At 66.9% G+C, this 57,671-nt stretch carries 47 protein-coding genes and 1 pseudogene (2 of these 48 running past the window's edge); 26 read left to right on the top strand and 22 right to left on the bottom strand.

The genetic code is table 11. From position 1 onward, the window contains the following. The 3 genes in view from HLH36_RS08840 to HLH36_RS08830 are tightly spaced (at most 48 nt apart) and all read left to right on the top strand, a layout consistent with a single transcriptional unit that may run on beyond the window. Positions 1-403: the end of a transketolase-like TK C-terminal-containing protein gene (locus tag HLH36_RS08840; protein WP_182986008.1), read on the top strand. The gene continues 1,607 nt to the left of window position 1, outside the view; the window shows 403 of its 2,010 coding nt (coding positions 1,608-2,010); its start codon lies off the left edge, out of view; the stop codon is at positions 401-403. 48 nt (positions 404-451) lie between these two features. Then, positions 452-1,474 (top strand): type I glyceraldehyde-3-phosphate dehydrogenase, encoded by a 1,023-nt coding sequence (gene gap, locus HLH36_RS08835; RefSeq protein ID WP_182986007.1) that lies wholly within the window; start codon positions 452-454, stop codon positions 1,472-1,474. Next, a complete protein-coding gene (locus HLH36_RS08830) occupies positions 1,474-2,697 on the top strand; it encodes a phosphoglycerate kinase (protein ID WP_182986006.1) in 1,224 nt (407 codons plus the stop codon). The genes gap and HLH36_RS08830 overlap by 1 nt, the downstream gene beginning before the upstream one ends. Before the next feature lie 21 nt (positions 2,698-2,718). On the opposite strand, the gene ftsY is transcribed toward HLH36_RS08830, so the two are convergent. Genes ftsY through HLH36_RS08810 form a run of 4 tightly spaced genes read right to left on the bottom strand, consistent with a single transcriptional unit; the run spans position 2,719 to position 6,200 of the window. Next, a complete protein-coding gene (ftsY, locus tag HLH36_RS08825; protein WP_182986005.1) occupies positions 2,719-3,696 on the bottom strand; it encodes a signal recognition particle-docking protein FtsY in 978 nt (325 codons plus the stop codon). 1 nt (position 3,697) lies between these two features. Further along, a complete protein-coding gene (mtaB, locus tag HLH36_RS08820; protein ID WP_182986004.1) occupies positions 3,698-4,945 on the bottom strand; it encodes a tRNA (N(6)-L-threonylcarbamoyladenosine(37)-C(2))-methylthiotransferase MtaB in 1,248 nt (415 codons plus the stop codon). After that, complete coding sequence (dapF, locus tag HLH36_RS08815; protein ID WP_182986003.1) at positions 4,942-5,766, bottom strand: diaminopimelate epimerase; 825 nt, start codon at positions 5,764-5,766, stop codon at positions 4,942-4,944. The genes mtaB and dapF overlap by 4 nt, the downstream gene beginning before the upstream one ends. Before the next feature lie 32 nt (positions 5,767-5,798). Beyond that, positions 5,799-6,200, bottom strand: a complete 402-nt coding sequence (locus HLH36_RS08810) for a VOC family protein (RefSeq protein WP_182986002.1) — start codon at positions 6,198-6,200, stop codon at positions 5,799-5,801. A gap of 279 nt (positions 6,201-6,479) precedes the next feature. Here HLH36_RS08810 and HLH36_RS08805 point away from each other — a divergent pair, with 279 nt between their 5' ends. Further along, a complete protein-coding gene (locus tag HLH36_RS08805) occupies positions 6,480-8,339 on the top strand; it encodes a hypothetical protein (RefSeq protein ID WP_182986001.1) in 1,860 nt (619 codons plus the stop codon). A gap of 104 nt (positions 8,340-8,443) precedes the next feature. Continuing rightward, a complete protein-coding gene (locus HLH36_RS08800) occupies positions 8,444-8,788 on the top strand; it encodes a hypothetical protein (RefSeq protein WP_182986000.1) in 345 nt (114 codons plus the stop codon). An 8-nt stretch (positions 8,789-8,796) separates the two neighbouring features. Here the strand turns inward: HLH36_RS08800 and HLH36_RS08795 are convergent, their stop codons facing one another. Beyond that, entirely contained in the window at positions 8,797-9,591 is a 795-nt protein-coding gene (locus tag HLH36_RS08795; RefSeq protein WP_182985999.1) for an SDR family NAD(P)-dependent oxidoreductase, read from the bottom strand. Between the two features lie 291 nt (positions 9,592-9,882). Here HLH36_RS08795 and HLH36_RS08790 point away from each other — a divergent pair, with 291 nt between their 5' ends. The 12 genes from HLH36_RS08790 (at position 9,883) to HLH36_RS08735 (ending at position 22,323) form a co-directional block, all read left to right on the top strand. Then, positions 9,883-10,110, top strand: a complete 228-nt coding sequence (locus HLH36_RS08790) for a hypothetical protein (protein ID WP_182979671.1) — start codon at positions 9,883-9,885, stop codon at positions 10,108-10,110. A gap of 218 nt (positions 10,111-10,328) precedes the next feature. Further along, positions 10,329-10,925 carry an acetate uptake transporter gene (locus tag HLH36_RS08785; protein ID WP_182985998.1) on the top strand — a complete coding sequence of 199 codons (597 nt, stop codon included), beginning with the start codon at positions 10,329-10,331 and terminating at the stop codon, positions 10,923-10,925. Between the two features lie 122 nt (positions 10,926-11,047). Continuing rightward, entirely contained in the window at positions 11,048-12,058 is a 1,011-nt protein-coding gene (locus HLH36_RS08780; protein WP_182985997.1) for a dipeptidase, read from the top strand. 205 nt (positions 12,059-12,263) lie between these two features. Continuing rightward, positions 12,264-13,133 (top strand): glyoxalase III HchA, encoded by an 870-nt coding sequence (gene hchA / locus HLH36_RS08775; RefSeq protein ID WP_182985996.1) that lies wholly within the window; start codon positions 12,264-12,266, stop codon positions 13,131-13,133. Between the two features lie 320 nt (positions 13,134-13,453). After that, a complete protein-coding gene (locus tag HLH36_RS08770) occupies positions 13,454-14,173 on the top strand; it encodes a PA1136 family autoinducer-binding transcriptional regulator (protein ID WP_182985995.1) in 720 nt (239 codons plus the stop codon). Positions 14,174-14,294: 121 nt separating this feature from the next. Beyond that, positions 14,295-15,593: an adenosylhomocysteinase gene (gene ahcY / locus HLH36_RS08765; protein ID WP_182985994.1), complete on the top strand. Its 1,299-nt coding sequence runs from the start codon at positions 14,295-14,297 to the stop codon at positions 15,591-15,593. 63 nt (positions 15,594-15,656) lie between these two features. Then, positions 15,657-16,055 carry a DUF3597 domain-containing protein gene (locus HLH36_RS08760; protein ID WP_182985993.1) on the top strand — a complete coding sequence of 133 codons (399 nt, stop codon included), beginning with the start codon at positions 15,657-15,659 and terminating at the stop codon, positions 16,053-16,055. A gap of 53 nt (positions 16,056-16,108) precedes the next feature. After that, entirely contained in the window at positions 16,109-16,630 is a 522-nt protein-coding gene (locus HLH36_RS08755) for a nucleoside deaminase (RefSeq protein ID WP_182985992.1), read from the top strand. A 94-nt stretch (positions 16,631-16,724) separates the two neighbouring features. After that, on the top strand, positions 16,725-17,810 hold the full coding sequence (locus tag HLH36_RS08750) for a CorA family divalent cation transporter (RefSeq protein ID WP_182985991.1): 1,086 nt from the start codon (positions 16,725-16,727) through the stop codon (positions 17,808-17,810). A gap of 63 nt (positions 17,811-17,873) precedes the next feature. Next, positions 17,874-20,063, top strand: a complete 2,190-nt coding sequence (locus HLH36_RS08745; protein WP_182985990.1) for an amylo-alpha-1,6-glucosidase — start codon at positions 17,874-17,876, stop codon at positions 20,061-20,063. Positions 20,064-20,341: 278 nt separating this feature from the next. Then, positions 20,342-21,700, top strand: coding sequence for a lytic transglycosylase domain-containing protein (locus tag HLH36_RS08740; RefSeq protein ID WP_182985989.1), 1,359 nt, complete (start codon positions 20,342-20,344; stop codon positions 21,698-21,700). A 71-nt stretch (positions 21,701-21,771) separates the two neighbouring features. Further along, the gene (locus HLH36_RS08735; RefSeq protein ID WP_246376633.1) at positions 21,772-22,323 is read left to right on the top strand and encodes a peroxiredoxin; all 552 of its coding nucleotides are present in this window, start codon (positions 21,772-21,774) and stop codon (positions 22,321-22,323) included. Between the two features lie 13 nt (positions 22,324-22,336). Here the strand turns inward: HLH36_RS08735 and HLH36_RS08730 are convergent, their stop codons facing one another. From HLH36_RS08730 to HLH36_RS08695, 8 genes are all read right to left on the bottom strand, one after another. Further along, positions 22,337-22,855, bottom strand: coding sequence for a hypothetical protein (locus HLH36_RS08730; RefSeq protein ID WP_246376592.1), 519 nt, complete (start codon positions 22,853-22,855; stop codon positions 22,337-22,339). A 59-nt stretch (positions 22,856-22,914) separates the two neighbouring features. After that, positions 22,915-23,841, bottom strand: a complete 927-nt coding sequence (locus HLH36_RS08725) for a L,D-transpeptidase (RefSeq protein WP_246376590.1) — start codon at positions 23,839-23,841, stop codon at positions 22,915-22,917. Between the two features lie 166 nt (positions 23,842-24,007). Beyond that, the gene (locus HLH36_RS08720; RefSeq protein WP_246376588.1) at positions 24,008-26,425 is read right to left on the bottom strand and encodes an ABC transporter permease; all 2,418 of its coding nucleotides are present in this window, start codon (positions 26,423-26,425) and stop codon (positions 24,008-24,010) included. A gap of 23 nt (positions 26,426-26,448) precedes the next feature. Then, entirely contained in the window at positions 26,449-27,846 is a 1,398-nt protein-coding gene (locus HLH36_RS08715) for a TolC family outer membrane protein (RefSeq protein WP_182985987.1), read from the bottom strand. A gap of 5 nt (positions 27,847-27,851) precedes the next feature. After that, positions 27,852-30,317: an ABC transporter permease gene (locus HLH36_RS08710; RefSeq protein ID WP_182985986.1), complete on the bottom strand. Its 2,466-nt coding sequence runs from the start codon at positions 30,315-30,317 to the stop codon at positions 27,852-27,854. Between the two features lie 94 nt (positions 30,318-30,411). Then, on the bottom strand, positions 30,412-32,883 hold the full coding sequence (locus HLH36_RS08705; RefSeq protein WP_182985985.1) for an ABC transporter permease: 2,472 nt from the start codon (positions 32,881-32,883) through the stop codon (positions 30,412-30,414). Between the two features lie 12 nt (positions 32,884-32,895). Then, positions 32,896-33,579, bottom strand: coding sequence for an ABC transporter ATP-binding protein (locus tag HLH36_RS08700; protein WP_182985984.1), 684 nt, complete (start codon positions 33,577-33,579; stop codon positions 32,896-32,898). A gap of 53 nt (positions 33,580-33,632) precedes the next feature. Then, positions 33,633-34,955, bottom strand: a complete 1,323-nt coding sequence (locus HLH36_RS08695) for an efflux RND transporter periplasmic adaptor subunit (protein ID WP_246376586.1) — start codon at positions 34,953-34,955, stop codon at positions 33,633-33,635. Positions 34,956-35,148: 193 nt separating this feature from the next. On the opposite strand from HLH36_RS08695, the gene HLH36_RS08690 reads away from it, so the two are divergent. The 8 genes from HLH36_RS08690 to HLH36_RS08655 all read left to right on the top strand — a co-directional run bounded on the left by HLH36_RS08690 (position 35,149) and on the right by HLH36_RS08655 (position 49,844). Further along, positions 35,149-36,351 (top strand): sigma-54-dependent transcriptional regulator, encoded by a 1,203-nt coding sequence (locus HLH36_RS08690; protein ID WP_182985983.1) that lies wholly within the window; start codon positions 35,149-35,151, stop codon positions 36,349-36,351. Then, the gene (locus HLH36_RS08685; protein WP_246376585.1) at positions 36,352-37,554 is read left to right on the top strand and encodes a sensor histidine kinase; all 1,203 of its coding nucleotides are present in this window, start codon (positions 36,352-36,354) and stop codon (positions 37,552-37,554) included. Between the two features lie 248 nt (positions 37,555-37,802). After that, the gene (locus tag HLH36_RS08680; RefSeq protein WP_182985982.1) at positions 37,803-39,023 is read left to right on the top strand and encodes an MFS transporter; all 1,221 of its coding nucleotides are present in this window, start codon (positions 37,803-37,805) and stop codon (positions 39,021-39,023) included. A 75-nt stretch (positions 39,024-39,098) separates the two neighbouring features. Beyond that, entirely contained in the window at positions 39,099-41,993 is a 2,895-nt protein-coding gene (nirB, locus tag HLH36_RS08675) for a nitrite reductase large subunit NirB (RefSeq protein ID WP_182985981.1), read from the top strand. 6 nt (positions 41,994-41,999) lie between these two features. Then, positions 42,000-45,926, top strand: a complete 3,927-nt coding sequence (locus HLH36_RS08670) for a bifunctional nitrate reductase/sulfite reductase flavoprotein subunit alpha (protein ID WP_182985980.1) — start codon at positions 42,000-42,002, stop codon at positions 45,924-45,926. After that, positions 45,916-46,548 (top strand): ANTAR domain-containing response regulator, encoded by a 633-nt coding sequence (locus HLH36_RS08665; protein WP_182985979.1) that lies wholly within the window; start codon positions 45,916-45,918, stop codon positions 46,546-46,548. Before HLH36_RS08670 ends, HLH36_RS08665 begins: the two co-directional genes overlap by 11 nt. Continuing rightward, a complete protein-coding gene (locus HLH36_RS08660) occupies positions 46,545-47,480 on the top strand; it encodes an ABC transporter substrate-binding protein (RefSeq protein ID WP_182985978.1) in 936 nt (311 codons plus the stop codon). Before HLH36_RS08665 ends, HLH36_RS08660 begins: the two co-directional genes overlap by 4 nt. Positions 47,481-47,546: 66 nt before the next feature. After that, positions 47,547-49,844, top strand: a complete 2,298-nt coding sequence (locus HLH36_RS08655) for a GH92 family glycosyl hydrolase (RefSeq protein WP_182985977.1) — start codon at positions 47,547-47,549, stop codon at positions 49,842-49,844. Here HLH36_RS08655 and HLH36_RS08650 read toward each other — a convergent pair. From HLH36_RS08650 to HLH36_RS08640, 3 genes are read right to left on the bottom strand one after another with little or no spacing between them, the layout of a single operon-like run. Then, positions 49,816-50,559, bottom strand: coding sequence for an ABC transporter ATP-binding protein (locus HLH36_RS08650; protein WP_182985976.1), 744 nt, complete (start codon positions 50,557-50,559; stop codon positions 49,816-49,818). The two genes, HLH36_RS08655 and HLH36_RS08650, sit on opposite strands and share 29 nt — an antisense overlap. Beyond that, entirely contained in the window at positions 50,556-51,572 is a 1,017-nt protein-coding gene (locus tag HLH36_RS08645) for a FecCD family ABC transporter permease (protein WP_182985975.1), read from the bottom strand. Before HLH36_RS08645 ends, HLH36_RS08650 begins: the two co-directional genes overlap by 4 nt. Further along, positions 51,569-52,597: an ABC transporter substrate-binding protein gene (locus tag HLH36_RS08640; protein WP_182985974.1), complete on the bottom strand. Its 1,029-nt coding sequence runs from the start codon at positions 52,595-52,597 to the stop codon at positions 51,569-51,571. The genes HLH36_RS08645 and HLH36_RS08640 overlap by 4 nt, the downstream gene beginning before the upstream one ends. 225 nt (positions 52,598-52,822) lie before the next feature. Between HLH36_RS08640 and HLH36_RS08635 the strand changes: the two are divergent. Further along, a pseudogene (locus HLH36_RS08635) lies at positions 52,823-53,207 on the top strand (cupin domain-containing protein). A gap of 117 nt (positions 53,208-53,324) precedes the next feature. Here the strand turns inward: HLH36_RS08635 and gloA are convergent. From gloA to HLH36_RS08605, 6 genes are all read right to left on the bottom strand, one after another. Beyond that, the gene (gloA, locus tag HLH36_RS08630) at positions 53,325-53,714 is read right to left on the bottom strand and encodes a lactoylglutathione lyase (RefSeq protein ID WP_182985973.1); all 390 of its coding nucleotides are present in this window, start codon (positions 53,712-53,714) and stop codon (positions 53,325-53,327) included. A gap of 2 nt (positions 53,715-53,716) precedes the next feature. Continuing rightward, positions 53,717-54,601 carry an LpxI family protein gene (locus HLH36_RS08625; protein ID WP_182985972.1) on the bottom strand — a complete coding sequence of 295 codons (885 nt, stop codon included), beginning with the start codon at positions 54,599-54,601 and terminating at the stop codon, positions 53,717-53,719. 15 nt (positions 54,602-54,616) lie between these two features. Next, positions 54,617-55,471: an acyl-ACP--UDP-N-acetylglucosamine O-acyltransferase gene (gene lpxA, locus HLH36_RS08620; RefSeq protein WP_182985971.1), complete on the bottom strand. Its 855-nt coding sequence runs from the start codon at positions 55,469-55,471 to the stop codon at positions 54,617-54,619. A 189-nt stretch (positions 55,472-55,660) separates the two neighbouring features. Then, complete coding sequence (gene fabZ, locus HLH36_RS08615; RefSeq protein ID WP_182985970.1) at positions 55,661-56,146, bottom strand: 3-hydroxyacyl-ACP dehydratase FabZ; 486 nt, start codon at positions 56,144-56,146, stop codon at positions 55,661-55,663. 92 nt (positions 56,147-56,238) lie between these two features. Beyond that, positions 56,239-57,312: a UDP-3-O-(3-hydroxymyristoyl)glucosamine N-acyltransferase gene (gene lpxD / locus HLH36_RS08610; RefSeq protein ID WP_182985969.1), complete on the bottom strand. Its 1,074-nt coding sequence runs from the start codon at positions 57,310-57,312 to the stop codon at positions 56,239-56,241. A gap of 16 nt (positions 57,313-57,328) precedes the next feature. Next, positions 57,329-57,671, bottom strand: partial view of an OmpH family outer membrane protein gene (locus tag HLH36_RS08605; protein WP_182985968.1) — the 3' end only. The gene runs 557 nt beyond the window's last position; the window shows 343 of its 900 coding nt (coding positions 558-900); its start codon lies beyond the right edge, outside the window; it ends in the stop codon at positions 57,329-57,331.

The following is a 57,671-nucleotide window of genomic DNA, read 5'->3' as shown; positions in this document are numbered from 1 at the left end:
CACAGGCAGCGAAATGGTCATCGCCCGGCAGGCCCAGCACCTGCTGGTGCGCGACGGCATCAGCGCCGCCCTGGTGTCGCTGCCCTGCTGGGAGCTGTTCGCCCGGCAGGACGCCGCCTATCGCGCGCAGGTGCTGGGGGATGCGCCGCGCATCGGCATCGAAGCCGCCTCGGGTTTCGGCTGGGACCGATGGCTCGGCCCGGATGGCGCCTTCATCGGCATGGAGGATTTCTGCGAAGCCGCACCATCGGGCGAACTGTATCGCCGCCTGGGCATTACAGCCGAACGCATACACGAAACGGCGATCCGCCTTGTCAACGAGACGGGACGTGACTTTCAATCGCCTTCCGGGCAGAAAGCGGATGGCCATCGTGCACGGTCCGTTGCCGGAGGCACCACGTAGCCTGGGCCGATCTTTCGGCCGGAGGCTGATATTCGGGAGAGAAATAGAATGGCTGTCAAAGTCGCAATCAATGGCTTCGGGCGCATCGGTCGCCTCGTCCTGCGCGGCATCATCGAAAGCGGACGCACCGACGTCGTGCCGGTGGCGATCAACGATCTGGGCAGCGTGGCCGACAACGCCCACCTGCTGACCTATGACAGCATTCACGGCCGCTTCCCCGGCGAAGTCCGCGTCGAAGGCAACACTATCATCATCACGGCCAACGGCCGCACCTACGCGCCCATCGCCGTCTCGGCCGAAGCCAACCCGACCAAGGTGCCCTTCGAAGGCGTGGACGTGGCGATGGAATGCACCGGCCGCTTCACCAACAAGGAAAAGGCCGCCCACCTGATCGAGGCCGGCGCGCGCAAGGTCATCATCTCCGCCCCCGCCAGCCATGTGGATGCCACCATCGTCTACGGCGTGAACCAGGACACGCTGACCAGCGACATGACCGTGATCTCCAACGCCTCCTGCACCACCAACTGCCTGGCGCCGGTCGCCAAGGTGCTGGACGAGGCGTTCGGCATCGAACGCGGCTACATGGTCACCATCCATTCATACACCGGCGACCAGCGCACGGTGGACACGCTGCACAGCGACCCGCGCCGCGCCCGCGCGGCGGCGATGAACATCATCCCGACCTCGACCGGCGCCGCCCGCGCGGTCGGCCTGGTGCTGCCGCACCTCAAGGGCAAGCTGGACGGTACCGCCATCCGCGTGCCCACGCCCAACGTCTCGCTGGTGTCGCTCGATTTCGTGCCGACGCGCATCCCCGCCTCGGTCGAGGCGGTGAACGAGGCGATGCTGAAGGCGGCGTCCGAAGGCCCGCTGAAGGGCATCCTGGCCTACAATACCGCGCCGCTGGTCAGCTCCGACTTCAACCACTCCAGCGCCTCCTCGACCTTCGACGCGACCGAAACCGCGCTGATCGACGGCGGCAAGCTGGTGCGGATCTGCAGCTGGTACGACAATGAGTGGGGCTTCTCGAACCGCATGTCCGACACGGCCGCGGTCTTCGGCGCGCTCTGATGGCCGCCCTGTCCTTCAAGACGCTGGACGCCTTGCAGCCCAAAGGGCGCAAGGTGCTCCTGCGCGCGGATCTGAACGTCCCCGTGCGGGACGGACAGATCACCGACCTGACCCGCCTCGAACGCCTGGCGCCCACCATCCGCGAACTCGCGGACAAGGGCGCGCGGGTGATCGTGGTCAGCCATTTCGACCGTCCCAAGGGCCAGCGCGTGCCGGCCATGTCGCTGGAACCGATCGCGGCCGCCCTGGGCAAAACCCTGGGCCGGCCGGTGCGCTTCGCCGAGGACTGCATCGGCCCGGTGGCCGAACAGGCCGTCGCCAGCCTGCAGGACGGCGACGTGCTGGTGCTGGAGAACACGCGCTTCCACGCGGGCGAGGAAAAGAACGACCCCGACCTGTCGAAGGCCCTGGCCGCGCTGGCCGACGATTACGTCAATGACGCCTTCTCGGCCGCCCATCGCGCCCACGCCTCGACCGAAGGCGTGGCCCGCTTCCTGCCCTCCTTCGCCGGCCGGCTGATGGAAGCGGAGCTGAACGCCCTGAACGTCGCGCTGGAAAACCCGGTCCGTCCGGTCGGCGCGATCGTCGGCGGCGCCAAGATCTCGACCAAGCTGGACCTGATCGGCAACCTGCTGGACCGGGTGGACGTGCTGATCATCGGCGGCGCGATGGCCAACACCTTCCTGGCCGCCAAGGGCGTCGCCGTCGGCAAGTCGCTGCAGGAAGCCGACATGCACGACACGGCCCGCGCCATCATGGCAAAGGCCGCCAGCCAGGGCTGCGAGATCATCCTGCCCGTCGACGCGGTGACGGCCACGGAATTCCGTGCCGACCCGCCGACGAAGACGGTGCCGGTGGACGCAATCCCCGCCGACGCGATGATCCTGGATGCGGGGCCGGAGACGGTGCGCCTGCTGACGGAAAAGATCGTCGGGCTGAAGACGCTGGTGTGGAACGGCCCGCTGGGCGCGTTCGAACTGCACCCGTTCGACACCGCCACCAACCTGGTCGCGGCCGAAGTGGCGCGGCGCACCCAGGCTGGCCAACTGACCAGCGTGGCCGGTGGCGGCGACACGGTCTCGGCCCTGCGCCATGCCGGCGTGGCGGACGAGATGTCCTACACCTCGACCGCCGGCGGCGCGTTCCTGGAATGGCTTGAGGGCAAGACCCTTCCCGGCATCCAGGCGCTCAGCGAACTGTCCGAGCGGATTCTCCCGCTCTGATCATGGGGCGGCGGCCCGGCCTCAGGCCGGGTCGCCCTCGCCATCCTTCTTCTCTCCGCCTTCCGGCGAGGACAGCTTGATCGACGGCCCGACCAGCCCGTTGGCAAAGGCTTCGGCCGAGAACGGCCGCAGATCCTCGGCCTGCTCGCCCACACCCACCGCATGCACCGGCAGGCCGAACGTATCGGCCAGCGCCACCACGATGCCGCCGCGCGCCGAGCCGTCCAGCTTGGTCACGATCAGCCCGGTGACATTCACCAGTTCCTTGAACACCCGCACCTGCTCGATCGCGTTCTGGCCGGTCGTCGCGTCCAGCACCAGCAGCACCGAATGCGGCGCGGTTTCGTCGAACTTGCGCATCACGCGGATGATCTTGGCCAGTTCCTCCATCAGCGCGCCCTTGTTGTGCAGGCGGCCGGCGGTATCGATCAGCAGCAGGTCCGCCCCTTCGGCCCGCGCGCGCTTCAGCGCATCGAACGCCAGCCCGGCGGCATCGGCATTGGGCGGGCCGGAAATCACCGGCGCACCGACCCGCTGGCCCCAGACCTGAAGCTGCTCGACGGCGGCGGCGCGGAACGTATCCCCCGCCACCATCATCACCTTCAGCCCCTGTTCGCCATAGAAGCGCGCCATCTTGCCGATGGTCGTGGTCTTGCCGTTGCCGTTCACGCCGACCACCAGCACCACATGCGGCTTCAGGGTCGGGTCGGGCACGAACGGCACCGCCACCGGCTCCAGCACCTGGGCGATCTCCGTCGCCAGGGCATTGCGGATCTCCTCGTCCGTCACCTCGGTGCCGAAACGCGAACTGCGGAAGGATTCGATCACCCGTGCCGCGACATTGGGGCCGAGATCGGCCGCAATCAGCAGATCTTCCAGTTCCTCCAGCGCGGCGTCGTCCAGCTTGCGGCGGGTAAAGACCGCGGCGATCCCGCCACCCAGTTTCTGGGTCGATCGGGAAAGGCCCGCCTTCAGGCGGGAAAAGAAGCCAAGTGCCATGTCAGAGGATTTCCGCCACCAGACCGTTTTCGTCAACCGCCGTGGGCCGCACGGCCACGATGCGCCCCGCTTCGGCCTCGCCCGCCGCCAGACGTACGGGTGCGAATTCCTCGGAATGCCCGCTGGTCGCGGTCTCCAGCAGCACGTTCAGCGTCCGCCCCAACAGCCCGGTGTGATAGGCCCGCGCCGCCTCCTGCCCCGCCGCGCGCAGCCGTGCCGCGCGCTCGCGCCGGGTCGCCACCGGCACGGCGGGCATCCTTGCCGCCGGCGTCCCCGGCCGCTCGCTATAGGGAAACACATGCAGGTACGGCAGGCCCTGCTCCCGCACGAACTCCAGCGTTTCGTCGAACAATGCATCGCTTTCGGTCGGAAAGCCCGCGATCACATCCGCGCCGATGCCCAGATCCGGCCGGCAGGCCCGCGCCCGCGCGATCACCCCAGCCACATCGGCCACCAGATGCCGCCGCTTCATCCGCTTCAACACCATGTCCGATCCCGCCTGCAGCGACAGGTGCAGATAGGGCATGAAGCGCCGCTCGCCTTCCAGCAGGCGCCACAGATCCTCGTCGATCTCCACCGGATCGACCGAAGACAGGCGCAGCCGCTCCAGCTCCGGCACCAGCACCAGCAACCGGCGGCAAAGCTGCCCAAGTTTCGGCTGCCCCGGCAGGTCGCCCCCCCACGAGGTGATATCCACCCCCGTCAGCACCACCTCGCGATAGCCGGAAGCCACCAGCGCGCGCACCTGCTCCACCACCGCGCCCACCGGCACCGAGCGCGACGGCCCCCGCCCGAACGGAATGATGCAGAAGGTGCAGCGATGGTCGCACCCCTGCTGCACCTCGACGAAGGCGCGGGTCCGGCCGGCAAACTCCGTCACCAGATGCGGCACCGTTTCGGTCGCCGCCATGATGTCCGATACCGCGCGCCCTTCCCCCAGCGCCGCCGGGGTCCAGCTCGCGGCGTCCAGCTTCTCGCGATTGCCCAGCACGCGGGCCACGCCGGGCAGCGCCTCCCAACGGCCGGGGTCGATCTGCGCCGCGCAGCCGGTCACGACGATGCGCGCGTCCGGCCGGTCCCGATGCGCCCGGCGGATCGCCTGCCGCGCCTGGCGCTCGGCCTCGGCGGTCACGGCACAGGTATTGACGATGATCACATCGTCCAGCCCCGCCGCATGGCCGCGCATCACCTCGCTCTCATAGGTGTTCAGCCGGCAGCCGAAGGTCAGGATCTCGGGCGGCCTGCTCATGACGGATAGGCCTCGGGGTCGAAGGTCCCGACAAAACTGGAGGTCGCCGGCCCCGTCATCAGCACGTGCCCGTCCGCTTCCCGCCAGGTGATCGACAAGGCACCGCCATCCATCTCGACCCGGCAGGTGCGTTCCACCAGCCCGCGCCGCACGGCATTCACCACCGCCGCACAGGCACCCGACCCGCAGGCCAGGGTCAGCCCGCTGCCCCGTTCCCACACGCGCAGCCGCATGGCCTCGCGTGAGATGATCTGCGCAAAGCCGATATTGGCCCGTTCGGGAAACAGCGGATCATGCTCCAGCAGCGGCCCGGCCACGAGCGGGTCGAGGTCCAGACTATCGTCCAGGAAGAAGGTGGCATGCGGATTGCCCATCGAGGCCGCCGCCGGGTCGCCCGCCAGCGGCAGATGCAGCGTATCGACCGGCTCCGCCAGCGGCACGTCGCGCCACTCCAGCGCCGGCGCGCCCATATCGACCGTCACCAGCCCGGTCTCACCCACCCGGGCCGGCAGCAGCCCGGCCCGGGTCTGCAACACGCTCTCCCGGCGCCCGTCTCCGCGCCACAGCAGGTCGGCCACGCAGCGCGACGCGTTGCCGCAGGCGCCGGATTCGCTGCCATCGGCATTGAAAAAGCGCACGAAAACATCCGCCCCATCGCGGCAGGCCGGGCGCAGCACCACGAACTGGTCGCACCCGATCCCGCGATGGCGGTCGGCCAGGGCGGCAATGCGCGCAGGCGTCAGCCCATGGCGCTCCACGCGCTCGTCCACCACGACGAAATCGTTGCCCAGACCGTGCATCTTGCTGAAGGGGATCATCATGCGCGCCTTATAGGCCACGCGCCCCGCTTATATCAAAGGAAACGACCGGGCGCGCCGCGCTGCAACACCTCGATCCTGTATCCGTCCGGATCGACGACGAAGAAGAAGCGGCCGACCACCCGATCCCCCAGCGCCAGTTGCTTCACCGGCAGCGGCGACAGCCCCTCGCTGACGAAACGGGCATGCTCGGCATCGACATCCTCGACCGACACCGCCAGATGCCCATACCCGTCCCCCAGCTCATAGGGCCGGTCGCGATCGTGATTGACCGTCAGTTCCAGCTCGAAGTCCTGTTCTGCGTTGGACAGGTAAATCAGGGTGAAACCGTCGAACACCAGCCGGTCGGCCACGGTCAGGCCGAAGGCCCGCTCGTAGAAGGCCAGCGACGCCGCCTCGTCCCGCACCCGGATCATGGAATGGATCAGCTTCGCCATCGTTTCGGGCTCCTTCCCCGCCTGTCTTTCCATGCGCGACATATCGGCCCCGGCGGCATACGGTCCAGCCCGCATTTCCAGACAGGCTTTGAGCCTCCGATGCAGGCCACCGGCCGCGCTGGAACGGGCATCTGGCATCAATTAATTCTAAAATTGAATAGAATTTATTCAGTATATTTCATAATGAAGCAAAACTAAAAGAAATTATTATTTACCTTTTCCAAGAAATGCTTTGACATAATTCCAGAAACTTCATCAGCCTTCATGCGACTGTCCCGAATGCCATTGCCCTCCCTGCGCATAAAGCGGCCTTTCCCGCTGTTCCTGCTCTGCTGCTCCACACTCGTACCGGCCGCCGCCCATGCCCAGGGCCAGGGGCCGGAGGAAGCCGAAGCGATCGAGGCGATGGAAAACCAGATCTCCCGCATCCAGGAGCAGCAGCTCGAACTGCAGAGGGACCTGATGGCGATGCGCCGCGAACTGGCGCAGCATCGGGCCCATCTGCACCTGGCCCACACGGCCACCGCGACCGAATCAGTCACGCGCGACCATCCCTCGTCCGGGCACGGCGCGGCGGAGTCACGTCAACTGGCCCGCACGACCGGAAAGCCCGCCCCCGGCCCGGCAAGCCATCCCCCTCTCTATCCCGGCGAAGTCCCCGCGCCCACGATCGGCGAAGACACGCCAACCTACGCCGCCGTGGTCCGCCACCGCGACGAAGACATGGTCAACCGCATCGCCGACAATAATGTCGGCCCCCACCCGCGCGAGACCGCCGGCGCGCAGGCCGCCGGTGCGCTGGGCGACCACGGCGTGTTCCATGTCGGGCCGGTCACGGTCATCCTCGGCGGCTTCTTCGACACTTCGGCCGTTCTGGAAAATCGCCATATCGCATCGGGCACGTTCAATTACTGGACGGCCATGCCATTCCCCCGCAGCGCCAACTATCACGAGAACAGCTTCGAAGGCAGTCCGCGCTACAGCCGCTTCTCGCTCATGGCCCGCGCCAATATCGATTCCCACACCACCGTCTCCGGCTTCGTCGAAACCGATTTCGGCGCCGGCGCGGAAACGACCAACCCGTACGAAAGCAATGCCTACGTGCCACGCCTGCGCCAGGCCTATCTGAGCTATGACGACACGCAGGATGGCAATCACCTGCTGGTCGGTCAGGCCTGGAGCCTGCTGACTCCCGGCCGCGTCGGCATCGTCGCCCGGCAGGAAAGCCTGCCCGAGACCATCGAATCCTCCATGCTGGCCGGCCAGACCTGGACCCGGCAATGGCAGGCCCGCTTCGTCCACGACATGCTGCACCACCGGCTGTGGCTCGGCCTGTCGATCGAAAATCCCGCGACGATCTACGACACCACGGGCTTCGACAATGATAACGGCACGGTCGCGCTGCCCAATGGCGGCACGGCCACCATCGGTGCCAACGGCACCGGCCTGACCGAATTCACCACCAATTATTCCGACGAAATCGCGCCCGACGTCATCAGCAAGGTCGCGTGGGACCCGGCCTGGGGCCATTACGAGGCCGAAGGAATCGTCCGCTTCCCCCATGATCGCGTCTTCGCGAACGGCACGGGCCACAACAACACAGCCATCGCCGGCGGCGGCGGCGCGTCGGCGGTGCTGCCGGTCATCCCCCACAGGGTCGAAATCCACCTGTCCGGGCTCGCGGGAGTCGGGGTCGGCCGCTACGGGTCGGTCCTGCTGCCGGACGTCACGCTGAATGCCCAGGGCAAGCCGAAACCCCTGCCCGATGCGCAGGCAACGGCAGGCATCGTCGCCCATCCGGACCCGCGGATCGACGTCTATGGCTATTACGGCATGCAGCGTTCCGGCCGGAGCTATTTCTCCTCCGGCGGCTCGGCCTACGGTTACGGCAACCCCATGTCCTCCAACGCGGGATGCGAGGTGGAGATGTCGCCGTTGGCCTGCACGGCCAGCATCCGCTCGGTGCAGGAATTCACCCTCGGCGCCTGGTGGCGCTTCCTCCAGGGCCGGTATGGCACGGTCGAGGTCGGAACCCAGCTCGCCTATTCGCGCCTGCAGACCTGGAAAGGCATCGGCGGCGCCCCCTCCACCAGCGTCAGCCAGATCTTCTTCGATTTCCGCTACCTGCCTTTCCAGTAACACTGCCCGGCAACACGGCCGGTTGCGCCCGAGAGAAAAACGGAGGATGTTCCCGCCGACCGGACCACAGGACGCCGGACCACAGGACGAAGGAGGATACGGTCGTGCAGGACAGAACACTGCGTATTCTGGCGGTATCCCTCTGCCTCGCCGCCACGGGCGCGCCGGCGCTGGCACTGGCGCAGGAAGATGACGAGGCCAAGGCTCCGTCGATGCACCAGTTGGCCACCCGCCCGCCGGTACCCAGCGCGCACAAGGATTTCAGCCAGTTCCATTTTCGCCCCGCCGGCGACAGGGTAGTCGAACAGTCCGACGCCAACCGCCTGCTGTTCTGGACACCGCAGGGCACGCCGGACGGCTATGCCGAACGGCGCGGCAACGCGATCTTCTATTACGACCGCACCGGCAAGGCCGTGCGGGTGCAGGAACTGCCCGCCGAGGAAAACTGACGCCCCGCCTAGCCGCGCGCCTGCCGCCGCAGATAGTACCATCGGGTCAGGTGCGACCACACGATCATGACCGGCAGGCACAGGCGCAGGAACACCGGCGAGCATAAGAACAGCGGGGGAAAGATCCTGTCGATCAGCGACGGGAAATGCTCCTCCTTCCCGCCCCGCGCCGCCCCCAGAATCCAGTCCGCCGCCCGCTCAGGCGCCTGCGGCCAGGACATGAAGTTCAGCAGCGATCCGCCCTGCGCCATTTCCTCGCGGAACATGGCCGTATCCACGCTCCCGGGAAACACCGACGTGACACGGATGCGCCGGGGCCTGAGTTCCAGCGCCAGGGCCCGTGCGAAACCGCGCAACCCGAATTTCGACGCGGTATAGACGGCACTGCCCGCAAGCGGAAACACGCCCGCCATCGAGTTGACGAACAGCACCCGCCCACCGGCCACGATGTTGGGCAGCACCTCGTTGGTCAGCAGGATCACACCGGTCAGATTGGTGTCCACCTGCCGCCGGACATCCTCGCCATCCAGGGCGCCCGCGGGCTGGGGCGAGATCGTGCCCGCACAGGAAATGAACAGGTCGATCGCCGGGCACGCGTCACGAATGGCCTGCCCCGCCGCCGCGATCGCGCCCGCATCCATCAGGTCACAGCACACGGCCAGATCGGCCTCGATATCGGGCGGCATGCCCGCGCGACGCGACAGGATGATGATCCGATAACCGTCCTGGCGCAGCCGGCGGCACAGAAACTGTCCGATTCCACCGGTCGCTCCGCTGACGATGACGGTTTTCTGACGGGACAATCCATTTTCCTGGGGCACGGCAGCCGCTCTTCACGCTGTGATGGTCGGTCCGTGGCAGTCCTGCCTGCCACGGAATGACGGCCCGCCCGTATACCAGCTCCCCCCCAGCGGCGCGAGGGCCGCCGCCACCCACCGGCGAGGCCATCCGTCGAAACCCATTCTTTCCTTTTAATGTCACACTCTTTTCAAAAAACGTGACAACAGGCCGATCACATCCCCGATACCCGCTTGCAGGGCGGCCCGGCACGCGCCACGTCATCTTCCGACATCCGTCCGATACAGGAGGCGGACATGCGGACCCTGCACAAGCTGATACCGGTCGAGGCGATCGAACTGGTGGACCATCACGGCTCCCACGCCCTGCTGATCGCGCGCACACATCTCGCCCAGGCGCGCGATGCCGGCGACGAGGTCCGTGCCGCACGCTGGCAGACCGTGAGCGAGGCCATCATCACGATCATCGAGGAACAGAAATGTAACGCCACGCCCCGGGAAAAACTGACGACCGAAGAAGGATGACGCCCGACCCGGTCCTGCCGACCGACCATCGGTCGCAAGACCGGATCGCCTCCCGCACGATCATGAGCCTGCGGAGGATAACCGCCTTGTGACCGCGACCTATTCACCTAACATATATTTGTTATTGTTCCTTTCTATAAAAAGGACGAGAAAAATTCCAACGGTCACCGCGTTTCGGGCTGGTCGGACAGCCCCCGCGACCGATGGAGATTCCCGTCATGAACCCTCTCGCCAATCCAGCGCCCCTCGGCCTCGCCGGCTTCGGGATGACGACGATCCTGCTCAATCTCTGCAATGCCGGCTTCCTGCCGCTCAATTCGTCGGTCCTGGCCATGGGGATCATCTTCGGCGGATGGGCCCAGATCCTGGCCGGGCTGCTTGAATATCCCAAGGGCAATACGTTCGGGCTGACGGCCTTCACGGCCTACGGCGCGTTCTGGATCTCCCTCGTCCTGCTCGTCATCCTGCCGAAATTCGGCCTGATCCCGGCGGCGACCGCCCCGGCCATGGGGGCCTATCTCGCGCTCTGGGGCGTTTTCACGGGCTTCATGTTCATCGGCACGCTGCGCGGCAACCGTGTGCTGCAGTTCGTGTTCTCCTCACTGACGCTCCTGTTCTTCCTGCTCGCGCTGGGCGAGTGGACAGGCAATGTCACGATCACCCGCATCGCGGGATATGAGGGGCTGCTCTGCGGCGCCTCCGCCCTCTATCTCGCCATGGCGGAAGTGATCGAGGCCCAGTTCGGCCATCCCATCCTGCCGGCCGGCCTGCCCGCCCCGCAGGCCCCCCGGCACGTCACGGGCGCTCCCGCCTGAACGGACCTGCGATCGTCCCTTCCCTGCGCCCTTCCCCCGGAGGCGCGGGGTCCTTTCATTCGGACAAACAGAGCCGGTGAGTCCCTTACGGACCGGCCGTTTCCGGCCTACACTGCCTCATCATGACCGACCGACCGTACAGCACCCTGCTCACCGTCGATACGCATATCGACATCCCCTGGCCCGACCGGGGCGATTTCACGCAGGATACCGACTATCGCCATGTCGACCTGCCCAAGCTGCGCCGGGGCGGGATCGCCGCCGCCTGCCTGGTGGCCTATGTCGGACAGGGCGCCATCGACCCGACCGCCCACGCCGCCATCTCCCGCCAGGCCCTGGCGATGCTGGATGCGATCAACCGGGGGGTCGAAGGCGGCCCGGCACGGATCTGTCCCCTCGCGGCGGATATCGAGGCCGCGTTCCACGAGGGCATCACCGCCATCGTCCCGGCGGTCGAGAACGGCTATGCGATGGGCGAGGACCTGTCGCTGCTGGCGCAGTTCCGCGCGCGCGGCGCCCGCTACATGACGCTGACCCATAACGGCCATAACGCGCTGGCCGATTCCGCCCGCCCCATGCCCGCACTGAACGATCCCGAAATCCGCCATGGCGGCCTGTCCGGCCTGGGGCGGGAAGCCATCGCCGAAATGAACCGGCTGGGCCTGATGGTGGACATCTCCCACACCGCGCGCAGCACCATGATGCAGGCGGTGCGCCTGTCGCGCAGTCCGGTCCTGGCCACCCATTCCTGTGTCCGCGCGCTGTGCGACCATCCGCGCAACCTGGATGACGAACAGCTCGACGCGCTGCGCGACTGCGACGGCGTGGTCCACATCACGGCCGTCGATGCCTTCCTCCGCCCGCGCGAAATCCGCGCCCAGCGCCCGGTCAGCGTGGCCGATTATGTCGACCATATCGACTATGTGGCGGCCCGGATCGGCGTGCGTCATGTCGGCATCTCGTCCGATTTCGACGGCGGCGGCACCATCGAGGGCTGGCGCGACGCCGCCCAGAGCCAGGCATTGACGGCGGAACTACGCCGTCGCGGCTACGACCACGACCAGATCGCCGCGATCTGGGGCGGCAATTTCCTGCGCCTGCTTCGCGCGGCCGAGACCGTCGCCGCCGGCTGAACGGCCGTTCTCGACGATGGCGACGTGCGGCAGGCGGCGTATCTCCCGCACCGGCATTGAGGGATTTCCCTCATTTTTCTGCTTCCCGGAGAGGTCTACAAACCGATCCACGCCACGTCGCCATCCCCCGGCCAGGGGGGAGCGAGGCCGAAGCTTCATCGCAGGCTGATCGCAGGGCGACGGGCTGGACGCCAGGAGAAGACCAATGAGCGATGAACAGCCGAGCCGCGCCCCCGTTCCCGACCGGGCGGAAGACAATGCATTCTTCCCGTCGGCATACTCCCTGACCAGATACACGTCCTCGAAGACCGATTTCGACGGCACGACCTATCCGAAGCCCTACCGGGGCGGAAAGTGGAAGATCCTGATGATCGGCTCGCAGGAGCGGTACCTGATGATGAAGGGCGGCGCGTTCTTCTCGACCGGCAATCATCCGGTGGAGATGCTCCTGCCCATGTATCATCTGGACGCGGCGGGTTTCGAGATCGACATCGCGACCATTTCCGGCGATCCGGTCAAGTTCGAGTGGTGGGCGTTCCCCCACGAGGACGAAGCCGTCAAATCGATCTACAGGAAATACGAAAAGCAGCTCAAGGCGCCGAAGGCGCTCGCGGACGTGATCGGCGAGGGCTTTACGGCCGAGACGCCCTATCTGGGCGTGTTCATCCCCGGTGGTCACGGCGTGCTCAATGGCGTGCCCTTCAGCAGGCAGGTCGGCGACATCCTGCGCTGGGCCCAGGCCAACGAGCGCTTCACGATCTCGCTCTGCCATGGGCCGGCCAGCCTCCTGGCGACGGCGGCCGATGGCGGCACGTTCGCGTTCGAAGGCTACGAAATGTGCGTCTTCCCGGACAGTCTGGATACCGGCGCCAATATCGAGATCGGCTACATCCCCGGCGAGATGGCGTGGCTGGTCGGCGAAAGCCTGCGTAAATACAACGTGAAGATCCTCAACACGGGCATCACGGGCCAGGTGCATCGCGACCGCCACCTGCTGACGGGTGACAGCCCGCTGGCGTCGAACAATCTCGGCAAGCTGGCGGCCGAAACCCTGCTCGCAGCCGTCGACAGATAAAATCCGGGCCCACACGCGGCTGCGGGCGGTACATGCCGGCAGCCGCGTGATAGCCTTGATGGATGTCTTCCCCGATCCGACCAACAAGATCACGGCTCTCTACACCGGCGACGACGGCCGGTCCGTGACGGCCGAGGTGAAGATACGCGCGGCCGCACGCCCGCATCATCACCGGCGATGCCCATGGAGCCATCGACCGGATGACCGCCTACTGGGACAATGCCGCATGGTTCACCATGCTGGGCAGGAAGATGCTGGCCTGACGGTTCATATGGAGGTGGCACGATGACGATCGGGACAGGCGGCCATGGAACGAGGTCATGAGCGGCTCCATCGCCGAGGCGGCATTCGCTACCGCGACCGCGATCATGCGGGCGGAAGCACCGGAAACGGCCCAGGACGCGATACGGTCGTTCGGGCGCATGCTCGGCTATGACCGCTTCGTGCTTTTCGCGGCGTCATCGGCGCGGGAAGACATCGTCGATCGTATCTATTGGGTCGAAGGCGACTGGTTCGGCGACGGCAGGCATGTCGACGCCACCAGCTATGTCCGCCGCTGCCCGGTGACGCATCATATGCTCGAAGCGCATGCGCCGTTCTTCTGGACGAAGACCTCCGGCGCCTCCGGCGAATGCTATCGGATGGTCGATACGCCCCATGGAAAGGGTATTCATGGCATCCAGGTCCCGATCTTCGGACCTCTCGGCCTCGAAGGGGCGATGAGCCTCGGCGGTACGCGCATCGATGCGTCTCCGGCGGCGCGCCTTGCGCTGCCGATGGTCGCGGGCACCGCATTCGCAACGGTGCGCAGGCTGGTCGACGGCCCGAGCGACAGAATCGCCGTCCGGCTCTCCGAAAGAGAGCGCGAGATACTGTCCTGGACCGCATCCGGGCGCCGCCAGGGCGATATCGCGGCAATCCTCGGCCTTTCGGAACGCACGGTCGAGAACCACCTGCGGCGCATCCGCAAGCGCCTGGGGGCGTCGACCACGGCGCAGGCCATACGGACCGCCATACAGAATGGCGACATCGGGAGTTGAGCGTCCGTTCGCCGGCTTCGATCCCCGGCCGGATGGCATCGCAACAACCTGGCAGCTAGCCCTGACGCGCCCGAGCGTCTATACCCGCCGGAATTCTGCACCAACCGAAACAGGACGGAACATGACCGCCAGCACGGACTACAAGGTACGCGACATCGCCCTCGCGGAATGGGGCCGCAAGGAAATCGCGATCGCCGAGGGCGAAATGCCCGGCCTGATGGCGCTGCGCGAGGAATTCGGGGCCAGCCAGCCGCTGAAGGGCGCGCGTATCGCCGGCTGCCTGCACATGACGATCCAGACCGCCGTGCTGATCGAGACCCTGACCGCGCTGGGCGCCACGGTCCGCTGGTCCTCGTGCAACATCTTCTCGACCCAGGACCACGCCGCCGCCGCGATCGCCGCGACCGGCGTGCCGGTCTTCGCCTGGAAGGGCCTGACCGAGGAAGAGTTCTGGTGGTGCATCGAGCAGACCATCACCGGTCCGGACGGCTGGACGCCGAACATGATCCTGGACGATGGCGGCGACCTGACCGTGCTGATGCACGACAAGTATCCCGAGATGCTGAAGGACGTGCGCGGCCTGTCCGAGGAGACGACGACGGGCGTGCATCGCCTGTGGGAAATGGCCAGGAAGGGCACGCTGGCCGTGCCGGCCATCAACGTCAATGACAGCGTCACCAAGTCCAAGTTCGACAATCTGTACGGCTGCCGCGAAAGCCTGGTCGACGCGATCCGCCGCGGCACCGACGTCATGATGGCCGGCAAGGTCGCGGTCGTCGCCGGCTATGGCGATGTGGGCAAGGGCTCCGCCGCCTCGCTGCGCAATGCCGGCTGCCGCGTGCTCGTCACCGAGGTCGACCCGATCTGCGCCCTGCAGGCCGCCATGGAAGGCTACGAGGTCGTGACGATGGAAGCCGCCGCCCCGCGCGGCGACATCTTCGTCACCTGCACCGGCAATGTCGACATCATCACCGTCGACCACATGCGCGCGATGAAGCACCGCGCCATCGTCTGCAATATCGGGCACTTCGATTCCGAGATCCAGGTCGAGGCGCTGCGCAACTTCCAGTGGGACAACATCAAGCCGCAGGTCGACGAGGTCATCTTCCCCGACGGCAAGCGCCTGATCCTGCTGTCCGAGGGCCGTCTGGTGAACCTGGGCAACGCCACGGGCCACCCGTCCTTCGTCATGTCGGCGTCCTTCACCAACCAGACGCTGGCGCAGATCGAGCTGTGGACCGCCCCCGAGGGCAAGTACGAGCGTCAGGTCTACACCCTGCCCAAGCACCTCGACGAGAAGGTCGCGGCCCTGCACCTGGCCAAGGTCGGCGCCGAGCTGTCGAAGATGTCGGCGAAACAGGCCGAGTATATCGGCGTTCCGGTCAACGGGCCGTTCAAGAACGACCTGTACCGCTACTAAGGCGCAGCGCCGCCCGGGGACACGACGTGCCCCGGGCGGCCCCGCCGCAAGGAGAATCCGCGCATGAGCATCCTCGGCACCATCCTGTCCACGATCTTCGGCCATGCCGGAGCCACCACCCCGGCGGCCGCTCCCGCCAGCACGGCACCGGCCGCGCCCCCGGCGGGACAGACGCCGGCGCCGGTCGCGCCCTCCGCGCCGTCCGCCCCGGTGGATGTCGCCGCCATCCTGACCGACCTGGCCGCCAAGGCACCGCAGAAGCTCAACTGGCAACAGTCGATCGTCGATCTGATGAAGCTGCTGGGCCTCGACAGTTCGCTGGCCGCGCGCAAGCAACTGGCCGAAGAGCTGCATTATACCGGCGACACCAACGACAGCGCGTCGATGAATGTCTGGCTGCACCGGCAGGTCATGCAGAAACTGGCCGAAAACGGCGGCAAGGTCCCCGACGATCTGAAATGATCCACGGCACGGGGCGATCCCGCCCCGTCCACGCTTTCCGGCAGGGTACGACAATGCATGACGCCCCCTTCCCCCAGAACGCCACGCCGATGGACCTCGACATGCTGCGCCAGGCCATCGCGCTGTCGGCGGAAGCCCGGGCAGCCGGCCGGCACCCGTTCGCGGCACTCGTCGCCGATGCGGACGGACGGGTGGTCAGCCGGGCCATCAACAATTCCATGCCGCCCGAGGGCGACCCGACCCAGCATGCCGAGCTGCGGGCGGTGGCCGAGGCAGCCCGCATCCTCCCGCCCGAAACGCTGGTCGACTGCACGCTCTATACCAGCGCCGAACCCTGCTGCATGTGCGCCGGGGCCGTCTATTGGACCAACATCCGCCGCGTGGTGTACGGATTGTCGGAGCACGCCCTGCTGGGCCTGACAGGCGCGCACCCGGAAAATCCGACCTTCTCCCTGCCCTGCCGCGAGGTCTTCGCGCGCGGGCAGCACGCTGTCACGGTTCTGGGCCCGCTGCTGGAGGAAGAGGCCGCCGGGCCGCATCTCGGCTTCTGGTGCGACGCCACGCCGGCCGGCTGAATCCGCCCGCCCCTCATTGGCACGCGTGGGATTGCAACGAACGGGCACCCATGCCAAGTGTGCGCTTGAATTCCGAGCGGTCCCGGATATCACGATGCCCGATACGATAGCCCAGACCGAAATGTCCCTTGCCGATACGCCGCAGAGCGATGCGGCGGATGGCTTGGTCTGGGCGGTCTCGTGCATACCCGGCCAGCGGCCGGTCCAGCTCTCCCCCCAGCAGGCGGCCGAGTATCTGAACAGCCGCCCCGCGCATTCCGAGGATGCCGAGGCGCTCTCCGCCACGGCCGAGGAACGGCCTGCCGGCTGGGTCTGGCTCCATTACGACGTGGTGCATACCGCCAGCCGGGCCCGGGTCGAGGCGATCGCCTGCCTGCCCGAGGAAGCCCGCACCACCCTGTCCGGCACCGACCGGGGCACCAGGCTGGAAGCCGAAGGCGACATCGTCTACGGCGCCCTGCCCGGCTTCGACGACGGCATGACCGACGACGATACCAGCGTCTCGGCCTGGCGTTTCGCGGTGCTGCCCGACCTGCTGATTACCACCCGCCGCCACCCGGTCCCCGCGCTGGGCGCCGCCTATCGCTGGCTGCAGCGCGACGAGGTCCCGCGCACCCCGGCCGAAATCGTGGACCGCACGCTGCTGGAATTCGCCGACAGCGTCCGGCGGAACATCGCCATGCTGGACGACCAGCTCGACCGGGCCGAGGACCTGCTTCTGACCCTGGACCAGCATACCGATTTCGGCCGCATCAGCGGCCTGATCGGCAAGGTGCGGCGCCGTTCGACCGAACTGCGCCGCGTGATCTCGCCGGTGGACCGGATCTTCCACAACGAGGACCTGGAACTGCCGGACTGGGCCGAGGACGATATCCGCGACCGCTCGCAGCGCCAGATCCACGCGTCTCTGGACGATCTGATGGCATTGCAGGATCGCGCGCGATCGTTGCAGGATGAGCTGGCCTCGGGCCAGGCGGAAGAAACCAACCGGCGCCTGTACACGGTTTCGGTCCTGACCACCCTGATGCTGCCGGCGACCTTCGTGACCGGATTCTTCGGCATGAATACCGGCGGCATGTTCCTGGCTACCGGCCCCCTCGGCACCGTAGAAGCCGGCGGCGTGTGCTTCCTGTTCATGGTCATTGCCTGGCTGCTGCTGAAATTCACCAGGCTGCTCTGACCCTGTCCGCCGCCGGACTCCGATCATCCATTCAAGCGCCCATTCAAGCGAAGGACCCCCGTCATGGACAGCCAAGCCGAAACCCAGACGCACGCCGGGGACCTCGACGGCTTCCCCGTCGCCGCAAAATCCCTGCTGTCGGAACGCCGCCTCCACACGCTCAAGCAGGGCGACATGTTCGGGGTCTTCGACCAGACAGGCGATATCCTGTACGGCGACGGCATCGCGGACGGGCTGTATTTCCACGACACACGCTACCTGTCCGGCCTGTCCATGAGCCTCCAGGGCACCCGGCCCATCCTGCTGTCCTCGACGGTGCGCGAGAACAACGTGATGCTGTCGGTCGACCTGACCAACACCGACATCGAGGGCCCCGAGGGGCAGCGCATGATCCACGACCTGCTGCATGTGCGGCGGTCGCGCTTCCTGTGGAACCGGGTGTGCTACGAACGGGTCGAGATCCGCAATTTCGATGTCGAGCCCCGTACCGCGGTGCTCGACATCCGCTTCCTGGCCGATTTCGCCGACCTGTTCGAGGCGCGCGGTTCCACCCGCCCCCGCCGTGGCACGATGCGCGCGCCCGAAATCAGCGATGCCGAGGTGAAATTGTCCTATGACGGGCTGGACGCCCGCCGGCGCACCACCCAGTTGCGCTTCTGGCCGCCGCCGGCCGAACTGACGGCCCAACATGCCGCCTACCGCTTCGATCTGCCGCCGGGCCAGCGGGTGCTGATCCATTATGAGGTCGAATGCGACCCCACCGAACAACACGAAACCCAGCCGAACCGCCGCTTCCTGCGCGGCGCGGTCGAGGCGCGGCGGGCGCTGCGCCTGTCCTCCTCCCGCGCCGCGGCGATCGCCACCTCCAACGAGATTTTCAACGAGGCCATCCGCCGCTGCATCTGCGACATCTACATGCTGCTGACGGACAAGAAGACCGGCCCCTACCCCTATGCCGGCGTCCCCTGGTTCAGCACCGCCTTCGGCCGAGACGCGCTGATCACCGCCATGCTGACCCTGTGGCTGGACCCCGAGATCGCGCGCGGCGTGCTGGCCTACCTGGCCCGCCACCAGGCCCAGACCGAGGACCCGACCGCCGATGCCGAACCCGGCAAGATCCTCCATGAGGTCCGCCACGGCGAAATGGCCGAACTGGGCGAGGTCCCGTTCCGCCATTATTACGGCTCGATCGATTCCACGCCGCTGTTCGTCATGCTGGCGGGCCAGTATCTGGAGCGCACCGGCGACGTGGCGCTGATGACCACGATCTGGCCGAACATCGAACGCGCCGTCGAATGGATCGACCGCTATGGCGATCGCGACGGCGACGGATTCGTCGAATATGGCCGCCGCAACAAGGACGGGCTGATCAACCAGGGCTGGAAGGACAGTTACGACAGCATCTTCCACGCCGACGGCACCCTGGCCGAAGGGCCGATCGCACTGTGCGAGGTCCAAGCCTATGTCTATGCCGCGCGCCGCGCCGCCGCGACCATCGGCCGCCGCCTGGGCAGGACCGCCTATGCCGACCGCCAGGACCATCTGGCCGAAACATTGCGCGTCGCCTTCAACGCCCGGTTCTGGATCGAGGAACTGGGCACCTTCGCCCTGGCGCTGGACGGCCAGAAGAAGCCCTGCCGCGTCCGGTCGTCGAACGCGGGCCATATCCTGCTGACCGACATCGCGACGCCGGACCGCGTGCCCCGGCTGGTCGCCGGGCTGATGCACCGTTCGTCCTTCTCGGGCTGGGGCATCCGCACCATCCCCGAGGGTGAGGCCCGCTACAACCCCATGGCCTATCACAACGGCTCGGTCTGGCCGCACGACAACGCCCTGATCGGGCTGGGCCTGGCCCACCACGGCTATCGCGACGAGGCCGCGCGCCTGTTCCGCGGCATGTTCGACGCCGCGTTCCATACCGACCTGCGGCGGCTGCCGGAACTGTTCTGCGGCTTCGCCCGCAACCGTGCGGAAGGGCCGGTGCGCTACCCGGTCGCCTGTTCGCCGCAGGCCTGGGCGGCGGCGACGCTGCCGGCGCTGATTCAGTCCACCCTGGGGCTGAGCTTCGATCCGGCGGAAGTAGCCGTACATTTCCAGCGTCCGCGCCTGCCCGATTTCCTGGACCAGATGACGCTGTACAATCTGGAAGTCGGCGGCGACAAGGTGACGGTGCGCCTGGTCCGCGTGGAGGACGAGGTGGCAATCAACGTCGTCCAGCGCTCCCAGTCCATCCAGGTCCAGATCACCAACTGACACCCACCCGCGGCGGCGCGCCCGCACCCGTGGGCGCAGTCGCTGCGACAGCGTGATCATGTTGCATGGAAGTACGTCGTTCTATAAAGATTTACGACAGATTCCTCCTCTCTGACCTGAACTTCCGCCCAGGACCGGGATGCGATCATGATGCCGAAGGCCAATCCGCCGTACGAAACCGGGCCCGGTCCCTATTTTCGCCATAATCGGCGCCAAATTTCTGCCTTTGCCCCGGCGCCTCCCTCACGGGTCGGGCGCCCGTCCCGGATGAACGCCCGATGACCCGACAGAAGCAGGCCTGCCCCCCTCGTCCGTCCCGACGCACGACGGAGCGCGCATGCGACCTGCCGCAATCGCCATCCGGCCGGATCGCGGCCCGCGTCGCCGGCGCGGTCGGGCTGGCCAGCCTGCTGGCGGCCTGCGCCACCGAGCCCGGCCAACATGCCCCGGTGATGCAGGAAGCCGCGGAATACCGGGCCCACGCCAAATCCTTCTACGCCCCCCCCGGACCGCCTGACGATCCCTGGGGCCCCTATATCATGGAAGCCTCGAAGCGCTTCGACGTGCCCGATACATGGATTCGCTCGGTCATGCAGCGCGAATCCGGCGGCCAGCTCTTCCGCAACGGTCAGTTCGTCACCTCGGCTCCCGGGGCGATGGGCCTGATGCAGCTCATGCCGCCGACCTATGACGAAATGAAGGGCGAATACGGGCTCGGCGACGATCCGTTCAACCCCCGCGACAACATCATGGCCGGCACCGCCTATATCCGGCAGATGTACGATATCTACGGCTCCCCCGGCTTCCTGGCCGCCTACAATACCGGGCCGGGGCGGCTGGACGATTTCCTGCTGCACAACCGGTCGCTGCCGCGCGAAACCCGTAATTACGTCGCCGCGATCGGGCCGCAGATCGCCGGCATCACCCCCAATGTCCGCTCCCAGGCCGACCTGATGGTCGAAGCCCATGACGTCGCGCGCGGACGCGTCTACGCCGCCGCGCAGAGCAGCGCCGAAACCCGTTCCGTCCGCGCGGCCTGGGCCCACCGCACCGACCATCAGGACAGCAACGACAGCCAGCCGATCCAGGTGGCCGAAGCCCCGGCGGAAGCCAGCCCCACCCCGGCACCGGCCTATACGGCATGGAAGAATGTCGCCCCCGCCGGCCAGGGCACGTCGGCCGACGCGGTCCGCGCCGCATGGGCCACCCGGGCACGGCCGGACGACGCCGACAGCGCCCGGCCCTCGGCACCCGTCGCCATCGCGTCCGCGGCCCCGCCTCCCCCCCCCGCGCCGGCAGCCGGCCATGGCTTCCAGTTCGTTCCCCCGGCCATGGCCGAGCCCGCGCCTCTGCTGCGACGCGGCAGCCTCGCCCCGGCCCAGCATGATTGGGCAATTCAGGTGGGGGCCTTCGGCACGGCATCGCTGGCATCGCAGGCGGCCGGCCATGCGCGCAGCCGCGCCGCCGCCGTTCTGGGCAGCGCCCGCCCACTGGTTGCCGGCGTCCATGCACCGCACGGCATGCTCTATCGCGCCCGCCTGACCGGCCTGTCGCATGACGCGGCGGTCGAGGCCTGCCACCGCCTGTCGACGGGATCGGACAATTGCGTCATCATTTCACCTGACTCGCGGTCCTGACCGCGCGCTTCCGGCCGAAAGGTTCGCCAATGCTCCGTTCCAATCTCCTTCGTCGCGTCACCAGACTGAGCATGGTGCTGCCCGTAGCCGCGACCCTGGCGGGCGTGACGCTGGTTTCCTTTTCATCGGCCCGGGCGGCACTGCCGCTGGGCAGCACGGCGCCCCTGTTCGACGCACCGGCCAGCCTCGGCGGCAAGCAATTCAGCTTCTCGTTGGCCGAGGCCCTGCACAAGGGGCCGGTGGTCCTGTATTTCTACCCGGCGGCCTTCACGCGCGGCTGTACGATCGAAGCCCATGATTTCGCCGACGCGATGGACCAGTTCAAGGCGCTGGGCGCCACGGTCATCGGCGTGTCGATGGACAAGATCGAAACGCTGGACCGTTTTTCCGTCAGCGAATGCCGCAGCCGCTTCCCCGTCGCATCCGACCCGGCGGGCAAGATCGCCAGTTCCTACGATTCCAAGATGCCACTGCTGCATTACGCCAACCGGACCTCATACGTGATCGCGCCGGACGGCCATATTCTCTATGCCTACAGCGCCATGGCGCCCGAGGGCCATATCAGCGGCACCCTGGCCGCCCTGCGCGCCTGGAAATCAGTCGCAACACCCGCCCAGCACTGATTCCGGCAGGCGCTCAGGGGACCGGTTTCGCCATCCCCAGCGCCGCCAGGCACCGATCCCGCACCGCACGCAACCCCTCGTCACGTACGCGGCGAAGGGCAGCGCGGGTGCGCCGGACATACCCTTTCAGGTCCGGCACTTCGTCATGCATAAACGGATGGGCGCAGACCCGGGCGGGGTCCAGCGCCGGCGTCGCCTCATCCAGCAGCGGCAGGACCAGGCGCGGCTTCTGCGGCAATGCCAGCGCCAGCGCCGCCGCCACCGCCGGGCCGCTGTCGGAATCCAGCCCCGGCCCCATGGCCGGCACCAGCGCCAGCCAGGCCGGATCGGCCGCCGCGATCCCGTCCGTCACCGTATCGAACGTATCGGCGTCATCCAGCGCCCCCAGCGCCTGCGCCGCCCCATCCGCCTGGATCGCCGCCGCGACGCCGGCGGGCGTCGGCGCCCCCTGAGCCGCCGGTGCCGCCCGGGCCGGAGAAAGCAGCAGCAAGGCCGGCAGGGCAAGACAAGGGAGCAATCCGGATGTTCTCATCACATGATCATGAGCGAAGCCGGACGCTTTGAAAAGCAATACGCTGCGAACGGATGCCGTCAGGTCATGCCCTCGCCAGGCGAGGAATCCACCACCACCATCGCATCCCCCGCGATGGGCGAGGGCGTACGATCACGCGGCAGCAGGGCGCGGAAACGGCCATCATAGCTGGCCGCCTGCTCATATTGCGCGTCCAGCAGCCCATGACGATCCATGAACCGGTTCAGCGCCGCCGGAATGCGCACGCAACCCTCCGAGGCCGGGCGTCCTAGGCGGGCCTCCAGAAAATCCGGGTCGGTGGCATGGATTTCCAGCCGGATCTGCCCCTGCTCGCGGTCGGGCCGCCAGCCCTTCACGGCCCACTGCCAGCCCATGTCCCACACCCGCATCCCGCGCGCGCCCAGGCCGCGAATACCATGCTCGTTGCGCGTGCCCTCGGCGCGATAGCCCAGCCGGTCGGGCGAATTGATGAACACGCCCGTCGGGGTCAGGTAATAATATTTGCGCCCGGCCTGCCCGGTCGAAACCCGGGTCCCACCCAGCACCAGCCATTCCTCATTGCCAGGCAGCGCCAGCACGAAGCACACACGCTGCACCCGCGGATTGCGATCGACCACCATCAGCACCTGCGCGCGGTCGATCGTGATATTGGCATGGGCCAGTTGCGCATGCGCCAACATGATCCAGCGGGCCGCATCCTCGGGCGAGGCCACCTGAAAATGCGGCACCTCACGCTGCATGGCCTGGAGCAGATGCCGGGCCTCGCTCCTGGCGGCGTCGTCATCCAGCGCCGGCAATGGCGGAATATCCAGGGCAGGCGCAGCCTGACCGGCAGACGCCCCCACCGGCGCGGGCGGAGGCACAACGGCCTCCGGAAGCAGCGGCATCGGATCGGCCCAAGCGGCATCGGCCGCGCACAGAAGGAAAAGGAACGCCAGAGCGCCGGCTCCCATCCCCGGAACCGCCACCGGAAAAACTGTCCGCATGCACCCCTCTCCGCCACGGCCACAGGTCCCAACCGCCCCAGATCTAGACGCAACGACCACCCCGCCGTTCCCGCCCGAAGGCGGGAGAATAGCAGATCGGCGCCCGATAGCGGTCAGTTTTTCCAAATCATATCAAGCGCGCCCCGTGTCCGCCATGCAGTTCCCCCTACCCCGCCCTCAGCGAGGAAGCCGGCGGATCGGCCGCCGCCTTGGCGGATTGTCCAATCACGGTCAGCAGCGCGATCAGCGCCGCGCTGCCGGCCGCAATCACGAACGGCCATGGCGTCAGCGCAATCCGCTGATCGAATCCCGACAGCCACCGGCTCATGAACACCCACGCGACCGGCCACGCGATCAGGTTCGCGATCAGCACGGGCCGGAGAAACTGACCGGCCAGCAGGGCCAGGACCTGCCGACGATCCGCCCCCAGCACCTTGCGCACCCCGATCTCATGCCGGCGGCGCGACACGTTGAACGACGAAAGGCCGAACAGCCCCAGGCAGGCAATGCCGATCGCAACGGCGGAGCCGATGCCGAACAGCGCACCATAATTCTGGTCGCTGCGAAAATCCTCGGCAAAAATATCGCTTACGCCCTGGGCCGAGAACGGAACATCCGGCGCGATGCCCGCCCAGGCCGACCGCAGACGCGCCATTTCCTCGGCCTGCGACGCCCCCTCGTAACGGATGATCGCACCTGCCTCGTCAAACGATCCCGAGCGGCCGTAATACAGCAACGGACGCATCGGCTCGTGCGCGCCGCCGAACCGGATATCGTCGATCACCCCGACGATGCGATAGGTTCGCGCAGCCATATCCTGCCGCAATTCCTGGCCTACCGCCGCCTCCGGCGACGCAAAGCCGAACCGTTCCGCCGCCAGGCGCGAAATGACGATGCTGGTACCGGCCACCTCCTTCTCCCGGGCGGCGTGATAATCATTGCCCTGATGCGCGTCGAACAGGCGTCCCGCGACCAGCCTCGCCCCGATCGCCTCGAAATATCCGGGCGTGGCATAGCCCCACCAGACGGGGATCAGACGATCGCCACCCGGAAGGCGAAAATTGTCGCTGTCGATGGTATGATGAGGATACATGTCCGATCGCGCGGCGATCCGCACCCCCGGCACCTCGCCCAGCCGGCGCACAATCTCTTCTTGCCGCGCCGCCAGACTGGAATCCGCCAGCGCATCGATGACGATCACGCCCTCCTTGCTGATCCCGCGATCCAGCACGCGCACGAACGCCGCCTGATCAGTCATCACGATCGTGCAGACCGCCAGCACGATGGCGAACCCGAATTGCAGCACCACCAGCACGCTGCGCAACATGCTCTCGATCCGCCCGCCCGCCGGCATCCGGCTCGCCGCCAGCACGGCCGCCGGCCGAAACGACGACAGGACCAGCGCGGGATAGGTACCGGCAACGATCCCCACCACCAACACGACCAGCACCGACACCGGCAGCACGAAGCCCCAGTCGAAGCCGACATTCCACCCGCCCAGCATGTTGACCCAGCGCAGCGACAGTTCCGTCAGCGCCAGCCCGACGAGCACTGCCAGCCCCACCAGCATGATCGCATCGCCCATGAAGTGCACGATCAGCGCCGGACGGGTCGCCCCCAGCACCTTGCGCATCGCCACCTCACGCGCCCGCAGCCCCGATCGCGCCGTGGCGAGATTGACGTAATTCACGATCGCGGTCGCCAGCGCCGCCAACCCGACCAGCCCGAGAATATCGATCAGCCGGCGGCTGGCCCCTCCCTCGCCGATCGACGCATTATGGAAATGCACCGCGCGCAGCGGCACCAGCACCAACCCGCCATCGCCATATGTAAAACGGATCAGGCTTTCCTTCCAGTTTCCCGGATGCCGATACGGAAATCCGCGCAATCCGGCGGCGATACGCGGCACGGCCCCGGCATCGTCGATCCTGACCCACACATGCCCCCACAGGCTGCCCCAGTTGCGAAATGGCCATTTATCCATCCAGGAACTGGGAAAAACGGTGATGATCCTGAAGTCGCCGGTGGCATTGGGCGGCGGGTCGGCCACAATGGCCGACACCACATTCTCGTCACCGCTATTGTCGATCCGCATCCGTCGGCCGACCGCGTGGAGGGTGCCGAAATACTTCCGCGCCATCGTGGCCGACAGCACCACCTTGCCGGGGCCATCGAGCGCCGTCGCCTTATTTCCCTCCAGAAGAGGCAGGTCGAAGACGGAGAAGAAATTCCGGTCGGTCAAAGTCACCACGTCGCGTCCCAGCACCTCCCCGGCCCGCACGGGCACCGGACTTTCGAAAACGCGAACCGCCTGGCTGATTTCGGGAAAATCCTGCTCCATGAAAGGAACGGGCACGAAACTGAGATAACTCGATTGATAGGGCGCCCGCCCGGCCGGACGAAAATCATCGTCGACCTGATAGATATGCGCCGCACCGGGCAGGTAGCTGTCATACCCATATTCGTATCGCACGATCAGCATCATCGTCAGAAAGACGGCAACCCCCAGCCCCAGGCCGAGCAGGTTGATCGCACCATAAAGCCCGTGCCGGGGCAGGATTCTGAAACCGGACGCAAACATCATTCGCCCTCCCGTATCCGCCATCTCTACCAGCCCGCCCGGTCAAGGGCGGCAATCGGCGTCTGAAGCGGCTCCCACCCGCGCGTCCGCGCGCGCTGCAACGCGGCCCCGCTGTTGTAATGCCGGGTGCCCGGCAGCAGATCGCGGGCCTGCAACCGCCCGATCGAGGCCAACAGCTTCGCTTCGGCCACGATCGTGTCATGCCGGCTGGTCGCCAGATCCACCTGCGCCGCCCGCAGGTTCTGGTCGGCGTACAGCACGTCGGTCGTGCTGCGCAGCCCATAGCCATATTCGACCTGATAGCCCTTGAGCGTCGTTTCGCCCGACTGCACTTCCGCCAGGCTGGCCTGGATCGCCTGCCGGCCGCTCTCGACCGCCCGCCAGTTGGTCACGACATCCTGCAATGCCGCCCGCCGGGCCTGCTCCAGATTCTGCCGCGCCTGCTCATCCTTGTCGCGCGCCTGCCGGATCTGGGAATTGTACAGATCCCCGTTATAGAGCGGCTGGACCAGCGACACCGTCCCGCCGATCTCCTCGGCATATTCACGCCCCCGGAACGGCGCCGCCGGCCCCACGGTGCCGAACAGCCCCTGCGCCTGGATCTGCGGCCCCCATTGCGACCGCGCGGTATCGATATCGGCCTCGGTCGCCGATTTCACTTCGCGCATCTGTGCCAGTTGCGGATTGGCGGCGACCGCCAGCCGCACGGCCTGCTCGATCGAGGGCGGCAGGCCCGGCAACCCGTCCGGCATGGTCAGTTGCGCCGGCATGACACCGATGACCGCCCGGAAATTCGCCTCCGACGCCGCCAGAGTCGCCCGCGCCTGCGCCAGCGCCACCTCGGCCGAACGGCGGCGCGTCTCGGCCTGCTCCACATCGGTGCGCGTCACCTGCTCGCCCGGCGCGCCACCCAGATTGTAGCGCGAGGTGATCAGCCGCACCTGCCGCGCCAGCATCTCCAGATCGGCCACCCGCACATCCAGCACATACCGGTCGCGCAGCACATCCATGTAGGCGCTGATGGCACTGGTGAAGACCTGCGATTCCGTCAGGCGCAGGGTCTCCCCCTCGGCCCGCGACCGCGCATCCGCCGCCCGCACCTGATTGGCGACATGCCCGAAGGAATAAAGCGTCTGCTTGGCCGAGACATATCCTTCCGCATAATTCGACGTGAAGGTCCCCAGCGCGAAGGCGCTGGTATAGGGCCCCTGCTGGTAATTCGCATCCATGTTGACCGACACGGTCGGCCGCCAGCCACTGCGCGCCTGCGCCGAATTCTCGGTCACGGCGCGCTGGTTCGCCTGCTCGCCCAGCAATGTCGGATTGCCGCGATAGACCATCGCCAGCGATTCCTGAAGCGTCTGCCCGACGGCAGGCGACATGGCGGCGCAGTAAAGTCCAAGCGCCGCGAGAAAAACACGCATGACGATCACTCCGCCCGCAAGGCGCGCGCCGGCTCGGCGCGCGCCAGATGAAAGGTCTGTCCAAGGACGGTGAGAATGGCGATGGCGAAGGCCCCCGCCACCGCGATCAGGAAATGCGCCGGCGTCAGCGCGATGCGCTCGTCGAACCCGGCCAGCCAGCGCCGCATGAGCATCCAGGCGACCGGACAGGCCAGCACGCAGGCCAGCGCCACGGGCCGGAGGGAATCCGCCAGCAGCAGCACGACGACCTGCCGCCCGGTGGCCCCCAGCGTCTTGCGGATGCCCACCTCATGCATCCGCCGCGCGGCCGCAAACGCCGCCAGCCCATACAGCCCCATGCAGGCAATCAGCAGCGCCGCCACCGCCCCCAGCGTAAAGATCCGCCCGCGCCGCTCGTCGCCGCTGTAATAGGCCGCCATCCGTGCATCGACAGCCGAAAAATCGCCGGAAATGTCGGGAAGAATACCCGCCCATGCGCGATTCAGACGCCGCGCCATGTCGGATTCCGCGCCCCCCTGGAACCGGACGGCGGGAATGGGTTCGTTGAATGGCTGCTTCGAAAGCGTGTCGAAGAAGACGATCTCAGGATAGACGGCCTGCCGAGGTGATTCGAAGCGTACATCGTCGATCACGCCGACGACCCGGGCCATCCTCTTGCCGCTCCTGATGGTCTTGCCGATCGCCTGGTCCGGCGAGGCAAAGCCGAATCGCGACACTGCCCTGGCATTGAGAATGACGCTGGCCGTACGGGTCTGCATTTCGTCGCGCGACGGCATGTCGTCCTGCCCGCGGGCAGCATCGAACCCGCGCCCGGCGAGCAGGCGCGGCCGATAGACCTCGAAATAGCCGGTACTCACAATATCCTGTAGCAGAGAGACGCGTATCGGCCCGGCCAGCCCGTCATAACTGTATGTCCCAAAGTTCTTTGTGTTTGGGCGCGGCGCCAGTTCGCCGAAACCGACCGTGACCACTCCCGGCACGGCACGCAGCGCATCCAGCATCCTGCGCTGAAGAGCGAGGTCGTTGCCCGGCATCGGGGACCCGATCAGCAATCCCGAGCGTACATAGCCGGGATCGGCCGTGCGCATGAAGTCCGTCTGACGATTGATCACCAGCATGCAGATCACGATCGTGATCGCGATGCCGAACTGCCCCATCACCAGCGCATCGCGCAGCCGCGCCGCCCCCCGTCCGCCGGACGGCATCCGTGCGGCAGCCAGCACGGCGGCCGGGCGATAGCCCGACAGGACCATGGAAGGATAGATCCCGCTGGCAAATCCGCAGACCAGCACGATCAGCGGCAGAACCACGGCGACCGGCCCGTAGCACACCACAAGCTCTTCCCCCGTCAGGCTCGCGACCTCGGGCACCAGAATCTCGCACAGGGCAAGGCCAAGCACGCCGGCAATGGCGGCCGCCAGCATCGCTTCCCCCGTGAACTGGATGAACAGCACCCGCCGCGAAGCGCCAAGCGCCTTGCGGATCGCCACCTCGCGGGCGCGCAGACCTGCCCGTGCAGTAGCCAGATTGACCGCATTGGCACAGGCGAGCGCCAGAGCCAGCAAACCCATCAGCCCGATACTATTGATAACGGTGCGGTCCACCCCGTCCTCGGCATATAGGACGTGGAAATCATTGAACCGCGCCTCCCCCAGCTTCGCCAGCAACAGCCCGAAGATCTTCTCGGGATGCCGCCCCAGCGCGCTGGAATCGCTCTCTGCTCCCGCTGCATGGCGGATGACGAAATCGCGCAGCCGCGCGTTCACCGCATCGGCATCCCCCGTCCTGCGAAACTTGAGATAAATATTGCCGCAATCGCTCCCCCAACTCAGGAAGCAAGGCAAGGCCGTCATGTCCCCCGAGGAAAACGGCGCCAGCATCTCGATGCCGGAGAGAAAGTCCGGCGTCGTCCGGTGCGCCAGCACGCCGGTAACGATATGCGTCACCGTCACCCCATCGCGGTTGAGCGGCACCATCCGCCCCATCACGTCCGTCGTCCCGAACAGCCGGATCGCGGCACGAGCCGAGAGCACCAGCCCATCCGGCCGCGCCAGCGCCTGGTCCGGCGTCCCATGCAGCAGTTTCAGTCCGAAAACACTGAAGAAGGCAGGATCGGTCAGGCCGGAGACGAACGAGGAAAAAGCCCCGTCCCGCTCCGTGCGCAGTTCGGTGTTTTCCAACCGGATACCCGCTTCGATCTCGGGAAAATCTTCGCGCAGAAATGGCAGAGCGCGAAACGTGCTTCCCGCGAATTCGAACGGCGGGGTGCCTGGCATCGCCCAATGGGTGTCCACCCGGACCAGCCTGTCCACATCCGGCAACGCGGCGTTGAAACTGTATTCGTAGCGCACCAGCAGCGCCAGCGTCAGAAACACGCCGATCCCCAACGCAAGCCCGAAGACATTGAGCCCGACATAGAGCGGATGCCGCCGAATCTGACGCACGACGCTTTTCAGGATGGTAGCAAGCACGCAATGCCTCCCCAGGCCGCCACAGGGCGCAAGGCCACCCTCCCCGCCAGGGCGGGAAGCACGACCGGAATGAAAACGGATGCCGTCATGTCGCCTACTGCGCCCGCAGCGCCCGCGCCGGCTCGGCACGCGCGACACGCAGCGTCTGCCCCAGCACCGTCAGCGTCGCGATCAGCAACGCCCCCGCGACCGCGACCAGGAAAGGCTGCAGGCTCAGCGGCACGCGCTGTTCGAAGCCCGAGAGCCACGCCCGCATCACGACCCACGCCACCGGGCAGGCCAGCACGCAGGCCAGCGCCACCGGCCGCAGGAAATCGCGCAGCAGCAGGCTGACGATCTGCCGGCCCGACGCCCCCAGCGTCTTGCGGATGCCGATCTCATGCACCCGCCGGATCGCCGAGAAAGCCGCCAGGCTATACAGCCCCATGCAGGCGATCAGCAGCGCCACCACTGCGCCGACGGTAAAGATATGCCCCCGCCGCTCGTCGCCCACGAACAGTTCGGCCATCCGCTCGTCGGCCGGCTGGAAATTGCTGGCCAGTTCCGGCCGGACGGAGGCCCAGGCCCGGTCGAGGCGCTGCGCCATCTCCGCCCGCGCCACACCCTGAAAGCGCACGGCCGGAACAGGATCGACGAACGGCACCCGGGCCAACGTGTCGAAGAAGATGATCTCCGGCGCCACCTCCTCCCGTGGCGAGACGAAGCGCATGTCGTCCACCACCCCGATGATCCGCGCTCTCAGCCCATCCGCCGTAAGGACCTGGCCAATCGCCTGCCGGGGCGTGGCGAAGCCCAATGTCGCCGTCGTCCTGGCATTGACGACGACATTGAAACTTCCCCTGCTCTTCAGAAGATCGTCGGCATCCGGCCCCTCGTCCTGCCCGCGTTCGGGGTCGAACCAGCGCCCCGCCAGCAGGCGCGGCCGATAGACCTCGAAATAACCGGGCCCGACCCGGTCGAACAGCATCTGGATCGAAACCTGGCCGTTCGGCCCGGCATATTTATAATCCGAGCGCGACATCGCATGGGGCGCCGGCTCCAGTTCGCCAAACCCGACGGCGGAGACACCCGGCACCGCCCGCAGGGTATCGAGCATCCTGCGCTCCTGCTCCAGGTCGCCGCCGAGCACCTGCTGGCCGATCAGCAGGCCGGATTTGCTGTATCCCCGGTCGGCATCGCGCATGAACGCGGTCTGCCGGTCGATCACCAGCGTGCAGATGACGATGGCGATCGCGATCGCGAACTGCCCCGCGACCAGCGCATTACGCAGCCGCGCGGCACCCCGCCCGCCCGAGGGCATGCGCGCCGCCGCCAGCACGGCCGCGGGCCGATAGCCGGACAGGATCGTGGCCGGATGAAACCCGCTGGCCAGGCCGGCCACCACGACCACCACCGGCAGCACCGCCAGCACGAACCCGTATGAAACCGTCACCCCTTCCCCGGTCAGGCTCGCGATCTCGGGCGTCAGGATCTCGCACAGCACCAGGCCGACAATCCCCGCAACGGCGGTGACGACCAGCGCCTCGCCCATGAACTGGACGAACAGCACCCGGCGCGTGGCACCCAGCGTCTTGCGCACCGCGACCTCCCGCGCCCGCAGCCCGGCCCGCGCGGTGGCCAGATTGACCGTATTGGCACACGCCAGCACCAGCGCCAGAAATCCGATCAGCCCGATCGCGTTGACCACATTGCGGTCCACACCGTCATCGCTATCCACCACGCCCACATCGTAAAAATTCAGGCGACGCAGCGGCACCAGCCGCATTTCATAGATCTTCTCCGGATGCGGGCCGATGGCGACACGATCGTCATCGGCGCCCGAGGCATGGCGGATGACGAAATCACGCAGCCGCGCGCGCATGGCACTGATATCCTCCGGCGTCCTCAGACGCAGGACGATCGCGCCGCACGCCGATCCCCAATACAGAAAGCACGATCGCGTCCGCGCTTCCTCGCCGGGAATGGGCACGATCATCTCGGCACGGGCAAGAAGATTCGGCCCATGAATGGGCGCCATGACACCGGTCACGACATGAACCGACCGCACGCCCGCTTTGTTGAGTTCAACGCGCCGGCCCAGGATATCGCGCGTGCCGAATGCCTTCATCGCGGCCGCTTCCGACAGCACCAGCCCGTCCGGCCGCGACAGCGCATCGTCCGCCACCCCGCGCGACAAGGCGATTCCAAAGACACGAAAGAACGACGGGTCCGTTTCATAACCGTCGAATTTCGTAAAGGTGCCACCCTGTTCGGTACGGAGTGCCGACGGCAGAAGCCGCGCGGCATCCTCGATTTCCGGAAAATCCTGGCGCAGAAACGGCAGGGCGAGAAAGCTGAGATCCGCTTCCTCCATCGGCGCGATCCCGGCCAGCGTCCAATGTTCGTCCACCCGCACCAGCCGCTCAACACCCGGCAGCCCGGCATTGAAACCGTATTCATACCGCACCAGCAACGCCAGACTCAGGAACGCGCCGATCCCCAGCGCCAGACCCAGAAGGTCGAGCCCGACATAGACCGGATGGCGCCGCGCCTGCCGCAGGGCACCGCGCAGGATGGTCGTCAGCATCGCCGCCGCTCCCTATATGGCATTGCGGACCGAGATCACGACCTGCCCGTCCAGCATGTCCACGCGGCGCTTCGCCAGGTCGGCATGGCTGGGCGAATGGGTCACCATCACGATGGTCGCCCCCTCGTCATTCAGGCGCTGGAGAATATCCATCACCTGCGCGCCGTTTTCGGTATCGAGGTTCCCGGTCGGCTCGTCCGCCAGGATCAGGCGCGGCTCGCCCACAATAGCCCGGGCGATCGCCGCGCGCTGCTGCTGCCCGCCCGAAAGCTGCGACGGATAATGGCGCGCCCGATGCGCAATCCCCACATGGTCCATGGCGTGGGCCACCCGGCGCCGTCGTTCGGCCTTCGGCATCCGGCGATAGATCAGCGCAAGCTCGATATTCTCCTCGATCGTCAATTCGTCGATCAGATTGAAACTCTGAAAGACATAACCAAGATTTTCCCGGCGAAACGCCGCCAGCGCCGCCTCGCCCAGCGCGGTCAGCTCCTGTCCGCCGAACTGGTAGGAACCCGATGTCGGCCGGTCGATAGTGCCGAGAATATTCAGCAGCGTGGATTTGCCGCAGCCCGAAGGGCCCATGATGGCAACGAATTCACCCGCCTCGATGCCAAGGTGAATATCGAGCAGCGCCGTCGTCTCGACCTCGTCGGAACGATAGAGGCGCTGGATGTGGGAAAGGGCGATCAGCATGTCCGTTGCGTTCCGTTCGTTCAGTGGCCGTTTATTCAATGGCCCCGTCGATTTCAGTGGATCGAAAGATGATTGAAATTCTTGTAGGAATTATAGGATGAGACCACCACGCGATCCCCCGCGTGCAGCCCGCCCGTGATTTCCACCTGTTCCGGATTGCGCCGCCCGGACGCGATCGCCACCCGGTCGGCGCCATGCCCGTCCGGCGTCATGACGAAGGCCGCCGATCCGCCGCCGGCTTCCAGCCACGCGCCGTTGGGCAACACCAGCGCCGGATGCGTCTCCCCCAGCGTGATCCGCACATCCACGCTCTCGCCCCGGCGCAGGCCGGCCGGCATCGCCCCGTCAAAGGTCAGTTCGGCGCGGAACTGGCCGTTGGTCACCTGCGGATGCACGCGCGCCACCGTCATCGCGACCTTCACATCCCCCATTTCGGCATCCGCCCGCTGCCCGACCGAAACCCGGCCGAGATAGAATTCGTCGATATCGGCATCCAGCCGATACTGGCCCTCGCTGTCGATCTGCCCGATCCGGTCGCCCGCCTTCAGCGACTGCCCCGGCTGAAGATCGAAATTCGTCAGCCGCCCGGCCACCGGCGCGCGCAGCACCAGCGCGTTCAGACTGTCCTCCACCACTTCCAGATTGCTGCGCAGCCGCTGCGCCTCACGGTCGATTTCGTCGCTCTGCCGCGCCGCCACCGCCAGGTCCTGCGCCCGCGCCGCATCCAGCCGGGCCACGCGGCTGGCATCATACTCCGCCTCGTCGCGATAGCTTTGCAGATTGGCGTCGGACTCGAACCCCTGCCCATGAAGCTGTTCGTGAATCTCCAGCTCCCGCCGGGCCTTTAACAGATTGTAGCGCGCCTCGCCAAGCTGGCTTTCCTCGCCGGTCCGCGTCTGCTGCAACGCCAGCCGCTGCGCGCTGACCGCACCCAACTGGCTGGCAATCTGCGCCTCGCGCGACGTGACATCGAGCTGAAGCTGCGGGTTGGTCAGCCGCGCGAGAATATCGCCCTTCGCCACCAGCGCGCCGTCACGGGCCACGACCTCCGACACCTCGCCGCCCTGCACCGCCCCGATATAGGTCACATGCAGCGGCGCCACGCTGGCCCGAACCGGCAGATAATCCAGAAACGGCGCCGAACGGACAGTCTCGATCGTCAACTGGTCATTGCGGACCGACAGCGTGCCCGACGCCGGCACCATCCGCCACACGACCACGCCAGCCATCACCACGGCCGCCGCAGCACCCCAGCGCATCGCACGCCGCATCAGCACATGATGGCGCGGACGGCGCACGGCCCGATCCATCCCGCCACCCGGGATCGGACGTGTTGGCGACGCCACCGCGCCGGGGGATGAAATCGGTCGGTCCATGCTCTGTTTCCCTCGTTCGCAAACAGTGTATGGTACCCGGACGGATTTTTATCCCATTGTAAGAAAACGATGTTTTCCGCATCACCGCCTCACCCTGTCCGCCAGCGGACAAACTGTCCGAAACCGGACAGTCCCCTGGACATGTCAAGACGGTATCCGGACGACTGCGAAACGAATCGGGAGCGACCACACCATGACGGACCCGGCCAGCCAGCCAACGGTCCTGTTCGTCGATGACGATGCCGACATCCAGTCCGCCGCCCGCCTGCTGCTGACGCGGCGCGGTTTTTGCGTACTCGCGGCACACAACGCGGCAGAGGCCCTCACCCGCGTCGCCGCCGACCCGATCGACCTGGTGCTGCTGGACCTCAACTACGCCCCCGGCGCCACCACCGGGGCGGAAGGGCTGGCCCTGCTGCGCGACCTGCACGCGCTGCGCCCCGCTTTGCCGGTCATCGTGGTGACAGGCCATAGCGGGGTTGCCATCGCCGTCGCCGCGATGCGCGAGGGCGCCACCGATTTCGTCATGAAGCCGTGGCATAACGAACGGCTGGTCACCCTGCTGCACGACACGCTGGACCGCCAGCGGCGCGAAGCCCGCCCCGAAACGCCGCAGGCCGAAACGGGCGAACCGGTCCTGATCGCGGTGTCGCAGCAGATGCGCGCGCCGATCGCCCTGGCCGACCGCATCGCCCCCACCCGCGCGCACATGCTGCTCTCCGGCCCACCCGGCAGCGGCAAGACCCTGCTGGCCCGCCGCATCCATGCGCGGTCGGGCGATGCGCAGCCACCGCTCCTGCTCGACGCGGATGGCCTGTCCGCCCTGCCGCCCGGACACGGCACCTGGGTCCTGCGCGGTATCGAGGCACTGACATCCCCGCTCCAGCGCGCCCTGGCCGACCGGCTGGACGGCACCGCCCCGCCCCGTGTCCTGGCCCTGTCCGCCCTGGGGCCGGAGGAACTCGCCGCCCGCCTGCCCCCCCGCCTGTGGCTGCCGATCGAGGCCGTCCGCATATCGCTGCCACCCCTTACGGAGCGCCCGGACGATATTCCGGCACTCGCCGCCCACTTCCTGCATTATTTCGCCATCCGCCACGGCCTCGCCGAACCGGTGCTGGATGCGGCATCCCTCGACGCCCTCCGCCTGCGCCCCTGGCCGCAGAATGTCCGCGAACTGCGCGCGGCCATGGAGCGGATGGTGGTTCTGGGCGACGCAACCACCCCTCTCTCCGCCGATGACGAACGCGCCCACGACAACCCCACCCTGGCCCAGTCGGAACGCACCCTGATCGAGGCCGCGCTACGCCGGCACGGCTTCAATGTCTCGCATGCGGCACGCGACCTCGGGCTGACCCGCCCCGCTTTGTATCGCCGCATGGCGCGCTACGGCCTGTAGATGCGCGCCATCCGCAGCTTCGCGGTCTGCATCCTCATGGTCGCGGGCGCCTGCCTGCTGGCGCCACGCGCGCTGGCAGCCGGCCTGTATGCCACCACCGCATTGCTGGCGCTGGCGGCCCTGGGCTCGGCGGCCATCCACCTGGCCACACTGGCCGGCCTGTCGCGCCGCCCGGTAAGGGTGGAAGCCTCCCTCGTCCGGCCCGGCGACCGCGAGCGGCTGCGCAACCGGGCCCTGCTGGACCATGCGCCCATCCCCCTGCTCTACCGCACGGGCGACGGCGCCTTCCACGCCGCCAACCGCGCCGCCCGCCGCCTGTTCGCCACCGAGGACCGCCTGCCCGCCGACACGGCATCCCTGCTGGGCCCCCCCACGCCCGAACGCCGCATCGTGCGCATCCCCACCATGCCGGACGCCCCGCCCCGCACCTTCGCGCTCGCCATCGCCCAAGGCAGCGGCGCGGGCGGGGTGACGCATTTCCTGGCCCTGACCGATATCGAGGCGGAGCTGAACGCCGCCGACGCGCGCACCCTGCGCGACCTGCTCCAGATCCTCGGCCACGAGATCATGAACTCGCTGACCCCGATCATCTCCCTGGCCGAAACGGCCCACGAGGTCGCGGACCATCCCATGGACCCGCCGGCGGCGGACATGATCCGCGAGGCATTGGGCACCATCCTGCGCCGCACGCGCGGGCTGGACCGCTTCGTGCAGGGCTATCGCGACCTGGCCCGCCTGCCGCCCCCCGACCTGCGCCCGACCGACCTGCACGACCTGCTGCGCGCGCTCGGCGCACTGTTCGACGCCCGCTGGAACGGCCGCGTGCATCTGGAGACGAGCGTCCCGCCCCGGCGCGTCATCGTCCGCCTCGACGCGGCGCAGATGGAACAGGCGCTGCTGAACCTGCTCAACAACGCGGCGGAAGCCGCCCTCGCCACCAGCGACGCCGCCGGCCCCACCGTCTGGCTCCAGGGCCACGCCACATCGACCGGCATGGTCATCGCCGTCCGCGACAATGGCAGTGGCATCGAAGACGCCTATCGCGACGCGATCTTCCGCCCGTTCTTCTCGCTGAAACCCAACGGCAACGGCATCGGCCTCAGCCTCGCCCGCCAGATCGCCCTGGCCCATGGCGGCTCGCTCACCCTGGAGCCCCCCCGCCCCGACACGCCGTGGCACACCGCATTCCTGCTGAGCCTGTAGAACCAGCCTGCAACACGCGCTGGCGGCGATCCGGCGCAGAACTTTCCGGCGGACTATTATTTTGACTCCATATCATTCTTGCCCCACAATGAGCTAGAGATCCCACTCCATATCGGTTCTCGCCAACGGCGGCGGATAAACCGGGAGCGGTCGAAGCAACACGACGAGACACCGGGAAGTCAAAGACGGCTTTCATGCCCGCCTAGGGCGCGTCCCCCTGATGCAGGGTGGGCGCTGGATGCTGCACCGTGGACAAGGGATTTTTCAAAGCCGGCAATCCGCGCACGCTTCTTGCCGCATTTCTCTATTTCGACGTTTCCTTCATGGTCTGGGTGCTGCTCGGCCCATTGGGAATCGCGATCTCGCGCGACCTGCATCTCAATGCCGGGCAGAAAGGCTTCCTGGTCGCCATACCGGTGCTGGCCGGGGCGCTGTTCCGCGTCGCCGCCGGCGCGCTGGTCGATCATTTCGGCCCCCGCCGCATCGCCATCTCCCTGCAGCTTCTGGTCATCGCCGGCCTGGCCGCGACCTGGCTCATCGCCCCCCATTCCTATCCCGGCCTGTTCCCCGTCGCCCTGATCCTGGGCGTGGCCGGCGCCTCCTTCGCCGTCGCCCTTCCCCTCGCCTCCGGATGGTATCCGCCCCATTATCAGGGCACGGCGCTGGGCATCGCCGGCGCCGGCAATTCCGGCACCGCGCTCGCCGCCCTGTTCGCCCCCGGTCTGGCGGTGCTCTATGGCTGGGTGAACGTGCTGGGCCTGGCCACGCTCCCGCTGGCCGCCGTGCTTGCCGCCTTCCTGTTCCTGGCCAAGGAGCCACCCCGCCGCCCCAGCGCCGGCTTCGTCGCCTGGCTGCCAGTGCTCAGAAAGCCCGATTGCTGGGCGCTGATGTTCTTCTACGGCGTCACCTTCGGCGGCTTCGTCGGCCTCGCCTCCTTCCTGACCATCTATTTCAACGATCAATACGGCCTGTCGCCGGCCGTGGCGGGCAGTTGCACGGCGCTGGTCGTGTTCGCGGGCTCCTTCGTCCGCCCGCTGGGGGGCGCCCTGGCCGACCGTGTCGGCGGCGGCCGCGCGCTGTGCGTCCTCTACGGACTCGCCGCTGCAATCTTCGCCCTGATCGGCTGCGGCCTGCCCACCATCTGGCTGGCCTTTCCCGCCTTCTTCGCCGGCATGCTCGCGCTGGGGCTGGGCAATGGCGCCGTGTTCCAGATCGTGCCGACACGCTTCCCCCATCAGGTCGGCATCCTGACCGGGCTGGTGGGCATGAGCGGCGGCGTGGGCGGGTTCTATCTCGCCTCGTCGCTCGGTGCGGCGCGGCAGGCAACGGGGTCGTACGGTCCCGGCTTCCTCGCCTTCGCCGGCATCGCCCTGCTCGCCCTCCTCTGCGTGTCGGTCTGCCACCGGCGCTGGAAAGCAGCGACGCCTTCACAGGCAGCCGGCATGGAAGAAATCCCCGCATCCATCTGACGCGACGCGCGACAGATCCATCAGCATCCCGCCCCGGACCACGATCCGACGAACGATATCGAGCGAGAAACGACCATGACCAGCACCGGAAACATCGTCATCATCGGCAACGGCATGGTCGGCCATTACTGCGCCGAACAACTGGTCATGCGCGGCCTGCACCAACACCACGCCATCCACGTCTTTGGCGAGGAACTGCACGACGCCTATGACCGCGTACACCTCACCGCCTACATGGCCGGCCAGGACACCAGCGCCCTGGCCCTGCATAAGGAGGATTTCCACACCGCCCACGGCCTCACCCTGCATCGCGGCGTCCGCGTCACCGACATCGACCGCGCGGCACAGACCATCGAAAGCGCCGAAGGCACGCTGCCTTACCACACACTCATCATCGCGACCGGCTCCACCCCCTTCGTGCCGACGGTGCCCGGCAATAGCGGCACCGCCGGGCTGGTCTATCGCACGCTGGACGATCTGGACCTGATCCGCGCCGCCGCCGACGGCGCGTCCCGTGGCGTCGTCATCGGCGGCGGCCTGCTGGGGCTGGAAGCCGCCAACGCGCTGGCCGGGCTCGGGCTGGCCACCTCGGTGGTCGAATTCGCCTCGCGCCTCATGCCCGTCCAGCTCGACGATGCCGGCGGCCAGGCCTTGAAGCACAGGATCGAGGCACTGGGCATCACGGTTCTGACCAACCACGCCACGCAGGAGATCGTAGCCGGCGAAACCTGCCGCCACCGCCTGGTCTTTGCCGATCACAGCATTCTCGAAACCGATCTGGTCGTCTTCTCCGCCGGCATCCGCCCGCAGGACCGGCTGGCCCGCGACTGCAAGCTTGCCATCGGCCCGCGCGGCGGCATCGTCATCGACGATTCATGCCGCACCTCCGATCCCGCCATCTTCGCCATCGGCGAATGCGCGGCATGGAACGGGCAGGTCTTCGGCCTGGTCGCACCGGGTTACGCCATGGCCCGCACCGTCGCCGCCCTCCTGGCCGGCGAGGAGGCCGCGTTCGGCGGCGCGGACATGTCCACCAAGCTCAAGCTGCTGGGCGTCGATGTCGGCTCGATCGGCGATGCCCACGGCGCCACACCGGGCAGCCGCAGCTATCGCTTCATCGGCGAGGCCGACGGCTCCTACCGCCGCCTCGTGCTGTCGGGCGACGGCACAAGGGTGGTCGGCGCAGTGCTGGTCGGCGACAATTCCTATTACGACACGATCCTTCAATACGTACAGAACGCCATCAAGCCGCCCGCCGACCCTGCGGCGCTGATCCTGCCGCGCGGCGACGGCGCGGAGCTGCTGGGCGCCGACGCCCTGCCCGACACCACCACCATCTGCTCCTGCCACAACGTCACCAAGGGCGCGATCCGCGCCTCCATCGACGGCGGCTGCACCGATCTCGCCGCCCTCAAGTGCGACACCAAGGCCAGCACCGGCTGCGGCGGCTGCACGGCGCTGCTCAAGAGCGTGTTCGAGACCGAGTTGGAAGCCCGCGGCATCACTGTCGACCGCAGCCTGTGCGAACATTTCTCCTATACACGGCAGGCGCTTTATTCCCTGGTCCGCGTCCACGGACTCCAGACCTTCGAAGAATTGATGGCACAATACGGCAATGGCGGCCTGGGCTGCGACATCTGCAAGCCCGCCATCGGTTCGATCCTCGCCTCGGCATGGAACAAGCCGATCACCGACCCGCTCTATATCCAACTGCAGGACACGAACGACACGTTCATGGCCAATATGCAGAAAAACGGCACCTACTCGGTGGTGCCGCGCATCGCCGGCGGCGAAATCACGCCCGACAGGCTGATTGCACTGGGGCAGGTCGCGAAAAGATACGGTCTCTACACCAAGATCACCGGCGGCCAGCGCATCGACCTGTTCGGCGCCCAGCTTCACCAATTGCCCGATATCTGGAACGAACTGCTCGATGCGGGCTTCGAGACCGGCCACGCCTACGGAAAATCGACCCGCACCGTCAAATCCTGCGTCGGCAGCACATGGTGCCGCTACGGCGTGCAGGACAGTGTCGGCAAGGCGCTGGATCTGGAAAACCGCTACAAGGGCCTGCGCTCACCGCACAAGCTGAAATTCGCGGTCTCCGGCTGCACGCGCGAATGCGCCGAGGCCCAGAGCAAGGATGTCGGCGTCATCGCCACCGAAAATGGCTGGAACCTCTATGTCTGCGGCAATGGCGGCATGCGCCCCCGGCACGCCGAATTGTTCGCGACCGACCTCGATGCCGAAACCCTGGTCCGTTACATCGACCGTTTCCTGATGTTCTATATCCGCACGGCCGACAGGCTCCAGCGCACTTCCGTCTGGCGCGAGACTCTCGAAGGCGGGCTGGATTACCTGCGCGACGTCATCATCCACGATTCCTTGGGCATCTGCGCGGAACTGGAACGCCAGATGCAGTCGGTGGTGGATCACTATCATTGCGAATGGCGCGACGCGCTGAACGACCGCGACAAGCTCAAGCGCTTCCGCACCTTCGTCAACGACACCCGTCCGGACCCGAACGTCCGCACCGTGCCGGAACGCGACCAGACCCGCCCTGCCGACAACCTGCCGGAAACCACGACCCAGGCCGGCCCCACGGACTGGACCGACCTCTGCGCCGAAACCGATCTGGTCCCCCGCTCCGGCGTCGTGGCCTGGCATGACGGCAGCCAGATCGCCCTGTTCTACCTGCCGCAATCGGACGGCGCACCCGCCCATGTCTACGCCATCGACAATCACGACCCCTTCTCCAGCGCCAATGTCATCGGGCGCGGCCTGATGGGCGACCTCAAGGGGCAGCGCATCGTGGCTTCCCCGCTCTACAAACAGCATTTCCGGCTGGAAGACGGCGCGTGCCTGGAAGATCCCTCCATCCGCCTGCAGACATGGGACGCCCGGCTACAGGACGGCAAGGTGCAGATCCGGGCGAAACGCCCGGCGATGCCCGATCTCGTCCCCGCCTGACGCATCATGGCGAAGGAAGAGATCCGCTCGGTCTGCCCCTATTGCGGGGTCGGCTGCGGGATCATCCTCGAAGTGGAAAACGGCACCATCGCCAAGGTGCGCGGCGACACCGCGCACCCGTCGAATGCCGGCCGCCTGTGTACCAAGGGCAGTTCCTGCGACCAGCCCCTGTCCTCGCCCCACCGCCTGGCCCACGCCGCGCTCAGGACGGAACGCGGCACCGAGGCCACGCCCGTCCCGCTCTCCCAGGCCATCACCGCCACCGCGCAACGCCTGCGCACCATCCTCGACACACACGGCCCCGACGCCATCGCCTTCTACGTCTCCGGCCAGATGTCGCTGGAAGCGCAATATCTCATCAACAAGCTGGCAAAGGGCCATGTCCGCAGCCAGCATATCGAATCCAATTCCCGCCTCTGCATGGCCGCCGCCGGCAGCGGCTACAAGCTCTCGCTCGGCGCCGACGCCCCACCCGGCAGCTACGAGGATCTCGACTGCACCGACCTGTTCTTCGTCATCGGCGCCAACATGGCCGATTGCCACCCGATCCTGTTCCTGCGCCTGATGGACCGCAAACGGGCCGGTGCAAAGCTGATCGTCATCGATCCCCGCCGCACCGCAACGGCCGAAAAGGCCGATCTCCATCTCCCCATCCGCCCCGGCACCGACCTCGCCTTGCTCAACGGCCTGCTGCATCTCCTGCTCCGCGACGGCGCCATCGACAGCGATTTCATCGCCCAGGCCACCACCGGCTGGGAGTCCATGCCCGATTTCCTGGCCGCATACCCGCCCGAAACCGTGGCGGACATCACCGGCCTGCCGGTCGCGGACATCCTGACCGCCGCCCGCTGGATCGCCGAGGCGGGCGCATGGATGAGCCTGTGGACCATGGGCCTCAACCAGAGCCTGACCGGCACCTGGAACACCAACGCCCTGTGCAACCTGCACCTGGCCACCGGCACGATCTGCCGCCCCGGCTGCGGCCCCTTCTCGCTGACCGGCCAGCCCAACGCCATGGGCGGGCGCGAAATGGGCTATATGGGCCCCGGCCTGCCCGGCCAGCGCAGCGCCCTGGTCGCCGCCGACCGCGCCTTCACCGAACGGCAATGGGGCCTCCCCCCGGGCACGCTACGCGAGGCCGGCGGAAACGGCGCGATTGCAATGTTCCAGGCCATGGAACGCGGCGCCATCCGCGCCTGCTGGGTCATCTGCACCAACCCCGTCGCCACAATCGCCAACCGCAATCACGTCATCCGCGCGCTGCAGGCTGCCGAATGCGTGATCGTGCAGGACGCCTTCGCCGACAGCGAAACCACGCGCTACGCCGACATCCTGCTCCCCGGCGCGCTGTGGGCCGAGGCCGACGGCGTGCAGGTCAATTCCGACCGCACCCTGACCCTGGCCCGCAAGGCCGTCGCCCCACCCGGCGAGGCGATGGCGGATTGGCAGATCATCGCCCGCATCGCCTGCGCCATGGGCTTCACGGAGGGCTTCTCCTTCACCTCATCCGCCGAAATCTTCACCGAAGCCAGCCGCTTCACCAACCCCCAGACCGGCTACGACATCGCCGGCATCACCCACGACCGCCTGCGCACCGGCCCCGTCCAGTGGCCGGCCCCCAAGGGCGACACCGCCCCCCGCCACCCCATCCGCTACCTGCCCACGCCGGGCAGCCCGCCAGTCTTCGCCACCCCCGACGGCCGCGCCGTCTTTCACGCCCGCCCATGGATGCAGCCGGAAGAATGGCCGGACGAAAAATTCCCCTTCGTGCTCAACAGCGGCCGCCTGCAACATCAGTGGCACACGCTGACCAAGACCGGCCGCGTCGAAAGCCTCAACCGCCTCAACCCCGGCCCCTTCGTCGAAATCGCCACCGATGACGCAAGCACGCTGGGCCTCACGCCGGGCGACGCCGTCCGCATCACCTCCCGCCGGGGCAGCATCACCTTGCCCGCGCGCATTACACCCGGCATCCGCCCCGGCACCTGTTTCGCCCCCTTCCACTGGAACGACCGGTTCGGCGGCGACATCACCGTCAACGCCATCACCTCCGATGCCGTCGATCCCATCTCCCTCCAGCCCGGCTTCAAACTCTGCGCCGTCGCGCTGGAACGCGTCGCGGCCCCCGCCCCCCCGCAGGAAGGACAGAACGACATGCCCTCCGGACAGCTCACCCGGCATCTCGGCCTGGCCACGCCCGCACCGCCTGCGCTCGATGAAGAAGCCAAAGCCTGGCTGTCCGGCTTTTTCGAAGCACTGCGCCTCGCCCCACCCGAACCCGGCACCGTCCCGCTGATCCCCGCCAACGCACCGCTCGCCCCGCTGGTCCGCGCCCATGTCAGCGGCCTGCTGGCCGGCCTGTACAGTCGGGAAACGCCCGCCGCCACCCCCGCCCCGGCCCTCTCATCCCCCGCCATCCGCGTCTGGTGGGCCTCGCAGACCGGCCGCGCCGAAGCCCTGGCCACCACCATCGCCACCTGGCTGCGCGAGGCCGGCCACAATGTCACCCACGCCTGCCTCGACACCTGCCAATCCGGCGATCCGGGCCCCGGCCGAGCCATCTTCATCGTCTCCACCTTCGGCGACGGCGACCCGCCAGACTGCGCCGCCCCGTTCTGGAACGCCCTGCGCGCACGCCAGGCCCCATTGCCGGACCTCACCTGCGCCGTCCTCGCGCTGGGCGATTCCTCCTATGCCAGCTTCTGCGGCTTCGGCCGCGCACTGGACGACCGCCTGCGCACACTCGGCGCCACCATGCTGCTGGACCGCACGGATTGCGAACCGGATTTCGACGACACGGTCGAGGCCTGGCGCGGCACCCTGCTGACCGCCCTCGCCCCCCACGCAGGCCCGCAGACGGCCGCCGAACCGCCCGCCCCCCGACCTGTTCCCACCATCGGCACCCGGGACACGCCTTCCATCGCCCGCCTGGTCCTCAACCAGAGCCTGTGCGGCCCCGGAGCGGACAAGGACACCCGCCGCATCGGCCTCGACCTCGGCGCCACCGACCTCGCCTGGCAGCCGGGCGACGCGCTGGGCATCTGGCCCTGCAATCCGCCGGCCCATGTCGAAACCGCCCTCGCCGCGCTCCGCCTGCCCGAGGACACGACCATCGTCCTGCGCGGCCACGGCCCGGTCGGGCTGCGCGAGGCCCTGCGCCGCCATCTCGACCTATCCCGCCCCAACCCGGCCCTGCTCGCCGCCCTGGGCCGGACGGAGGGCGGCTTCCTCCCCGACCTGCTCCGCGACGCGGCACTGGCGGTCACGGCACAGGACATCCCGCCCCTGTTCCGGCGCATGCAACCGCGCCTCTATTCCATCGCGTCGTCACCCCGCATCTCGGGCCGCGTCGTGGAACTGACCATGGGCGTCAATCGCGCCCCCTGGCCCGGCCTCTGCTCAAACTGGCTCGCCTCCCTGGCCAAAGGTGAGGAAGTCCCGGTCTTCATCCAGCCGACCTCCCATTTCCACCTGCCGCACGATGACGCGGCACCGATCATCATGATCGGTCCCGGCACCGGCATCGCCCCCTTCCGCGCCTTCCTGCAGGAACGCGCAGCCCGCAGGGCACCCGGCCGCAACTGGCTGTTCTTCGGCGAACGCCATGCCGAACAGGGCTTCTATTACCGGCAGGACCTCGACACCTTCCGCGCCGAAGGCTGTCTGACCCGGCTCGACACCGCCTTCTCGCGCGACCAGCCCACGCGCCTCTACGTGCAGGACCGCATGGAACAGGCCGGGGCCGAGCTCTGGGACTGGCTGCGCGCCGGCGCCTTCGTGTATGTCTGTGGAGACGCCGCCCGCATGGCGCGGGATGTCGATGCCGCCCTGCACAGGATCATTGCCCGTCATGGCGGCCTGTCGGCCTCCGACGCCGCCGATTTCGTGACCGGCCTGACGCGGGAGAGCCGCTATCTGCGCGATGTGTATTGATGACGCCGCCCACAGCCCCGGCCGCACGGCCCGCCCGCCGCTGACCGTCCTCGTCGCCGACGAAAACACCCGCCGCGCCCGGGCCCTGTCGGACGATCTGCGGGCCGATCCCTCGCTGCGCGTGCTCTCCATCCCCGCCGGCACGGCCCTGATCGACGCGGTGCGCCAATACCAGCCGGACGTGGTGCTGGTCGACATGGGCCGCGCCGACCGCGACGCGCTGGACAGTATCCGCGCCCTGTCCCAGCCCGCGCTCGAACGCCCGGTGGCCCTGTTCGTCGACCGCGACGATGTCGAACTGATGGAAACCGCCTTCGATATCGGCATCTGTTCCTACAATGTCCTGGATACCCCGCCCGACGACGTCAAACCCCTGCTGCGCGCCGCGATCGCCCTCTATACCCGCTTCCAGCGCACGCGCGGCGAACTCACAGAGGCCCAACGCAAACTGGCGGAACAGAAAATCATCGACCAGGCCAAGAGACTCTTCATGAAGAACGAGAACACGACCGAGGACCAGGCCTATCGCTGGCTCCGCCGCCGCGCCATGCAGACCTCCCAGCGCATCGCCGCCGTCGCCGCCGACTATCTCGCGGCCCAGGCCCGGGATGACGCGCCATGACCCGCCCCCTGCGTATCGGCCTGCTGCGCCTCACCGACAGCGCACCGGTCATCATCGCCCGCAATCAAGGCCTGTTCGCACAATACGGCCTCACGCCGGAGGTCGTAGTCTCCCCCTCCTGGTCCAACATCGCCGATGGCCTGGCCTGGAAAACGCTCGACGCCGCCATCATCTTTCCGCCTCTCGCCATCATGACCGCACTCGGGCGGCGCGGCCATGCCGCCGCCCTGCGCCCGCTCTGCACGCTCAGTCGCGGCGGCAACACGCTGGTCCTGCGCGGCACCAACCCGCTCGGCACGGCCTGGCCGCCCGGCACGGCGGGGCGGCAGGCCTTCGACGCATGGCGGCACACGCTGGGCCGCCGTCCGCGCCTCGCGGTGGTCCATATGTATTCCACCCACCTGCTCATCCTGCGCCGCTTCCTCGCGATGATCGGGGTGGATATGGACAGCGGAATCGAACTCGTCGTCATGCCCCCCGCCGACATGATCACCGCACTGGCCGATCGCACCATCGACGGCGGCTGCGTCGGTCCCTCATGGGGCACCGAGGCCTGCCTGCGCGGCCTCGGCTTCCTGGTCGGCGGCTCATCCACCATCATGCCGTCCCATTTAGAAAAACTCCTTGTTATTTCGGACACAATCGCCAGCAGTACCGCCCCCCTCCAGGCCGCCCTGCGCGACGCCGTATCCTACTGCCGGGCACCGGACAACCGGCACGCCATCGCCCAGGACCTCGCGCGCCCACCCGGGAAAGGCGGCCTCGCCCTGCCTCTCCGCGCGACCGTCGCGACACTGGACGAAAAGACGACGCCCGAACCCGTCACCTTCATCGCGGAAGACGTCACGCAATCCGATTTCGAATGGATCACGCAGGACATGTTCGATCTCGGCTGGATCGACGAGACCGAGCGCCGGACGCTGAGGGTCTAGGAAACGCCGCACGATGTGCGACACTCCGCCGCCAGAACGAACCATCGCCGGAACCAAGGTCCCTTCATGACGCGTCGCCCGCCCCTGTACTGCCTGTCCGCCACGCTGGCGCTCGCAATCGCCCTGCCCCCCGGCCCCGCGCACGCCGCCGGGGACACGGCCGGGGGCCCGGCCGCCATGGTGGACCCGCGCATCGGCACCGGCGGACCGGGGCATACATTTCCGGGGGCGACGGTGCCGTTCGGCATGATCCAGCCCTCCCCCGACACCGCAATGCCGGAATTCCACCACGCCTATGGCTGGGCCGGCGGCTATCAGTACAATGACCCCACCATCATGGGGTTTTCGCACACGCATTTCTCCGGCGCCGGACATTCCGACCTCGGCGACGTGCTGCTGATGCCCATCTCCGGCGATGTCCGGATGGAACCCGGCGACCCGGCCAAACCGCAAAGCGGCTACCGGTCGCGCTTCAGCCACGCTACCGAAGTCGAACATCCCGGCTATTACGCTGTCACGCTGGATGATTACGCCGTCCGCGCCGAACTCACGGCCGGTCTGCGCGTGGGCTGGCACCGCTACACCTTCCCCGCGGGCAAGCCCGCCCATGTGCTGCTGGATCTGCGGCCCAGCATCTACGACTATCCGGGCAAGGTGCTCTGGACGCGCCTGCGGGTGCGCGAGGACGGCACGGTCACAGGCTGCCGCACCACGCGCGGCTGGGCCCCGGGGCGCACGCTCTGCTTCGCAATGCGCTTCTCCCGCCCGATGACCGGACGCGCGCTGTACAACCGGGAAACCAATGTCCCCTATCGCGGCTTTCGCGGGCCGGGCAACGCACCGGTGGACCAGAATGTACAGAACGGCCGGGCGGTACAGGCAGTATTCGATTTCGGCACGCTGGACCGCCCACTGGGGGTAAAGGTCGCGATCTCCCCCGTCAGCGAGACGAACGCCATCGCCAATCTCGACCAGGAAGGTCGGGGCTGGGATTTCGACGCCCGCCGCGCCGAGGCCACAACCATGTGGAACCGGACCCTGTCGGTGATCGACGTCGCCGGCACGCCGGACCAGAGGACGCAATTCTACACCGCCCTCTATCACGCGATGCTGGCTCCGACCCTGAGCATGGATGCCAACGGCGAGTATCGCGGCCCGGACCAGGATATCCACAAGGCGCAGGGCTTCGGCTTCTACTCCACCTGGTCCACATGGGATGTCTATCGCGCCCAGCAGCCGCTGATGGCCTTGCTGCGCCCGGACATGAGCACGCAACTCGTGCGGTCGCTGATCGCGGCACAGCAGGCCAGCCCGGTGGGCGTGCTGCCGGTCTGGTCCTACCAGGGGCTGGAGACATGGTGCATGACCGGCTATCACGCCGTGCCGATCATCGCGGACGCCTATCTTGCCGGGGTGCGCGGCTTCGACGCGGACGCGGCGCTGAACGCGATGGTCGCCTCCGCCACCTCGCCCGTCTATGGCGACCTGACGGATTACATCAGGCTCGGCTATGTCCCGATCGACAAGGAAGCCGAGGCCGGCTCCAAGACGCTGGAATACGCCTATGACGACTGGTCCCTGGCACGGATGGCGCGCGCGATGGGCCGGACACGCATCGCGGAGCAATTCGAAAAACGCGCCGGCAACTGGCGCAATGAATGGGACCCGCAAACCGGCTTCATGCGCGCGCGCCTCAGCACCGGCCAATTCCACACGCCCTTCGATCCCACCGCCGCGGCCTATGGCAGCGATTATACCGAGGGCAGTGCCTGGCAATATCTATGGTTCGTGCCGCAGGACGTCCCCGGCCTGATCGAGGCGATGGGCGGCGATGCGCCCTTCATCGCCAGGCTCGACACCCTGTTCGATACCAGGGTCGATCCCGCGCAGTTCAAGAATGTGGAGGATATCAGCGGCCTGATCGGCTGGTACGCCCACGGCAACGAACCCAGCCACCATATCGCCTATCTCTACGACTATGCCGGCGCCCCGTGGAAGACGCAGCAGCGCCTGAAACAGATCATGGACAGCCAATATAGCGGCCGCCCCGACGGCCTGGCCGGCAATGACGATCTGGGGCAGACATCGGCGTGGTACCTGTTCACCGCGCTGGGCTTCTATCCCGTCGCACCCGGCAGCAACGACTACACGATCGGCCGCCCGTTCGTGCCCAGGGCCGCGATCCACCTGCCCAATGGCCGCACCTTCGCCATGGTGGCCGACCATCTGGATGCCGCCCATCCCTATGTCGCGGCCGTGACCCTCAACGGCAAGCCGCAGGACCTGCTGCACCTGCGACAGCAGGACATCCTCAACGGCGGCGAACTGCGCTTCGTCATGCAGGCGGAGCCGAAACGGCCGTAAATCCGTAAAGACCTGCAATCGCCTGCGCCGACAGCATTTCGGCGGCCGGCCCGTCAGCAACGAGCCGGCCCTCGCGCATCAAGATCGCACGGCTGAAATTCCGCGCAGCGCGCAGCGGGTCATGCGTCGTGGCCAATATGCCATACCCTTCACCGGCCAGCCCACGCAGCAGGCCGGACAGGCGCTGTTGCTGGCCGTAATCCAGCCCCGTCTCCGGCTCGTCCAGCACCAGCAGACGCGCCCCCTGGGCCAGCGCCCGCGCGATCAAGACCGCCTGCCGCTCGCCTCCCGACAGCGCGGCATAGGAGCGGTCCGCCAGATGACCGATCGCAAGCCGCGCCATCGCTTCCGCGGCGGCCTCACGATCGGCCGCCGGCACGACAGGCGCCAGCATCGCCCCACCGGCCAGCCGCCCCAGTGCCACCACATCCCGCACCCGATAGGGAAAGACCACCCCATGCCCCTGCGGCACATAGGCCAGATGGGTCGCCAGCACGCGCCGCGTCATGCCCGCGATCGCCCGCCCGTCGAGCAGCACCCGCCCCGACCGGGGCCGCAACAGCCGCAGCACCAGCCGCAGCAGCGTCGTCTTGCCGGCCCCGTTCGGCCCCAGCAGCGCGACCATCTCGCCCGCCTGCATCGCGAACGACACCCCGTCCAGTATCGTCCTGCCGCCCCGCGCGAATGACAGGGAATCGACCACCAGCCCGGTCATTCCACCCACCCGCGCCGAATCAGCCGCAACACGCCCAAAAAGACGACAACCCCCAGCAGATCCGCGATCAGCCCGACAGGGATTTCCTCGACCGACACGCACCGCGCCAGATCGTCGCAAACCAGCAGGAACGCCCCGCCCAGACAGGCACTCAGCGGCAGCACCCGAGCATTGCACGGCCCGGCCAGCAGCCGCGCGACATGCGGCACGATCAGCCCGATCCAGCCGATCATCCCCGCCACGGAAACCGTCACCGCCGACAGCACGGTCGCAGCCGCAATCACCCCATAGCGCAGCACGCCAACCGGCACGCCCAGCGTCCGCGCCTCGTCATCGCCCATCGCCAGCGCATCCAGCATGCGCCCACAAAGCGTCAGCACTCCGATCCCGATCGCCACCGGGACCGCCATCATGCCCAGATCGGCCCCCGTCACCTGCGTCAGGCTGCCCAGCAGCCAGAAGACGATATCGGGCAATTGCCGATCGGGATCGGCCACATATTTCAGCAGCGACAGCAGCGCGGTGAACAGTGCGGTGCTGACCAGCCCACTGAAGACCAGCATCAGCATCGACGCCGCATCGAACAGCCGCGCCACACCGACCGCTACCGCAACCGCGACCGCCCCACCCGCAAACGACAGAAGATGCATGCCCATGGGCGAGGCCCCGGCCACAATCCCCAGCGCGGCACCGAACCCGGCACCGGCCAGCACCCCCAGCAATCCGGGCGACACCAGCGGGTTGCGGAACACGGCCTGGAAGCCAGCCCCCGAAACCGACAGCGCCCCCCCGACAACCACCGCACCGGCAATGCGCGGTAGGCGCGTGCCCAGCACAATGGAATGCAGCAGGGCACGTCGTTCCTCAGGCATCCCCCCGTCACGCCCCACCAGCACCCCCACCAGATCCCCGAGCGGCACCTGATACCGGCCAAGCCAAAGTGACACCACCATCAGGAGCAGCAGGCTTCCCAGCGCCACGGCCCACAGCGCGCGCTCGCGCCACGCGGTCATGGCGCGCTATCAGGCTCCCTGGCCGCCAGGATGCGCGCGGCATCGGAGGCAGACAGATTATATCCGAAAAAATCCTGGTAAAACCTTATTGTTTCTTCTTCCATGTCGACCCTCGCGAAGCGGTCCGGATACAGTATCCGCGCCGTCCACAGAAGCTGGAGCGGATATTCGATCCCATACCGATCCCACGGAAACACGCCCGCCGGATTGCGATAGACCCGCCCCGCGCGCACGGCACGCAGCCCCGCCCATTGGACTGCGGCAGGATCGAACACCCCCGCATCGCCGCCCAGAATGATGATGTCAGGGTCCCATGCGGCAATCTGTTCCACTGAAACCGTATGCATGTTGCCTGGAATATCAGCCGCATTCCGCCCTCCGGCCTGCGTGATCCAGTCATCAATGATCGTGTGCGTGCCATCGATTTTCAGCGGAACCAGTGACTGGATATGCAGCACGCGCGGCCGGTGGCCCTCTGGTATGTCGGCAACGGCCGCCGCGACGCGGCCCCGCGTCTCATCCAGCATGACCACATAGCGCCCGGCAATCTCATGCGCGCGCGGATCACCCAGCACCTCCGCCGTCAGCGTCACTGCCCTCCGCAATGAGGCCTCATTGGTGAATCCCACCTGCACCACCGGCAACCCGATCCGCCGCATCGGCTCCAGAGCTGGCGAACCGCTGGAGACGAACGCCACATCCACCCCGGCATGGCGCAGCATCTCCACATTCGGCACGGCCCCCGTCACCCCTGCCGCCCGATACAGATCCGGCGCCACACAATACATCCAGGGCCGCGTCGTCGGCAGGTCATTGGTCACGACAATCCGGCCAGCAGCACCCAGCATGATAGTCACGGCATTGTGCGCGAACCACAGATCCGCGATCCGGGCCGGGTGATCCGGAACGGCCACGCTTTGTCCAGCCATGTCCACCACCGTCCGTCCCTGCCCGATGGCCGGCCAGACAATGCAGGAAACGGCCGCAAGAATCCCCATGGTGGCGCGTGGATCGTATCGTCTCATGCTCGGCCCTCTATTCGACAAGGAACTATATCCGGTCAGATAGATCCGTCACCCCCGCCTTCACGCGCGGCCGTTACGCGCCTCAACCCTAAACTACCTTTTCATGAACATGGATGGGCGTCCTGTATCACCCTCGGCCGATAAGGAGGACGAGCCATGATGATCTCAATCCGCACGGCCCTGATTGCCGCCTCTCTATCGGCCGCAGCAATCGCGCCATCGGCAATGGCCCAAACCGTGGCCTCAGGCCATCGCGACATCCTGTTGGCAGACCGATCATTCCTGGAATGGCGTGCCCTACACGCATTATCCGACGGCACAGCCGGAACTGACGATGATCCGGCTGACAATTCCCGCCCACTCGGCCCTGCCGTGGCACAAGCACCCGATCCCCAATGCGGTGTATGTGCTGGAAGGTGCGCTGACCATCACCGACCGGGAAAGCGGCAAGTCGCACGTCTATCATGCCGGTGAAGCGTTCGGAGAATCGGTCGACGATGTCCACCACGGACAGGCCGGCGACACGCAAACGGTCCTGCTGATCACTTACGCCGGAACACCAGGCGTTCCGACCTCGGTGCCCGTGAAGGGCCAATTGCCGGAATATTGAGCAACGCGCCCGGCGCGCGCGTTCTCAGCCTCAGCGGGAACGGTCATAGGGGCGCGATCAGCGAAGCACAGGAAACGCACGCCGGATTCTCGCCAGCCCGCGCTTAGAAACACCCGATCAGGGGCGCTGGATCAGTTCGATCTTGTACCCATCGGGGTCCTCGACAAAGGCGATGATGGTGACGCCGAATTTCACCGGCCCCGCCTCGCGCGTCACCTTGCCGCCACCGGCCCGCACAGCCTCGACCATCGCCGCCACGTCGGGCACACCAACTGCGAAATGGCCGAATCCGGTTCCGACCTCGTAGCTGTCATCCTTGCCCCAATTGTAGGTCAGCTCGATTTCCGCATGGCCGGCCGCGTTATCAGCATAGCCGATGAAGACCAGGGTATATTCGCCCTCGGGCACTTCGCGCCGACGCAGTTCATGCATGCCCAGCAGCTTGTAGAAAGCAATGCTGGCATCCAGATTGCGAACACGCACCATCGTGTGCAGATAGAGAGCCATCGTCATTCTCCTGTTCTGGCGGCCGGCATGCCCATCGCCCCGTCACCGATCCCGATCAGGAACAGACCAGCCTCATCGGCGGCGGCAATGCAGGCCGCCGGATCGGTCATCAGAGTGGCACCGGCCTGAAAGGCGATACCACGCAGTCCGACCTCTGCCGCGCGCCGGACAGTATCCGGCCCGATCGTCGGCAGATCGGCGCGGCGATCCTGTCCGGGCTTGAGCATCTTGACCAGAACACCGCCCGGCCGGCCTGGTTGCCGGCATTCCCCGGCCCGCAGCAGCATCTCGTCGGTGCCCTCCATCGCCTCGACGGCCAGCACCAGCCCATCCTGCACCACGCAGCCCTGCCCTATATCCAGCCGCCCGATTGCCTCGACCACATCTTGCCCGCGCCGAATATCGGCCAGAGCTCCAGTATCGGGCCGAATCTGCCCTAGAACACCGGAACGCCCGACCGAACCGGAGAGGAATTCATGAGCACCGTGAATAATAAATCCCTCTTCCGCCAACACGCGCACGATCGCCGCCAGCAGCCCGTCATCGCCCGAGAACAGCGCACGCCCAATTCGCGCCATGATCCGTGCACCTGCCGCGTCTGGGCGCAGATCGGAAAAAGACGGCCGGCGCACTGGTCCGATCATGACCAGATCCCGGCAGCCTTCCGCCCGCAGACAAGCCAGGATCTCGCCGGCAGCAGCCAGCCGGATATATCGATGAGGCCAGGAGCCGATCACCCGCGGCTCGACGAAATCCTGGAACCCGACGATAAAAACACGGAACCCCAGCGCCTCAACGGCGCGCGCCACCTGGCCGGGCAGAGGCCCACCACCGGCCAGAATGCCTACACAATCTCCTACTAGGCGCGGACCGCCGCCGACAGTCATACCGAAGACGGCCCCCTAGACACCGTCCGATTCGATCGATGCCGCGCCACCGCCAGCCACGCGCACCAGCCCGCGATGGCTAGAGGCCTCGATGAAGGCCAAGATCTCGGCCACCTTAGGCTCATCGCCATATTCCGCCCGCACCGCGGCCAAACGTCTGCTGAACGCGGTCGATTCCTCTTCCATCGTACGAGGATAAAGGGCACGGAACGCGCGGCGCAGGCGATGCATCTCAGCGGCCTGCACGCCATTGCGCTTCAGCCAGATCCAATGCAGCCCCACCAGCCGGGCACGATTTCCCAGTACGCTGCCATAGGGGATAACATCCGCCTCGACGCCACACACGCCACCGACCAGCGCCGCGCGGCCGATTCGCACGAACTGATGCAGCGCCGCCGCTCCCATGATCCGCGCTTGATCGTCGATCGTGACATGGCCACCCATAACGACGTTATTCACGATGATCACACTGTTCCCCAGCGTACAATCATGCGCAATGTGAGAATTCGCCATGATCAGGCAATCATCACCCACCCGCGTCACGCCGCTGCCAGTCGCCGTGCCGCGATGGATCGTCACATGCTCGCGTATCACCGTCCGCGCCCCAATGTTGCAACGCGTGGGCTCACCCCTGTATTTCAGGTCCTGGGGCGCCATGCCGATCGTTGTAAAAGGATAGCAGACGACGCCCGCGCCGATCCGCGTATGACCTTCGACGATCACGTTGGCGATCAGGTGGACGCCATCCTCGATCACCACGTCGGGACCGATCGAGCACCAGGGACCAATCCGGACCCCTTGTCCGATCCGGGCCCCGTCGGCGACGATCGAAGAGGGATGAATCTCAGGGGCCCGGCTTACGGAGTCCATCTGTGCCAAATCGGTCAATATGCTCTCCCATGGCTGGGCCCAACGCCGGAACCGTTTGCATGCCGGTATTCACACATGCCGCAGCAACCCCTCTGGGGTCGCTGCGGCCTCATACCAGATATCGCATTTTTCGCTGACGAGGAACTGCCGTCCCGCAACAGAACGTTTCAATCCGATTCTGGGGCGGCTTCAGCCCATGATCATCGCGCTGAACGTCGCCTCGGCCACAGACACGCCGTCCACACGCGCAACACCCTTGAATTTCCAGACATTAGCGCGGCTGCGCTCCTTCTCGACATGGATTCGTAGCTGATCCCCAGGTTCCACCGGGCGCCGGAACTTGGCTCCGTCGATGGTCATGAAATAGACCAGCTTGCCCTCGAAAGCCGTCCCGAGAGTCAGCACGACCAAAGTCGCCGCTGTCTGCGCCATCGCCTCGATGATCAGCACGCCGGGCATTACGGGGCGGGACGGAAAATGCCCCTGGAAATGCGGTTCACTGGCCGTGACGTTCTTGATGCCGACCGCCGAAGACCCTAGCACGATATCGACCATTCGGTCGATCAGCAGGAACGGATAGCGATGAGGAATCGCCTCCATGATCCGCATCACGTCAATCGATTCGATACTGGTCGGGCTGTCGCCCACCGAGGGAACCTCTACTTCTTTATTCACGTCGTCCGACCATTTTGCTCAGGACTGCAGGTCCACGCGCCTTTTCATACGAGCACCCACCTGTCCCGGTTAAATTCCGGGGGCCTGCTGTCTCAGGCCTCGCCTCCTCCCTCGCGCGGCGCCTTTTTTGCCAGACGCCGCAACACCGCCACATTCCGGAAGAATTCCCGGAATGGCATCGCAGGACTGCCGATCACATCAGCCCCCGCATCCACATCCGACATCACGCCACATTGCGCCCCGATCCGGGCCTTGGCGCCAATACGAATATGGCCGATCAGGCCGGCTTGGGCAGCAACGGTAACGAAATCGCCAAGTTCCGTAGACCCTGATATCCCAGCCTGGGAAACCACGATACAACAGCGCCCCAAGCGAACATTATGGCCAATCTGCACCAGATTGTCGAGCCGCGAGCCCGCGCCGATCACAGTGTCCTGTGACGATCCCCGGTCGATAGTGGAGTTCGCCCCAACTTCCACCCCATCCTCCAGAATCACACGTCCCAGTTGGGGAACGGTCTCGAAACCGTCGGGGCCGACTGCGAACCCAAACCCTTCCTGACCAACCCGCACTCCGGCTAGCAGCGTCACTCGATCGCCAAGAAGAGCGTGCGACACGCAAGCCTGAGCGCCGATCCGGCAACGTGCACCGACCTGCACCCCGTCGCCTATCACCGCATGCGAATCGATGCGGGTTCCCGCCCCGACGAACGCCCTCGCCCCGATCACCACAAAGGGACCGATTTGCGCCGAAGGATCAATGACGGCGTCCACACCAATTAGGGCGGTCGGATGAATGCCCGGCACCACGGCCGGCAACGGATGGAACAGGCTGGCCACCCGCGCCCAGGCCAGATAGGGCGTCTGGCAGACCAAACCGATCGTCCCTTTGGGAAGCCGATCAACGAAAGCGGGGGCCAGAAGTACTACGCCAGCCCGAGTCTGCTCCAGCAACGGCGCATAGCGCCGGTTGTCCAGAAAACTGACATCCTGCGGGCCGGCGGATTGCAGCGGTGCTATGCCAGCATATAGCGTGTCTGGATCGGAGCCCTCATCCCCCACGGTTCGCGCGCCGGCGCATTCCACAAGCTTCTGGAGCGGAAACGGGCCGCTCCGCTCGAAGAACCGTCCGTCACCCGGCAGGGCGATGCCGACCTGCCCTTCCATCGCGTGCCGCTCCCGCTCAGTGATGCGCCGCCGCGGGGGCGGCCGCCGCAGGCGCCACCACCGGGGCGGGAGCTTCCTGCTGCTGGCGTTCGACATCGGCAGTGGTCGGCATCGTGCCCGACTTCGCCAGCACTTCGGGATCGACATTCGCCGCCGGGATGAACACCGTCGGCAGCACCTTGTTCAACTGGTCGGCGACCTGCTGGGTGATGTCCAGCCCATCCTGGCTCAAGGCCACCTGTTCACGATGCAGAACCAGGTTCATCCCCCGGCTGCTCGCAACCTGACGGATGATCTGAACTAACTCGCGCTCGATCTGCCCCAGCGAGACCTGGGCCGCTTCCTGGACGATCCGGTTG

Source organism: Gluconacetobacter aggeris (assembly GCF_014174395.1).
Lineage (GTDB): Bacteria > Pseudomonadota > Alphaproteobacteria > Acetobacterales > Acetobacteraceae > Gluconacetobacter > Gluconacetobacter aggeris.
This window is presented reverse-complemented; position numbering and strand designations above follow the sequence as displayed.

What these genes read in the sequence shown, in the direction of transcription:
- ahcY (WP_182985994.1), top strand. Translation starts at nt 14,295, where the DNA reads ATGACCGCCAGCACGGACTACAAGGTACGCGACATCGCCCTCGCGGAA.
- HLH36_RS08810 (WP_182986002.1), bottom strand. Translation starts at nt 6,200, where the DNA reads ATGGCGAAGCTGATCCATTCCATGATCCGGGTGCGGGACGAGGCGGCG.
- HLH36_RS08690 (WP_182985983.1), top strand. Translation starts at nt 35,149, where the DNA reads ATGACGGACCCGGCCAGCCAGCCAACGGTCCTGTTCGTCGATGACGAT.
- HLH36_RS08770 (WP_182985995.1), top strand. Translation starts at nt 13,454, where the DNA reads ATGAGCGGCTCCATCGCCGAGGCGGCATTCGCTACCGCGACCGCGATC.
- HLH36_RS08695 (WP_246376586.1), bottom strand. Translation starts at nt 34,955, where the DNA reads ATGGACCGACCGATTTCATCCCCCGGCGCGGTGGCGTCGCCAACACGT.
- HLH36_RS08665 (WP_182985979.1), top strand. Translation starts at nt 45,916, where the DNA reads ATGTGTATTGATGACGCCGCCCACAGCCCCGGCCGCACGGCCCGCCCG.
- lpxA (WP_182985971.1), bottom strand. Translation starts at nt 55,471, where the DNA reads ATGGACTCCGTAAGCCGGGCCCCTGAGATTCATCCCTCTTCGATCGTC.
- HLH36_RS08750 (WP_182985991.1), top strand. Translation starts at nt 16,725, where the DNA reads ATGCCCGATACGATAGCCCAGACCGAAATGTCCCTTGCCGATACGCCG.
- nirB (WP_182985981.1), top strand. Translation starts at nt 39,099, where the DNA reads ATGACCAGCACCGGAAACATCGTCATCATCGGCAACGGCATGGTCGGC.
- lpxD (WP_182985969.1), bottom strand. Translation starts at nt 57,312, where the DNA reads ATGGAAGGGCAGGTCGGCATCGCCCTGCCGGGTGACGGACGGTTCTTC.
- HLH36_RS08830 (WP_182986006.1), top strand. Translation starts at nt 1,474, where the DNA reads ATGGCCGCCCTGTCCTTCAAGACGCTGGACGCCTTGCAGCCCAAAGGG.
- hchA (WP_182985996.1), top strand. Translation starts at nt 12,264, where the DNA reads ATGAGCGATGAACAGCCGAGCCGCGCCCCCGTTCCCGACCGGGCGGAA.
- HLH36_RS08715 (WP_182985987.1), bottom strand. Translation starts at nt 27,846, where the DNA reads ATGCGTGTTTTTCTCGCGGCGCTTGGACTTTACTGCGCCGCCATGTCG.
- HLH36_RS08700 (WP_182985984.1), bottom strand. Translation starts at nt 33,579, where the DNA reads ATGCTGATCGCCCTTTCCCACATCCAGCGCCTCTATCGTTCCGACGAG.
- gloA (WP_182985973.1), bottom strand. Translation starts at nt 53,714, where the DNA reads ATGGCTCTCTATCTGCACACGATGGTGCGTGTTCGCAATCTGGATGCC.
- HLH36_RS08805 (WP_182986001.1), top strand. Translation starts at nt 6,480, where the DNA reads ATGCCATTGCCCTCCCTGCGCATAAAGCGGCCTTTCCCGCTGTTCCTG.
- ftsY (WP_182986005.1), bottom strand. Translation starts at nt 3,696, where the DNA reads ATGGCACTTGGCTTCTTTTCCCGCCTGAAGGCGGGCCTTTCCCGATCG.
- HLH36_RS08785 (WP_182985998.1), top strand. Translation starts at nt 10,329, where the DNA reads ATGAACCCTCTCGCCAATCCAGCGCCCCTCGGCCTCGCCGGCTTCGGG.
- HLH36_RS08780 (WP_182985997.1), top strand. Translation starts at nt 11,048, where the DNA reads ATGACCGACCGACCGTACAGCACCCTGCTCACCGTCGATACGCATATC.
- HLH36_RS08625 (WP_182985972.1), bottom strand. Translation starts at nt 54,601, where the DNA reads ATGACTGTCGGCGGCGGTCCGCGCCTAGTAGGAGATTGTGTAGGCATT.
- HLH36_RS08735 (WP_246376633.1), top strand. Translation starts at nt 21,772, where the DNA reads ATGGTGCTGCCCGTAGCCGCGACCCTGGCGGGCGTGACGCTGGTTTCC.
- HLH36_RS08755 (WP_182985992.1), top strand. Translation starts at nt 16,109, where the DNA reads ATGCATGACGCCCCCTTCCCCCAGAACGCCACGCCGATGGACCTCGAC.
- HLH36_RS08720 (WP_246376588.1), bottom strand. Translation starts at nt 26,425, where the DNA reads ATGATGTTTGCGTCCGGTTTCAGAATCCTGCCCCGGCACGGGCTTTAT.
- HLH36_RS08730 (WP_246376592.1), bottom strand. Translation starts at nt 22,855, where the DNA reads ATGAGAACATCCGGATTGCTCCCTTGTCTTGCCCTGCCGGCCTTGCTG.
- HLH36_RS08645 (WP_182985975.1), bottom strand. Translation starts at nt 51,572, where the DNA reads ATGACCGCGTGGCGCGAGCGCGCGCTGTGGGCCGTGGCGCTGGGAAGC.
- dapF (WP_182986003.1), bottom strand. Translation starts at nt 5,766, where the DNA reads ATGATGATCCCCTTCAGCAAGATGCACGGTCTGGGCAACGATTTCGTC.
- HLH36_RS08655 (WP_182985977.1), top strand. Translation starts at nt 47,547, where the DNA reads ATGACGCGTCGCCCGCCCCTGTACTGCCTGTCCGCCACGCTGGCGCTC.
- HLH36_RS08760 (WP_182985993.1), top strand. Translation starts at nt 15,657, where the DNA reads ATGAGCATCCTCGGCACCATCCTGTCCACGATCTTCGGCCATGCCGGA.
- gap (WP_182986007.1), top strand. Translation starts at nt 452, where the DNA reads ATGGCTGTCAAAGTCGCAATCAATGGCTTCGGGCGCATCGGTCGCCTC.
- HLH36_RS08685 (WP_246376585.1), top strand. Translation starts at nt 36,352, where the DNA reads ATGCGCGCCATCCGCAGCTTCGCGGTCTGCATCCTCATGGTCGCGGGC.
- HLH36_RS08740 (WP_182985989.1), top strand. Translation starts at nt 20,342, where the DNA reads ATGACCCGACAGAAGCAGGCCTGCCCCCCTCGTCCGTCCCGACGCACG.
- HLH36_RS08650 (WP_182985976.1), bottom strand. Translation starts at nt 50,559, where the DNA reads ATGACCGGGCTGGTGGTCGATTCCCTGTCATTCGCGCGGGGCGGCAGG.
- HLH36_RS08640 (WP_182985974.1), bottom strand. Translation starts at nt 52,597, where the DNA reads ATGAGACGATACGATCCACGCGCCACCATGGGGATTCTTGCGGCCGTT.
- HLH36_RS08745 (WP_182985990.1), top strand. Translation starts at nt 17,874, where the DNA reads ATGGACAGCCAAGCCGAAACCCAGACGCACGCCGGGGACCTCGACGGC.
- HLH36_RS08705 (WP_182985985.1), bottom strand. Translation starts at nt 32,883, where the DNA reads ATGCTGACGACCATCCTGCGCGGTGCCCTGCGGCAGGCGCGGCGCCAT.
- HLH36_RS08660 (WP_182985978.1), top strand. Translation starts at nt 46,545, where the DNA reads ATGACCCGCCCCCTGCGTATCGGCCTGCTGCGCCTCACCGACAGCGCA.
- HLH36_RS08790 (WP_182979671.1), top strand. Translation starts at nt 9,883, where the DNA reads ATGCGGACCCTGCACAAGCTGATACCGGTCGAGGCGATCGAACTGGTG.
- HLH36_RS08670 (WP_182985980.1), top strand. Translation starts at nt 42,000, where the DNA reads ATGGCGAAGGAAGAGATCCGCTCGGTCTGCCCCTATTGCGGGGTCGGC.
- mtaB (WP_182986004.1), bottom strand. Translation starts at nt 4,945, where the DNA reads ATGAGCAGGCCGCCCGAGATCCTGACCTTCGGCTGCCGGCTGAACACC.
- HLH36_RS08725 (WP_246376590.1), bottom strand. Translation starts at nt 23,841, where the DNA reads ATGCGGACAGTTTTTCCGGTGGCGGTTCCGGGGATGGGAGCCGGCGCT.